Origin of the sequence: Pantoea sp. RG18 (genome assembly GCF_025910075.1) — a bacterium.
GTDB lineage: Bacteria > Pseudomonadota > Gammaproteobacteria > Enterobacterales > Enterobacteriaceae > Pantoea > Pantoea agglomerans.
The window spans coordinates 1-57,671 of the sequence record NZ_JAPCIL010000001.1 but is presented as its reverse complement, the minus strand read 5'-3'; the positions used below and the strand labels follow the sequence as shown (position 1 = coordinate 57,671).

The following is a 57,671-nucleotide window of genomic DNA, read 5'->3' as shown; positions in this document are numbered from 1 at the left end:
TCGCGCACGAAAGATACGTGATCGAACAGTGCCTACCGGGCAATTCATAATGACGGCGATCTCTTCATAACTCAGACCGTCCAGTTCCCTGAGGGTGATTGCCATACGCAAGTCCTCGGGTAGCGCCTCGATGGTACGAAAGACAATTTGTTTCAATTCTTCTGACAACATTAAGTTCTCAGGGTTCGAAATTTCTTTTAATGCACCCGCACTTTCGAAATTTTCTGCGTCAATAGCATCCACATCGCTGGATGGCGGACGACGCCCCTGAGCAACCAGGTAATTTTTCGCTGTATTTACCGCAATGCGGTACAGCCAGGTATAAAACGCGCTATCGCCCCGGAATGAATCCAGCGCGCGATACGCTTTAATAAACGATTCCTGTACTACATCAGGTACGTCGCCCGAGGGAACATAGCGTGAAACCAGGCTCGCCACTTTATGCTGGTAACGAATCACCAGTAAGTTGAAAGCTTTTTGATCTCCCTTCTGTACGCGCTCGACAAGGACCTGGTCCGTCAACTGCTCGCTCATCCGAGGTAATGTCTCCCCAAATTTTTCATACGCATAAAGTAACTGCCAGCACATCTCATGGTTCTGAGCAAGCATGCGCTTAGAGTTGTGATGTGGTGCGAAGTTCACTTCTCGCCCTGATATTTACCGCTCCGATGGACATTACACAGGTTCTTCGTTTTCGTTCAGTGTAAGGAGCGTAAATCGCAGGCAGAGTAACCTATGACAACAGCTTTTTCATCATTAAATCCTTTAGGTTTAATAAGTTTGCTATAAAAAACCGCGCCAAAAGCAGTCCGGTTTTAACTCACTGATATTAAGTAACTTTGGGAAATCATCAGACAAAAACCTGCGCCAGATGTTTAAAATACTTCACAACAACCCCCATTGCGCTTATGCTCAGCCCTATTCTTGTTTAGTAAATTAAACATTATGATGAATGCGAACCCGGATTATCAGTGTGATGTACTCATTGTGGGCAGCGGTGCTGCTGGCCTGTCGCTGGCATTGCGGCTGGCAAAACAGTATCAGGTGACAGTTCTCAGTAAAGCGCAGGTCAATGAGGGGTCAACCCTTTACGCCCAGGGCGGTATTGCTGCGGTATTTGATGAGACTGACAGTATCGAGTCGCACATCGAAGATACGCTGATTGCCGGTGCCGGATTATGCGACCGTGAAGCCGTCTCGTTTATCGCCAGTAATGCCCGGCATTGCGTGCAGTGGCTGATCGACAACGGTGTCGCCTTTGATCTCGATCCGCAGGCGGCCGGCGACATGCGTTATCACCTGACGCGGGAAGGCGGCCACAGTCATCGCCGTATCCTGCACAGCGCTGACGCTACCGGCCATGCGGTTGAAACGACGCTGGTAAGCCAGGCGTTGAGCCATCCCAACATCCGGATTCTGGAACGCACCAACGCGGTCGATCTGATTCTTTCAGATAAAATCGGCCTGCCAGGCCCACGCCGTGTAGTAGGCGCGTGGATCTGGAACCGTAATCGCGAACAGGTGGAAACCTGTCGGGCACGGGCCGTGGTGGTTGCAACCGGTGGTGCCGCCAAGGTCTATCAATATACGACTAATCCCGACATCGCCTCCGGTGACGGCATCGCGATGGCCTGGCGTGCCGGCTGCCGGGTTGCCAATCTGGAATTTAATCAGTTCCACCCGACCTGCCTGTTTCATCCGCAGGCGCAGAATTTCCTGTTAACCGAAGCGTTACGCGGAGAAGGTGCCTGGCTGTTGCGTCCCGATGGCAGCCGTTTCATGCCTGATTTCGATGAGCGTGCCGAACTCGCCCCGCGCGATATCGTCGCCCGGGCCATCGATCATGAGATGAAGCGGCTGGGCGTTGACTGTATGTATCTGGATATCAGCCACCAGCCTGAGGAGTTTGTTCGCGCGCACTTCCCGATGATCTATGAGAAGTTGCTGACCTTTGGCTTTGACCTCACCAAAGAACCCATCCCGATTGTGCCTGCCGCGCACTATACCTGTGGCGGCGTAGTCGTTGATCAGCATGGCCAGACCGACGTAAGTGGCCTCTATGCCATCGGTGAGGTGAGTTATACCGGCCTGCATGGCGCTAACCGCATGGCATCCAATTCGCTGCTGGAGTGTCTGGTTTATGGCTGGTCCGCCGCAGAGGAGCTGATTCGCACCCTGCCCGCCATCGAAGCCGTTACTGCGCTACCCGCATGGGATGAAAGCCAGGTCGATGACGCCGATGAGCGCGTGGTGATCCAGCATAACTGGCACGAGCTGCGGTTATTCATGTGGGATTACATGGGAATCGTCCGCACGACCCGGCGGCTGGAGCGGGCGCTGCGCCGCATCAACCTCCTTCAGCAGGAGATCGATGAATATTATCGTCATTTCCGCCTCTCCAATAATCTGCTGGAGCTACGGAATCTGGTGCAGGTCGCTGACCTGATGGTGCGCTGTGCGCTGGAGCGAAAAGAGAGTCGCGGCCTGCACTATATCCGCGACTACCCGGATTTACTGCCCGAGGCGCGGCCAACCATCCTGACGCCGCCGGACTACATAAAAAGGTAGAACTCCCGCGTCAGGCTACACCACTCATCAGAATAGCGGGTGTCCGGCGTGCGGATAGCAAGGCGCTCCAGCAGGGTTTCCCCGGCCTGCGGCGACAGCCCCAGCAGGACGCGGTGCGGCGGACGATGGGCATATTCCGCCACGTCCAGCCGGAAACGCAGATGCCAGCCATCCGCCTGCGCCAGGGCGATGAATTCCTGGCCGGTCGCGGTGGGCAGCACCACGCAGAACATCCCCTCTTCTTCAATCAGTAATGCAGCACTGCGCAACAGTGTCTGATGATCGAGCGAGGCAGTCGCACGGGCGCTGTCCCGTGCCGCAGTAGAACAGGCCACGCCAGGTGCAAAATAAGGCGGATTGCTGACGATTAGCGAGTAACGTTTATCGCACTGTTCAGCCCAGTCGGCGATATCACGCTGATGAACCTGAATACGTTCAGGCCACGGCGACTGCTGCACATTCTCCTGCGCCTGAAGCGCGGCTTCCGGTTCCAGCTCAACCGCATCGATGTTGACCAGCGATGGCGTACGCTGCGCCAGCATCAGCGCGATAAGCCCGCTGCCGCTGCCAATATCCAGAATACGTTTTACCCCGGCAACCGGCGCCCAGGCCCCAAGCAGAATGGCATCGGTGCCCACTTTCATCGCACAGCGATCGTGCGCGACAAAAAATTGTTTAAAGGTAAAACCGTTCTTGTTTAACTGTGGCCGTTCACGCGGCTTATCCTGCATCATTCGTCACTACCATCGTTTTTTTCCTGCCGTACGGCAGCGCATGAGTGTAACGTGACAACAGAGGGAATTCACGCGGCAGACAACCCCAGGCGCAGCCGAAACGGATTAACAGATGAAGATTCAGTCTGATCTGTCTATAATCAGCGCCCCAAACTGAGGTAGACCATGACAGTAACCACATTTTCCGAACTCGAACTCGACGAAAGCCTGCTACAAGCGTTGCAGGAAAAAGGCTTTACGCGCCCAACAGTGATCCAGGCTGCTGCAATTCCGCCCGCGCTGGAGGGCCGTGACGTTCTGGGTTCGGCACCTACAGGGACCGGGAAAACTGCCGCGTATCTGTTACCGGCGTTGCAGCACCTCCTTGATTTTCCGCGTAAGAAATCTGGCCCGCCACGCATCCTGATTGTGACCCCGACCCGCGAACTGGCGATGCAGGTCGCCGATCATGCGCGTGAGCTGGCGAAACATACCCATCTGGACATCGCCACCATTACCGGCGGCGTGGCCTATATGAACCATGCCGAAGTGTTCAGCGAAAACCAGGACATCGTGGTCGCCACCACCGGCCGTCTGCTGCAGTACATCAAAGAAGAGAACTTTGACTGCCGTGCAGTAGAAACCCTGGTGCTGGATGAAGCGGACCGCATGCTCGATATGGGCTTTGCCCAGGATATCGAAACCATCGCGGCTGAAACGCGCTGGCGCAAGCAGACCCTGCTGTTCTCTGCCACGCTGGAAGGCGACAATATCCGTGACTTCGCCGAGCGTCTGCTGAACGATCCGGTTGAGCTGGAAGCGGACCCAAGCCGCCGTGAGCGCAAAAAGATCCAGCAGTGGTACTACCGCGCTGACGATCTGCAGCACAAAACCAAATTACTGATCCATCTGCTGAAACAGCCGGATGTGACGCGCAGCATCGTGTTCGTGCGTAAGCGTGAACGTCTGCATGAGCTGGTGAGCTGGCTGCACGAAGCGGGGATTCGTAGCAGCTATCTTGAAGGCGAAATGGTGCAGGCGAAGCGTAACGAAGCGATTAAACGTCTGAGTGAAGGCCGCGTTAACGTGCTGGTTGCGACGGATATCGCCGCGCGCGGCATTGACGTTGAAGATGTCAGTCACGTCTTCAACTATGACATGACGCGCACCGCTGATACCTATCTGCACCGCATCGGGCGTACCGGCCGTGCGGGCCGTAAAGGCATCGCCATCTCACTGGTTGAAGCGCACGATTTTGTGCTGCTGGGCAAAATCACCCGCTATGTGAACGAGCCGATCAAAGCGCGCGTGATTGATGAGCTGCGTCCTGAGACGCGGGCGCCAAGTGCCAAAACGACCGGTAAACCGTCGAAAAAGGTTCTGGCGAAGCGCGCAGAGCAGAAAGCCAGTGAAACAGAAAAACCGCGTGTGAAAAAACGCCATCGTGATGCCAAAAATGTCGGCAAACGCCGCAAGGCAAGCGGCAGTACGCCAGCTAACGAGAATGCGGAATAAATCATCGCAGCTATAAAAAAATCGCCTCACAGGAGGCGATTTTTTTTATCTGATAATCAGTAACAGCCCTTTCACAATCTTTTATCTGCCAGAGCGCTTTCTTCATGACACTGGCATCAGCGTGCCGGGCAGTTAACTGGTTATCTTATTCATAATATTAATAAAAATTGCTGTGTGCGCTTTGCGCTAATTTTCAGCAGCCGATAACTCAGGCTGCTTAAAGACTTTCAGTAAAGGTACGGGTAATGACGTCGCGCTGCTGCTCAGGTGTCAGTGAGTTAAAACGCACGGCATAGCCTGAAACGCGGATGGTCAGCTGCGGATAGTTTTCAGGATGTTTAACTGCATCTTCCAGCGTTTCGCGGCGCAGAACGTTGACGTTCAGATGCTGTCCACCTTCAACACGTACCTGTGGTTTGATTTCAACCGGCACTTCGCGGTAAGCGAATTCGCCCAGTTCGCTGATGGCGACAACCTGATCTTCTTCGTAGCCCGCTTTTGCACACAAGCAACGCGCTTCGGCTTTCTCTTCGTCCAGCAGCCAGAAGGAGTTCAGTAGTTGTGAATTGTTTGATTGAGTGATCTGGATACCAGTGATCATGATTGCGTCTCCCGGGTAATACGTGGATAAATCAAATTTGAGGCCCCGGTATATCACCTTTGATTTCGGACAGCTTTGACCTGTATCAATATTAATCAGGCATTCCGACCGCTTTTAAGCTAACCCGTTGATCTCAATACCCCTGCCACCTAAACTTAATTTGTATTATTCAAATTATTTTTGCCTTCAGGTCAGCGGCAGGAACCGCTAAGCTTATGGCACTAACGTTAAGGGAGTTAAACATGGCTGAAAAGCTGACCTGGCACGACGTGCTGGCTGAAGAGAAAGAGAAACCCTATTTTATCGAGACGCTGAAGCAGGTCGCCGATCAACGCGCCGCAGGTGTCACGGTCTATCCGCCGCAGAAAGATGTCTTCAACGCCTTTCGCCTGACGGAACTGGGCGACGTCAACGTCGTGATACTCGGTCAGGATCCCTATCACGGGCCTCATCAGGCGCACGGCCTGGCCTTCTCGGTACTGCCCGGCGTCCAGGTGCCGCCCTCGCTGCAGAATATCTACAAAGAGCTGATGCAGGATATTCCAGGCTTTCAGAAGCCCAGTCACGGCTTTCTTGAGAGCTGGGCAAAACAGGGCGTGATGTTGCTCAACACCGTGTTGACGGTTGAGGCAGGTAAAGCGCATTCCCATGCGCGATTTGGCTGGGAGACCTTTACGGATAATGTGATTGCGGCGATTAACCAGCACTGTGAAGGGGTGATTTTTCTGCTGTGGGGTTCACATGCGCAGAAGAAAGGCAGCATTATCGATCGCCAGCGCCATCACGTGTTGCAGGCTCCGCATCCCTCGCCGCTCTCCGCGCATCGTGGCTTTTTCGGCTGCAAACACTTTTCAACAACCAATGAGCTGCTGAGCGCTGCCGGTAAAAAGCCGGTGGACTGGACGCCGGTTTTACCGGACTAACGCCAGAAAGCACACGGCCGCGTCAGTGCGCGGCCGTGTAACGGGATTCAGGCGTTGAATCAGCTTTTCGCTTTGGAAACCGCAACCATCGCCGGGCGCAGCAGGCGACCATTCAGCGTATAGCCACGCTGCATCACCAGCATGACATGGTTTGGCTCAAACTCTTCAGACTCCATCATCGACATCGCCTGATGCACTTCCGGGTTAAACGGCACGCCGGTTTCGCCGACCACTTCAACACCGAATTTACGCACGGCGCCCAGCAGGCCTTTCAGGGTCAGTTCAATCCCTTCAATCATCGAAGCCAGCTGTGGGTCCTCTTTGTTCGCCACTTCCAGCGCACGTTCGAGGCTGTCGATTACCGGCAGCAGTTCGTTGGCAAACTTCTCCAGCGCAAATTTGTGCGCCTTCTCAACGTCCATCTCGGCACGACGACGAATGTTCTCAATCTCTGCCTGCGCACGCAGCTGGGCATCGCGCACACCGGTCTGCGACTGCGCTAATTCAGCTTCGAGCTGAGCAATACGCTCATCACGCGGATCCACCTCTGCCGCTGTCTCCGCTTCCTGAGGTTGCTGCTGATCCTGCTGAATTTCGTCTGAGACTTGCTCGTTTGGGGTGTTCTGTTCTTTACTACTCATGAATTTCTCCGCGTTTTGCACATTCATTTCGCTGGTTGGCTTATTATGGGGATTGGTATGACGGATTCAAGGGAACCTATCACATTGCCTTACCGTTTTGGCTTATAAGGAACACCGACCAGATGAACAAACACTTTAACTGCATTGGTATTGTGGGTCATCCGCGCCATCCCACCGCGTTAACCACGCATGAGATGCTCTGGCGCTGGCTGACAGCCAAAGGTTATCAAGTGATCGTTGAGAAGCAAATTGCGCAGGAGCTGTCGCTTCACGACGTGCAGACGGGCACGCTGGCGGAGATTGGTCAGCAAGCCGATTTAGCGGTCGTGGTGGGCGGTGATGGCAATATGCTGGGCGCAGCGCGGGTGCTGGCGCGCTACGACATTAAAGTGATTGGGATTAACCGCGGTAATCTCGGCTTTCTCACCGATCTTGATCCAGACAATGCGCAGCAGCAGCTGGATGAGGTGCTACAGGGCAACTATTTCGTCGAAAGCCGCTTTCTGCTGGAAGCGCAGGTGTGCAAATCTGACTGCTCGCCGCGCATTGGCTCCGCTATCAACGAAGTGGTGCTGCATCCCGGCAAAGTCGCGCACATGATCGAATTTGAAGTCTACATCGATGAAGTGTTCGCCTTCTCCCAGCGATCAGATGGGCTGATTATCTCGACACCCACCGGCTCGACCGCCTATTCACTCTCTGCGGGCGGCCCGATTCTGACGCCGTCACTTGAAGCGATTGTGCTGGTGCCGATGTTCCCGCATACGCTGTCAGCGCGGCCACTGGTCATCAACAGCAGCAGTACCATCCGTTTGCGCTTTTCCTCACGCCGCAGCGACCTGGAAATCAGCTGTGACAGCCAGATTGCGCTGCCGATTCAGGAAGGCGAGGATGTACTGATTCGACGCAGCAGCAACCACCTGAACCTGATTCACCCCAAAAACTACAGCTATTTCAATACGCTGAGTTCAAAACTGGGCTGGTCAAAAAAATTGTTCTGAAATGCAGCCTCCCCTCTTTACTGGATAAAAAACCAGTTTATACTGTATGAAAAACCATATGTGTTTATTCATACAGGTGAACCTATGCTGGCCCAACTGACCATCAGTAATTTCGCTATCGTTCGTGAGCTCGACATTGATTTTCAACGCGGCATGACAGCAATCACTGGTGAGACCGGTGCCGGTAAGTCTATCGCGATTGATGCGCTGGGATTATGCCTGGGCGGTCGTGCTGATGCCGACATGGTCCGTCAGGGTGCCTGCCGGGCCGACCTCTGCGCCCGCTTCCAGCTTAAGTCCTCCCCTTCTGCTCAGCGCTGGCTGATAGATAATCATCTGGATGACGGCAACGAATGTCTGCTGCGCCGGGTTATCAGCGCTGACGGACGTTCCCGCGGCTTTATCAACGGCACGGCAGTGCCGCTCTCTCAGCTGCGCGATCTCGGCCAGTTACTGATTCAGATTCACGGCCAGCATGCCCATCAGCTTCTGCTCAAACCAGACCATCAGAAACATCTGCTGGATGCCTATGCCGGTCACGACGATCTGCTGCAGCAAATGCGCGCCAGCTATCAGACCTGGCATCAGAGCTGCCGCACCCTGGCGCTGCATCAGCAGCAGGCGCAGGAGCGCGAATCCCGCCGCGAGCTGTTGCAGTATCAGCTGAAAGAGCTGAACGACTTCGCTCCGCAGCAGGGTGAATATGAGCAGATCGACGAAGAGTATAAGCGTCTGGCCAACAGCGGACAGTTGCTGTCAACCAGCCAGCAGGCACTGCAACTGTTAGCAGACAGCGATGACAATAATCTCAACAGCCTGCTCTACAGCGCCCGTGAGATGATTTCAGAACTGACCTCGCTGGATGAGAAACTGAACGGCGTTCACAACCTGCTGGAAGAGGCGGCGATTCAGCTGAGCGAAGCCAGCGATGAGCTGCGCCACTACTGCGACAGCCTCGATCTGGATCCTAACCGCCTGTATGAACTGGAACAGCGTATTTCGCGCCAGATCGCCTTAGCCCGTAAGCATCACGTCACCCCTGAAGGGCTGCCTGAACTGCATCAGCAACTGCTGGCGGAAGCGGAATTGCTGTCTCAGCAGGAGAGCGATCAGGAGAGCCTGCAATTACTGGTGGGTGAACACTATCAGGCCGCGCTGCAAAGCGCAGAGCAGCTGCATCAGCAGCGCAGCCACTATGCCGATGAGTTGCAGCTGCTGATTACCCAGAGTATGCACCTGCTCTCGATGCCGCATGGCCAGTTTAAAATCGCGCTGACCTTTAATCCGGATCAGCTGACCGCAGACGGTGCGAGCCGCGTTGATTTCCAGGTGACGACTAACCCAGGTCAGCCACTGCAGCCGCTGGGCAAAGTTGCTTCAGGCGGTGAACTGTCACGTATCGCCCTGGCGATTCAGGTAATCACCGCGAAGAAAATGGAAACGCCGGCGATGATTTTCGATGAAGTGGATGTCGGCATCAGCGGCCCGACCGCCGCCGTGGTAGGTAAGCTGTTGCGTCAGCTGGGCGAATCGACTCAGGTGATGTGTGTAACCCACCTGCCGCAGGTTGCCGGTTGTGGTCATCAGCATTTTTATGTCAGCAAAGAGACCGATGGAGCGATGACCGAGACCCATATGCAGCCACTGGACAAGCGTGCACGTCTGCAGGAACTGGCGCGACTGCTGGGTGGCAGCGAGGTCACACGCAATACCCTGGCCAACGCAAAAGAACTTTTAGCCGCATAGCAGCGCACTTTTTTAACCGGCTGGGGTCATAAGCTTGCTCTGTAGAGGTTTCCAATAGCGAAAAGGTTTATTATCATCGGCACTTATGTCGCCAAAGTAATAAAGCCTGCCGCAGGCAGAGTTCAGATTTTGATGGCAAGAAAACCGCCTGTAAAAGGCGTTTGGCCCCGGAAAAGGAATGTATAGATGCGCTGTAAAACGCTGACTGCCGCGGCAGTAGTAATGTTGATGATGACCGCCGGATGTTCCACCTTAGAGCGCGTGGTCTATCGTCCTGATATCAACCAGGGTAACTATCTGGTAGCTAACGACGTAGCCAAGATCCATACCGGTATGACACAGCAACAGGTGGCTTACACCCTCGGTACGCCGATGATGAAAGACCCGTTTGGCAGCAACGTATGGTATTACGTGTTCCGTCAGGAGCCAGGTCATGAGCGCGTGAAGCAGCAGACGCTGACGCTGAACTTTGATGGCAACGGTGTTCTGACTAACATCGACAATAAGCAGAATCTGGCCAGAAACAGCGACTGATTGAACGGAAGACCGTTTAAACGGCAGACAGCAAAAAGGCGCACTGAGCGCCTTTTTTTATGCCCGCTATCCACTGAGCCTGAAGGGATAGCGACTTATTTTTTGCTTTCTGCCGCTCGCTCTGCGCGCTGACGGCGCAGCTCTTTGGGATCGGCAATCAGCGGACGATAGATCTCAATACGATCGCCCTCATTAACCTCATCACCCAGCTTCACTGGCCGACTGTAGATGCCGACTTTATTACTGGTGAGGTCAATCTCCCGACGCAGTTCCAGTAGCCCTGACTTTTGGATGGCCTGCTCTACCGTACTGCCCTGCTCCACTTTCACGTAAAGCTGATACTGTTTTTCAGGTAAGGCGTAGACCACCTCAACGGAGATCTCAGGCACTGTAGACCTCTTTGGCACGCTGAGTGAAAGCCTGCACCATGCTGTTAGCAAGCTCTTTGAAGATACGTCCAAAGGCCATCTCTACCAGCATGTTGGTGAATTCAAACTCCAGGCTTAATTCAACCTTGCAGGCGTCATCGCCCAGCGAGACGAACTTCCAGCCGCCGGTCAGCTTGCGGAACGGTCCATCAACCAGTTGCATATGGATGCTCTGGTTATCTGTCAGGGTATTGCGGGTGGTAAATGTCTTGCTGATGCCCGCTTTCGACACATCCACGGACGCAGTCATCTGATTATCTGACGCATCCAGCACGCGGCTTCCGGTGCAACCCGGCAGGAATTGCGGATAGGCATCCACATCATTTACAAGTTTGTACATCTGCCCGGCACTAAACGGGACCAGCGCCGAACGACTAATCTGAGCCATAATGGTTCCTGTTCATCACGAAACCGCTGAATAATAGCATTTTCAGCGATTAAACAAAAATGTCCCCGAGTGAGGGTGTGCTAGAATATCCCGTTTCCTGCCGCCCCGCTGGACTGGGGATGCGATAACCGACTAAGTGATGTAAAATACGCCGCACTATGACAAAGAAAAAAGCACACAAACCCGGTTCTGCCACTGTTGCCATGAACAAACGCGCCCGTCACGAGTACTTCATTGAAGAGGAGTATGAAGCGGGATTGTCGTTACAAGGATGGGAAGTTAAGTCACTTCGTGCTGGTAAAGCCAACATCAGCGACAGCTATATTCTGCTGCGCGATGGCGAAGCCTTTCTGTTCGGTTCAACCTTTCAACCCTTAGCCGTTGCCTCCAGTCACGTGGTCTGTGACCCAACGCGCAGCCGTAAGCTGCTGCTGAAGCAACGTGAACTCGACTCCCTGTATGGCCGCGTCAACCGCGAAGGCTACACCATCGTGGCGCTGTCGTTGTACTGGAAGAACGCCTGGTGCAAACTGAAGATTGGTGTTGCACGCGGTAAAAAAGAGCACGACAAGCGCGATGATATCAAAGACCGCGAATGGCAATTAGACAAAGCACGTATCATGAAGAATTCAAAGCGTTAAGCACTGGATTTTTAGTTTTTTTGTTGTTAGTATTTGAAGTTCTGGGGCTGATTCTGGACTCGACGGGATTGTGAAGCCTTAGGAGCATGCCGAGGGGCGGTTTGCCTCGTAAAAAGCCGCAAAAAAATAGTCGCAAACGACGAAAACTACGCACTAGCAGCTTAATAACCTGCTTAGAGCCTTCTCTCCCTAGCTTCCGCTCTTAAGACGGGGATCAAGAGAAGTCAAACCCAAAAGAGATCGCGTGGATGCCTTGCCTGGGGTTGAAGCGTTAAATCCAATCAGGCTAGTCTGTTAGTGGCGTGTCTGTTCGCAGCTAACCGGCGAATGTAAAAACTGACTAAGCATGTAGTGCCGACGGTGTAGTAATTTCGGACGCGGGTTCAACTCCCGCCAGCTCCACCAAAATTCTTGGTTGATGGTTACCAGAACCATCATCGAAGTCCTGAGAGCCCGCAAGGTGAAAGCCTTGCGGGCTTTTTTGTGTTTGTAATTTGTCCCGTGAAGTCTGAAGACAACTGATTGGATTCCAAACAAGGCCCAACTCGCGAGCATCTTAACGCCAGGAGCTGAACTAGGTGACGTTGAGCAGAATCCTCATCGTCCGCTTTGCACCAAGAGGGGGCATTGCTAACAGCAACTGGCCTCAAACAACGGGGGAACAAATCCCACTATTGCGTAGCTAGTTTATTGAAGATGCTGCTTCAACCAAATACAGGTACCTTCAATGTCATACGCTTTTTCCCCAAATCCCTTCGCAAGAAGGGACTCTGGTAAATACTCGTCATATTTATCCAAGTACTTTTCTGGAACATCTGTAGCAAGATCAAATGCAGATGGTAAGCCTGACAACAGCATTTTTTTAAGCGCCTGTTGAACAGTTGTTACACTGGCATCATCAATCTCGATAACACCTGCGAAAGAATTAGCTTTAAAACCACAACGTATGAGCAAGGCTGTAATCGTATTCACAACTTTATCCCCCATCCAGGGAATTACGTAACAGTGTTGCCCACTCGTAATAAAATACTCATTTTGCAGGTTATAACGCTGAAAGTTACTACTGCCTTCCGCAAATAGGTTTCTGGCGGCAGCATCGGCATAATCTACTCTCTTACAACCTATCGCTATGCGGTAATCACTTTCCCTATAGATAGCGAGCATTTCCTGACGAACGGCATCATGAATAGACATTCCTCCCCCACTAAATTGTGGTGGCTGACCGCCTTTGGTCGCCTCTACATAGATAACTTTTCTCTCTGTCTCGATCTCTGTCACTTTCCAGCGCCGCCCACCGAAGATGATGTGTTGGTCTGGTAGCAGTGGGGAGTCCACAGGTATTGTTCCAAGGGTTCTGTTTCCGGTGACAATGCGGAACTCTTCTGGTGTATTGAACACGGCATAAAAAGTGTAATGGTTAGTCAGTTTCTCCCCCTCTGCCCCAACAACCATTTCGCCGCTAGCAAGTTGAGTGAGCAGGCCACAGGTTCCCATATGTCTAAGCAGACTTTTGAAATCGTTTAAATCTACATTTTTAAACGGCCCTGTCTGACATAGTTGTGACCAGAGCTGATCAGCACGAACTCCACCCCATTGTGCCGTAATAGCAAGAACCTGGTGTAGCAGCGTGGAGTAATGCATCTGTCGAGCATCAGCTGGTTCAAACCATTGTTTAGAGATCATCAGTCTGATCATTGCCATCGACTGGACCAACTGCAGCCGTAGGTGGTCAACGATACTGCTAGTCACAGTAAGCTCATTTTCTGTAATTAGCATTCTTAGAACTGATGGGGAGTCGCGTCGCCCAGAACGCCCCATGCGCTGACGCAGACTGGAAACAGAATGCGGAGGCGTAACTTGAACAACCGACTTAACCTTACCGATATCAATTCCCAACTCGAGTGTCATTGTACAAACAGCTGTTGTGGGTAAATTTCCTTTCTGAAGCCGAGCTTCAAGCGCCTCACGTATTTCCCTGGCAAGAGAACCATGGTGGGGAAAAAATTCATTCGGAACAATATGTTCCTCACACATGTCGCTCAACGTTGCCGCAATGCTTTCAGTGCGCTTTCGGCTGTTTGCAAAGACCAAATGAGAATCGCCACGGCAAAGTCTAAAAATGTCAGAGCAAACGTCATGTTCAGCTGAACTCTGAAGTTCTTTCTCTTTTTGGAGTACTCGCTCCAGGTACCCTTTGACCTGTACCTGAAGAGTGGCCGTGCTATTACTATCAGTAACAGTTACGCAGGGGAGTCGTTTGTCCGGGCGCAACAGTTCAGGCACTTTATCCAGTTCCCCCAGCGTGGCACTCAACGCAACGCGGGGAATTGGATTTACCTGGCGTCCTAGCACATGGTCAATTCTATTGAGCAGAGAAAGCAGCTGTACGCCTCGCTCTGAGCCAATAAAAGCGTGAAACTCATCAATAACAATGTATGCGACTGAAGAAAACGCCTGTTTGAGCCAGCCCATTGAGTTTATGAGTAAAGACTCAAGTGACTCAGGTGTAATCAGTAAAATGCCAGCTGGGTTCGTCCGAGCCTTCTTCTTTTTGCTTTGTGGTACATCCCCGTGCCAGGGAGTCACTGGCATGTCCAATGCATCGCCAAGGCTCTCAAGACGACGATGCTGATCGTTAATCAATGCCTTCAACGGACTGATATAGATGATGCCAAATCCATCAGTGAGATCTGCAACTGCCGAACAGGCAGGAAGAAAGAAAGCCTCTGTTTTACCCGCTGCTGTACCTGCACTAATTAGCACATCTCGATCACGGGCTAAAATTTCCGGGATAGAACTCTCCTGCAAGGGCCTTAATGTAGACCACCCCTGCTTGTAAACCCACTTACGGACGCGGGGATCGAGACTATCGTAGGCACTGCTCATAGTTTGAAGTTCGCAAGGCCGTCGTCGTCATCACTTTCCTCCACAATGGCGTCATCCATATCGCTGGGTCTGTCCACTTCAATTGCCACATCCTCGATTAGTGTTTGCCAGTTCATCGTTCTGTTTTGTTCCAGCACGGCCAGCATATCCAGGAAACCTTTTATGGTATTACGGGGGGTACGGAAGTAAGCGTCTCCAATGGTTTTACTACAATGATGCAGAAATCCAGTCAGTGCCTCATCTGGTACCAGATAATTCTCTAACTCTCCGCCTGCAAAAACATGGCGAAGATTTCTCAGTAAAATATAGAGTTCCTCAGGGGTGAGGCTTGCAAGATGCAAAGTGGGAGACGAATAGTCAATCACTCCCGCTTTTTGCGCGAACCGGTTTTCAGCCAGACGTGATTGGAGCGCCTCATAGCTGTAAAGACCTTTGCGCGGATCGAAAAGGAACTCTGGCGTCCCCCCGAGAATAAAACCAATATTCTCGGCTGAGCCTTGCAGGCAGTCATTCAGAATCCGCAGAATCTGTTCGTAGTTCGCTGTTCTTGCTTGCGTATTATTCAGCTTAAAGAGGTTCACCATTTCGTCGAGGCTGACCAAAAGACCGGCATAGCCTGCCTGTCGGACAAAAAGACTCATCAGTTTCAAAGAATCATAGAATGAAGCGTCTGAGATAATAGTCCGAACATCGAGATCGTTTCGAGCATCAGTTTTGGTGGTGTACTCTCCCCGCAACCAGCGAATGGCATTAGATTTTAGCGTTTCGTTATCCTGCTCATGTCCCCGCCAGAATGCATCAATGACCTTCGCAAAGTCATATCCGCCCACCATATCTGACAGAGCTGCCAGGCGTTTATGAATAACTGATGAAACCTCTGAGCCGTCCGTGTCAGCTTCCTTTCTTGCCTCGGTAACGAACCTTTCAACAACGCTAAGTAACGCATTACCATCCGGCTTGTTTCTGGTGGACATGTTTTTCATAAGTTCTGAATAGAGATTACGAGCCTGACCTCCCGATGAGTGAATACGTCTGTCAGGAGAAAGATCTGCACTGACTGACACCAGCTTCTTCTCTAGCGCAATAGAGCGCACAACACTCAGAAAGAACGTTTTACCAGAACCATACTCACCGATGATAAGCCTGAAGCTTGCACCACCGTCAGCAATCCTCTCAATATCCTGATGGAGAGCAGTGATCTCATTCACGCGGCCAACCTGGATATGCTGAATGCCTATCCTTGGCGTTACACCTGACTTAAGTGATTGAATAATAGCATCGCGTTCTTTCACTCTTATACGTGTTACAGACATTCACTATCCCTCTAATTCTTTGGCAATTTCCAGGTCAACCCAGATATCATCATCGGCATCGTCCAGCACCGGAGCATCAACAACCGCATAGGACCAGTCATTGATCACCTCAAGCGCACCGCTGAGCATCAAATTAAAATTTCTGCACAATTCTGTCGCCTCTTTCCGGGACCACTGTTCTTTCTCCAGCAAACTGCGATAAAGCTGGCTATGTGCGAAATCAAGGCCCCCCGCCTCCGTTAATGAGACTGGAGCACTTACTGGTTCTTCCGATTCTTCTTCGGTGAAAATTGTGTTCAGTAATTTACGGACATCATCCGTGGCAGACTCGTGGCGGGCAAGTACATTAGCATCCAGTGTGAACCCTGCCGTTGGCTGAACAGCTGGTACAGACGAGACGAGATCATGTTCAGCTGCGGAATGCTGATGGATATTGCTCGAGACAGATGAGGGATCCAGACCCAAACTTGCATAAATCTTCTCAAGCTGTTTGATTTCGGCAGGCGCTATTGTCCCATCCGAGCAGGCAACACTAACGATAACTTTACCCACAGCAGCTTTTTCCGCAGCCCCCATCAACTCAATCCTGCTTTTCATTCCAGTCATATTGGCTGGGGTATGAAGCTGCCACGTTAAATACGCATGTAGAGAGCGCTTTTCATCATCGGTGAAACCAGTATTATTGTTGATGGCATTCTCAAGCACTTTCTGCTCAGCTTGATCAAGAGAATTGTCAATCAAGGCGACCATCGCCCCTAATCTGAGAGTCATTACAGCTGAAATAAATTCAGCTGAAGGTGAGAAACGTCCACCTTCGGCGGCTGGGAATAGAACAAGTGCACCATCAACATCAGCCTTCACATGGTGATAATATGGGTCAGGTGCCAGACTGTAGCCCATCTTCAGAGCAAAGGCCTGCATCAAATCGACCTCTTTTTTATTGATCTTAGTGGGGCAAGTGGCATTCATATGTGCCCAAAAGTCAGCAACTGAGACTAATCCCTCCTTACCGAGGATCGCCTCATCAGCCCAGAGTTTGAATGAGCTTAATATTTTTTCTGCGCTTTCATTAACGATCTCTGAAGGGAGCAACATAATTGCAGCAGTATCATTGACTGAAGTACCTTTTCTACCAAGGTAACGACTGTAAGCATCAAGTTCATCTGTACATATTTCGGCAAGGGCCATAATTTTCTGGACAGGTCCCTTCAATGCACTTGGATCAGGCAGGTCGGGAACAGGAAGTCGGACGCCTCGTAAACTAGGACTTGCCGGAGTGTAATCTAAACGTAAGCGCGTTTTATTCGCCTTAACGACCATCCCTTCACCATATTTGAGGGTGTAACGCCGTTTGAAAAGTGCAGCAAACTCTTTGGCACAGCGGCGAGCCGGGGTACGCAGCGCATACTCGGTATGGTTTATTACCCATTTCAATGCCAGTTCGGCAGATACAGGAACGCCCTCATGCACAGTTTTTGCCAGAGCCAGCTTAAATTGCATGCCATTGCTGAAACCTGAGTCGCTATCGAGCGCAGTGGCTAAATCCATGTTCGGGCGCAGAATAGACATGGCTTCGAGTAACTGGGTCGAATATCCACGGAAAGAGCGGTTCTCATTGAATACTGATCTTAACCGGGAGATTTCATTGAACAGGTTACGGAACTCAGCATCAGAGACATTTTGGTCAGTAGAATCTACAAGTGCTTTTCTTTCCAGACCGTAGAGATATATAAAAACATAGCCTATGGGACATGAAGGGTCGGACCTATCGCTGGCAAGCCAACTGACATACGCGCCACGTGCTTCTGGTGAAAGAGAGAAAAAACTGGGCCAGTACCCTAATGAACTGTCTTCGTAATAAAAAGAAGTGGGTTGTATCTTACATGTGTCATCAATTAATGATGCCTCACTTCCATCGTCATAATAGCCGCCTGACTCCTGATCTGAGGGCTTCATACGTTGCCCTAAGTAAATGTAGCCACCGCTAATTGCTACACCAGCTACAGTTATCATCTCACCTGGAAGTACCCACCGCGCCAATGCTCCTGCTGATTTTGAAGTTTTCTGATGATGATTGGTTGTTACTCGGAATTCTACGCCCCGGCCACTGCTCAGTGTAAAGGTTGCCAAGTCGTCATCTTTACCATCATCTTTTCGCACAAGGTCCTCTTTTTTCTTGATGTCAGCAACCCATGCTTTGGGTGGAGCTTTGACTGTTCTGGGAACAGAAGGCCCTGCAGACCTATGCTTTTTCTTTTTGAAAAAAAACAAATAAATAACATAAATCGCTGCTAAAAATATCCATAACTCCATGAATATAAACCTTAAAAATGACTTCTCATGCACACCGAAAAGAGGGTGAGGAAAAGCATAGCAAGTGGAATAATCTCAAAATAATACTTCTAATTTGCGAGGGTTAAAAGCAAATCGCCATCAAAATTAACCCAATTATTTAAGCGATAAAATTCATTGAATAACGCACTTAACCAGCATTGATGACCTGCTCCTCTTTGATTAATTCACCGCGATATTAGTAATGTCTTCATAAGTCACATGAAGACATCCCCATGAAGAAGCGATTTTCCGACGAGCAGCTCATCAATGTCCTCCGCGAGACCAAAGGCGGGGTTTCGGCACGGGAACTCTGCGGCAAGCATGCTATTTCAAACGCTACCTTCTACACTTGACGCAAAAAGTTTGGCGGCATGGAGGTACCCGAAGTGAAGCAGCACTGGGCCGATAGCTCTGTTGACAGACCAGATGCGGGATGCCTTGGAAGTCAAATGTTAGGCAATGGGGCTTTCGAAACGTCGTGCCTGCAGGTTGACAGGTTTCCCCTGTCAACCTGTCGTAAGGAAAGCAAAATGCTAATCTCACAGACGAAGAGACTCCTTCTGTAAACTCCCCTTCCCACAAAAAACCTGACATTTTCTTTTAGGACCAACAATGGTTCCAAAATGAAAGTCTAACTGAAGATCACAAGCCACTGAACAACAAGTCATATAACCTATTCAGGCTCAGCCTGCCGACCATTATCGAAGTCCTTAGAGCGCGTAAGATGAAAATTTTACGTGCTTTTTGTATCTGCGATCTTCTTTAAAACATACATCCCAATTGATGCAATTATTGCTTAATCTTATGACTAACTTCATAAACTAACGAAACTAGCTAGCACCCTGCTGTGTGAGTTAATCCCCATAGTTAGTGACCTGAGTATATTATTTTAAAAACAAATAATGAATAATTCAGATAACGAAGATTTAGAGAAACAGTGTTTATTTAAAGTAGATCTAGTCAAGGCACGTACCTGCCTGATTTAAAAAGGATGTCGTTCACACAGATGGAGTTGAATCATGGATGATGGGTTAAAGATAGTATTGTCTCCTGTCCAGCTTGCTGCTGCCCTTTCTGACAAGTCAGTCACAGAATCTGAGACAATGTCTAACCGTCTTATGGGCGGGCTGGGGCTGGTAATGGGAACGCTTGAGCTGGCCGGGGCAACTGCGCTTTGTATGGCACCCGAGCCTACAGGCTTAACAAAGGCGGCCTGCATCGTGGTTGGCTCGCACAGCATGGACAGTATTAATACTGCAGCAAATCAGGTTCTGAGCGGCAAGAATGTTCGTAGTGCAACATATCGGACCGCCATTGAGATGGCAAAACAGTTTGGTGCTGATGAAGATACTGCCTGGAAGGTAGGTTTGACCTTCGATGTTGCTGTACCTGTTGCTCTTTCTCTGGGAGTAGGAGCGGCGAGAATTGCAGCCATTCGCACAGGACGCATCAAACTTATTCATCATGAATCAGTAACTGGTAACACGCCCGGAGGTCATGCAATTTTAAAGCATATTGGTAAAACGCAGCATGAACTAGCAGCCCGGTTAAAAAGCACAGAAAATATGGCTCGCCCGCCAAATGCTATTAGCTCTTTCACCAATATAGATCTGGCCGAAAAATCAATATCCGATGCCATAAAGGTAAATAAAGAGTGGGTAAAGATTTGGGCGGCAAGCAGACCAGGACATAATTTAAATATCAAATATGACACCGGGAAAGCCATTGGTTATTCCCTGTTCAGGGATAGTCAAAAACTGACTCCGGCAACGAAAGTTAAAGTTGTTCTTAAATATGAATTGTACAACGGCAAGCCTTACTATATTCTGACTGCATTCCCGGAGGTTTAAACTATGTTACTCACTACTAATATAGATATTCTGATTGAAGGGACATTAAATCAGGACTTTGACTTTATTACAGGTGCTGACACCATTGATGAAGCTATTGATATTTATACAGCTGAATTAACACTCCAGGATCGTGAAGACCTAAAAAAAGAAGTGATGAACTTTCTGACATATGACGATGAAATGATAAAATCAGAGTTCAGAGACAGGTATATTAACGCCTTTGCACCGGAAGATGGTAAAGGGTTGCTTCTGCGAATACTCGAAAGCATCAACAAGCATAGTGACCATGGCAATCCCTTATAAACGAGCATTGGTGTTCGATGGAGGGTTACCAGAACTTCGTCGAACTCCTCAGAGCCCGCGAGATAAACGTACTGCGGGCTTTTTGTGTCTGTGCAGCCTTGCGGCCTTCCGTACGAATGCGCTTCAGGCATGTATATCAACATTTTCTGCAACGTCATTACTATACTCCCTTCCGCCTCCCCACTCCCCCTTTACAGCCCCAACCCAAACACGAAATAATACCCCTCTACGCCGGGCCACAATGCCCTGCCAACGCTTAAACCCAAACTCAACTCTGCGGACACCCTATGAATAACGAAATCTCTCTCAAATACTATGATGTCGCAGATGAGTATGCGACGGAGTCCGCTAAGCCGGTGAGCGAAGCTGAACGTACCCCACTGGCGCATTACTTCCAGCTGCTGATCACCCGTCTGATGAACAACGAAGAGATCAGTGAAGAGTCGCAGCAAGATATGGCGCGTGAAGCGGGTATCGATGAGCAGCGTATTGATGAAATTGCCGAGTTCCTGAACCGCTGGGGCAACGAGTAACAGACGCTCACCGGCAGACGAGCTTTGCGCAGTTCGCCGGTTAATCTGCCTGACTCAACAACCTGATTCGACACAGCGCCGGTATCCCCGTAACAACGCCCAGTGCTGACAGCCACGTGTATCACGTGGCTGATGTCCGTTCCCGGCTCTACCGACCCATCACTTCGTCTTTATCTGCCGCTACACACACTCCATCACACACGCCTTCATCTGCCACAAAGCCCCCTTCCGCCGCTCACCCTCTGGCGCACCTGAAAATTATCATCCAGACTTATATAGTCTGCGCAGGCATTGTGTTTTACACTGCGCGCTGTAAAAAACTGAGTAGATTAAGCAGGCAAAAATGGCGATGAACGGAACAATCACAACCTGGTTTGAAGATAAAGGTTTTGGCTTTATCAAAGATGAAAACGGTGATAACCGCTATTTTCATGTGATTAAGGTCGCCAATCCTGATCTGATCAAGAAAGATGCGGCGGTGACGTTTGAACCCACCACCAACAACAAGGGCTTATCCGCCTATGCGGTGAAGGTCGCCCCGACCAGCAAATACATCTATATCGCAGGCGAGCGGCTCAAGATCACCTCGATTAAGTCTTATCTGGTCTACAACGAAGAAGTGCCGGTCGATGCCGGTGTCGATAAAGAGAACGCGGTGTTGTCAGTGGGCCTGTTGCTGAATAATATCCGGCCGAAAACTGACCCGAACGCCAATGAGATGCGCTCGCTGAAAAAGCTGGCGGTCACCACCTTCCAGGGTACGACACTGATCTTCTCTGAAGATGAGATCGACATTGAAAGCACGGTTAAAGTGCTTAAAGGTCTGAAGTAATCCCGCAGGCGGGCCGAAATTCTGTTGGCAGAATTCCGGCTTTCAGCCTCCCGCCAGCCTGCTATTCAGGCACATTTCTCTGACACTAAATCCCCGCCCACAGGGCTGTTACAAGACAAAGCGTTGCTCTGGCGGATAAAACCTTCCTGCTCTCCCCTCTAATCCATTGTTTATGATAAAACAAAGGTCAAAAGCGCAGCTCATCAAGGTTCATCCCCACAAAGCGACTTTCCAGGGTAGAATTAGAAACTTTGTTCAGTCATTGCCAATGTTTTCCATCATCGCAAAGTGATACGAAAAGCGGGTGAAATAAGGTATAAAGCCGCATGAAAATCCCAAACAGAATCCAGCCCCTGGTCGATGACGGCCTGATTGACGATGTCCTGCAGCGGCTGAAAAGCGGCAAAGAAGCAGACGTCTATACCGTGCTATGCGGCGGCAAGGTGCAGTGCGCCAAAGTCTATAAAGAAGCGACCCAGCGTAGCTTTAAGCAGGCCGTGCAGTATCAGGAAGGCCGTAAAACCCGTAACAGCCGTAACGCCCGCGCCATGCAGAAAGGCACAAAGTTCGGCCGTAAGCAGCAGGAAGAGTCCTGGCAGACCGCCGAAGTAGATGCCCTGTTCCGCCTGGCGAACGCCGGTGTTCGCGTTCCACAGCCTTATCTCTGCATCGACGGTGTGTTACTGATGGAGCTGGTGACCGATGCCAATGGCTCGGTCGCGCCACGTCTCAGCGATGTCTCTCTGTCTGAAGAGCAGGCGGTGACGGATTTCCACACCATGATCCGCAACATAGTCCGTATGCTCTGTGCCGGTATCGTTCACGGTGACTTATCCGAGTTCAACGTACTGCTGGATGAACAGGGCCCGGTGATTATCGACCTGCCACAGGCAGTTGATGCGGCGGCCAATAACCATGCCGAGTCGATGTTTGAACGTGACGTGGACAATATCACCTCTTACTACGGTCAGTTCGCTCCGCAGCTGCTGAAGACGCGCTACGCCAAAGAGATCTGGCTGCTCTATGAAGATGGCAAGCTCACCCCGGAAACACCGCTTACCGGGAAGTTTGTGGAAGAGGAGCGCGTAGTCGATATGGATTCTCTGATGGATGAGATCATCACGGCAGAAGATGAATATTACGAGCGCCAGCGCGCCAGCCGTGAGCGCGACGAAGAGTAACTGCATCAATAAAAAAAGGCAGCGAGTCGCCTCGCTGCCTCTCACTTACCGCACTATCACAACGCCATCACCGCACGATGACCGTCAGCACAATCAGAGTTAAGCCGATGATCATCACGCCGACAAATACCGTATCGAGCCTGCCTTTTTTCATCTTCTCCTCCCTAGAACCACTGACCAAAGCGACGGATATAGAAACGCTTCATGCCCTGCGCCACCAGGCAGTAGCTGAATAGCGTCAGCACCAGCCACGGGAAATATTGCCATGGCAGTGGCACCAGACCGACCATCGCACCCAGCGGGGAAAACGGGATCAGGATGCCCAGCGCCATCACCGCCAGCGTGGTCAGCATCACCGGTAAGGTGGCGCGGCTCTGGATAAACGGAATCTTCCGGGTACGCAGCATATGCACTACCAGCGTCTGTGACAGCAGCCCCTCAATAAACCAGCCGGACTGGAACAGCGACTGCACGCCTGCATGGTTAGCGCCGAAAACAAACCACATCAGTGCAAAGGTGGTGACGTCAAAAATTGACGAGGTCGGACCCATCCACAGCATGAAACGCTTGATGTTGCCGGCATCCCATTTACGCGGCTTATTCAGAAACTCACGGTCAACCTTGTCCCACGGCAGCGCCAGCTGGGAAACGTCATACATCAGGTTCTGAATCAGCAGATGAATCGACAGCATCGGCAGAAACGGAATAAAGGCACTGGCCACCAGCAGCGAGAAAACGTTGCCGAAGTTGGAGCTGGCGGTCATGTTGAGATACTTGATGATGTTGCCAAAGGTCTCGCGTCCTTTGAGTACACCCTCATTCAGCACCTGTAAATCCTTCTCCAGCAGGATGATGTCCGATGAGGCTTTCGCCACATCCGCCGCGCTGTCCACGGAAATCCCGGTGTCGGCTGCCCGCAGCGCAGGCGCGTCGTTAATGCCATCGCCCAGGAACCCGACGGTGTGACCGTTCTGCTGCATCAGCCGCACCAGACGGGATTTTTGCAGCGGCGTCAGCTGAGCAAACAGGATGCAGCGCTCTGCTTCCTGAGCCAGCTCATCATCGTTCATCGCCTCAATCTGATCGCCGGTCAGCATGGCCGGATCGGTCAGCCCGACATCGGCACAGACCCGCAGCGTCACCAGCGGATTGTCACCGGTCAGCACTTTCACCGTCACACCGCTGTCACGCAGGGCTTTAATCGCCTTACCCGCGCTGGCTTTAGGCGGATCGCGGAAGGTCAGCATTCCCTGGATAATCAGATCGCGCTCATCACTGTCGCTGAGCGGCGCGTGTAGCTCGCCATCACGGGTTGCCACCAGCAGCACGCGATAACCCTGCTGATGATAGTGTTCAGTCTGCGCCAGCAGCGCCGCGCGCTGTGCCGCATCCAGTGCGACCACCGTGTCGCCCTGCCGCACGGCAATGCTGACGGCCAGCATCTCTTCCACTGCGCCTTTGCAGATCAGTTGTGAACGATGCTGAGTCAGATCTTCCACCAGCACCGACACCCGACGGCGGGTAAAATCAAACGGCAGCTCATCGATCAGCTGGAACTGGCTGCGCTGAGACTGTAAAATGACCTTGTCGCCCGCGCAGAGTAAGGCGCGATCCATCAGGTTTTTCGCGCCACTCTGGCTGCCGCTGTTGAGCCATGCCAGCAGCAGCACCTGTGCATCTTCGTTGCCCCGCGCGTCCAGATGATGCGCCAGCAGGATAGTGTCCTGGGTCAGCGTGCCGGTTTTATCAGTGCAGAGCACATCCATCGCGCCGAGGTTCTGAATGGCGTTGAGTTTTTTAACGATCACTTTGCGGCGTGACATCGCAATCGCGCCCTTAGCCAGGTTGGCGCTGACAATCATCGGCAGCATTTCCGGGGTCAGTCCGACCGCGACCGCCAGTGCAAACAGTGTGGCATCCATCCAGTCGCCTTTGGTAAAGCCGTTAATCAGCAGCACCACCGGAACCATCACCAGCATAAAGCGGATCAGCAGCTTGCTGACGCTGTTCACCCCGCGATCAAAGGCGGTCTGCGGACGGCTTCCGGTCAGCGATGAGGCCAGTGAACCGAACCAGGTTTCGCCGCCCGTCGCTACCACGACTGCGCTGGCTGTGCCGCTGGCCACGCTGGTGCCCATCAGGCAGATATTCGGTGATGCCAGCCGCTCCTGGGCGGTCTGACCTCCGGCATCGATACCCGCATCGCTGCTCTGTTTCTCAACCGGCAGCGACTCACCGGTCAGTACTGCTTCACTGATAAACAGATTACGTGAACTCAGCAGACGGACATCGGCAGGCACCTGATCGCCGGTGCTGAGCAGAATGATATCGCCCGGCACCAGTTCACTCATATCCACATCCTGACGCTGCGCGGTTTCGCTGCCCGGCTCACGGCGCAACACGGTGACCTGGCTGCGCACCAGTGACTTCAGTGCCTGCGCCGCACGGTTGGTGCGAAACTCCTGCCAGAAGCGCAGCAGCCCGCTCAGCATCACCATGGTGAAGATGATGATGACGCCGGAGAGATCGGTCTCCTGACCGGCGCGCAGCGGCAGAATATAGTCGGTAAACAGGCTCACCAGCGCCAGGACCAGTAATACGTAGATAAACGGGTTATTAAACGCCATCAGCAGCTGAATCAGCGCGGGTGGCGCTTTCTCATGCGCCACTTCATTACGGCCATACAAAGCCAGTCGTTTCGCCGCCTCAGCCTGGGTCAGACCCTGACGCTGGCTGCGCAGGTTCGCCAGCGTCATATCAATGTGCTGGTCTGCCTGCTGCGCCACAGCAAACATTTTTTTACTTTTTTTATCATTACGGTTGCCGGATGAAGTGATCGCAACCTGTTCCAGTTTCATGTCGCTCATTTCGACATCTCCCTGATTTAAAGCAATAGTTGTCCTGCACGGGAAATATCGTGCATGGATAAAACCTGGCGTGGCCGGGTTATTTAATGGGGTGACTTTCAGAAACAGTCAGGTTATTCCGCCGGCGCGCTAAATAATGACGCGCGCAGGGTTACCTGACGCCGGTTATACGCGGCGTTTTAAAAGTCTGATATCAGCGATTGGGCGCAGCCTGGGCTACGCCAGACGGGGCGGAGGAAAAAGAGCGAATATAAACAGCAGCATAACGCGCACTCCTGGTGATGACAGGATTAAAATTAAGGAGCGCGATCGTTAATTAAAGCGGGGATCGCTGCTCGCCGGTTGGCAAGCAGCAGAGGAAACTCAGCTTGCCAGAATAAAGGTTAATCTCGGGTGACTGTCCAACTGAATTCTCCTGAAGTTATCTGCCGCCATTATAAAGAGAGGCCGGCGTCGGTAAAGCAATAACGTATTGAATAACGGTTTCGTTGAGGATTTGTTTCTGCTCAGGTTGCCGCTTCGGTAACAGCGTGGCGATCTTCTTATAACCGCCAGGTAATGCTTATAACCTTTTGGCATATGATTAGCCCATATTCGACTATTCTTCGCATCGGCCCTTTCGTAAACTCGCGTAACTTTTTAGAGGCAAGGAAATTTCATGAAAACTATAATTCCATCATTGCTGGCGCTGACGCTGGCTGCCGCCTTCACAGCCCAGGCCGCAACACCCAAAGATACGCTGGTGATTGCACAATCAACTGACGACGCAGACAGCTTCGACCCGGCTAAAGGGTTTGAACTGACCAGCGTTCAGGCTTTTACGAACATCTATCAGCGCCTGGTGCAGTCTGACCCGCAGAATCCGGTGGATCTGAAACCTACGCTGGCCACCTCGTGGCAGCCCGGCAGCGACAACCGCAGCCTGACCTTTGAACTGCGTAAAGATGCGAAATTCTCTACCGGCAACCCGCTGCGTCCGGAAGATGTGATCTTCTCGCTGGGCCGCGTGGTGAAACTGAACCTCGATCCCTCTTTCATCCTGACGCAGCTCGGCTGGAACAAAGATAACGTCGATGGCTTCCTGAAGAAAGTCGACGATAATCATGTGCAGATCAGCTGGACCGCCAACGTCAGCCCGACCTACGTCCTGAGCCTGCTCTCTGCCCCGGTTTCATCGATCATTGATGAAAAAACCGCGATGGCGAACCAGAAGAACGGCGATTTCGGTAACGCCTGGCTGGCCACCCACTCAGCGGGCAGCGGCCCGTATCAGATCCGCAAAGTGGTGATGCATCAGGTGGTACTGCTCAGCGCTAACCCGACCTCACCAGCGGGCGCGCCAAAAATGAAGAACATCCTGATCAAGAACGTGCCTGAACCGGCTGCGCGTCGTCTGCTGCTGGAACAGGGTGATGCCGATATCGCCCGTAACCTGGGTGCCGATCAGATTGCTGCGCTGAACGGCAAACCGGGCGTGAAGACGGAAGCGATTCCAATGGCGTCGCTCTACTATATCCAGTTCAACATCGGCGCGAACGAGACGATGAAGAACCCGGCCTTCTGGGAAGCAGCACGCTACCTGTGGGATTACAAAGGCATCGCCAGTGAGCTGCTGAAAGGCCAGTTCGATGTGCATCAGAGCTTCCTGCCTAAGGGCTTCCTGGGCGCGATCAACGACACGCCATACAGCTACGATCCGGAAAAAGCCAAAGCGATTCTGAAGAAAGCGGGCCTGAACAACGTCACCTTCAAGCTCTCCACCAGCAACCAGCCGCCTTATCTGGATATCGCACAGGCGCTGCAGGGCAGCTTCGCCAAAGCGGGCGTGAAAGTGGAAGTGGTGCCGGGTCTGAGCTCCGAAGTGTCGACCAACGTGAAAGCGCACAAATATGAAGCGACGCTGAATGCCTGGGGCTCCGACTATTTCGATCCCAACACCAATGCCGCCTCGTTTGCTTACAATCCGGAAGATGGCAGCAAAACCATCGCCTTCCGTTCAGACTGGCACATTCCTGAGCTGAACAAGCAGGTGATTGCGGCGACGGCCGAGAGCGATCCGAAGAAACGCGTGGCGCTGTATGAAGCGATGCAGCGTGAAGTGATGAAGAACTCACCGTATGTGATTGGGATGCAGGCGAAGAACCTGATCGCCCTGCGCGACAACCTGAAAGGCTATGTGCAGGGCATTAACCCTGACATGGTGTATTACTCGCAGGTCACTAAGTAATGGCACAGTCTGTTCCTTCAGCCGGGTTCGCCCGGCTTTTTTGGCAGCGTGGTGGGCGCCTGATCGGTAGCGTACTGTCGCTGCTGGTCACGCTGCTTGGCCTGCTCGCCTTCACCTTTATGCTGTCGCATCTCTCGCCGATCGATCCGGTGCAGCAGATCGCCGGCGATCACGCCAGTGAAGCTACCTATGAGCAGGTGCGTCATGACCTGGGTCTCGACCAGCCGGTGCTGATGCAGTTCTGGCGCTACGTCGAACATCTGGCGCAGGGCGATCTGGGTGTCTCCCGCCTCACCAATCAGTCGGTGAGCGGCGACCTGATGACCACCTTCCCCGCCACCATCGAGCTGGCGACCTGTGCGATGATCTTCGCGGTGGTGTTCGGCGTGACGCTGGCGCTGCTGGCCGCCTGGAAACCGGGGAGCTGGATCGATAATCTCGCCCGCTTTGTCTCGCTGCTGGGCTACTCGGTGCCGGTGTTCTGGCTCGGCCTGCTGGGCCTGCTGCTCTTTTATGCGGTGCTGCACTGGTCCGCCGGACCGGGACGGCTGGATGATATCTGGGTCTACACCCTGGAGCCGAAAACCGGCTTTGTGCTGATCGACAGCTGGCTGTCGGGTGAACCGGAGATGTTCCGCAATGCGATTGCGCACCTCTGGCTGCCGGTGGTGATCCTCGGCCTGCTGGCGATGGCGGGCATTACCCGCCTGCTGCGTGCTGCGCTGCTGGAAGAGAGCAGCAAAGAGTATGTGGTGCTGGCGCGTGCTAAAGGCGCGGGTCGGGTGCGCATCCTGCTGCGCCATATCTTCCCCAACGTGCTGGGCACGCTGGTCACGGTGATCGCCCTCTCCTACGCTACGCTGCTGGAAGGCTCGGTGCTGACTGAAACCGTCTTCGCCTGGCCAGGTGTGGGTCGCTATATGACCAATGCGCTGTTCTCCGGCGATGTGCCGGCGATTCTGGGCTCAACCCTGTTAATCGGCAGCTGCTTTATCCTGATTAACACCCTGGCGGATGTTTTAACCTGGTTAACCGATCCGAGAACCCGATGACGCAACAACTCTCTGAACTCGAAACGCTGCGACCACGCCGTCGCCGTCAACGCGTTACCTCGTTAACCGTTGGGCTGACGCTGGTGGCGATTCTTATCCTGATGGCACTGCTGGCGCCGCTGATTGCACCGTTCGATCCGAACGTGCAGACCATGTCGAGCCGTCTGCTGGCGCCGTCGGCACAGCACTGGTTCGGCACCGACGGCTTTGGCCGCGATCTGCTGTCGCGCGTGATTTACGGCGCGCGTCCGACCCTGCTGCTGGTGTCGCTGATTCTGGTGCTGACCATTCCGGCCGGGCTGTTGATCGGCATCACTGCCGGTTACGTGGGCGGCTGGACCGAACGCCTGCTGATGCGTATTACCGATATCTTCCTGTCGCTGCCCAACCTGGTGATCGCGCTGGCGCTGGTGGCGATTCTCGGCCCTGGCCTGATGAACGGCGCGCTGGCGCTGGCGCTGACCAGCTGGCCGCCGTTTGCCCGTCAGGCACGCGCTGAAACCCTGGCACTGCGCCGCAGCGACTACCTTGCCGCCGCGCGGATGCAGGGGATTACGGGTTTTCGCCTGATGTTCGGTCATATCCTGCCGCTCTGCATGCCGACGGCGGTAGTCCGCGCCGCACTGAGCCTGGGCGGGATTATCCTGGCCGCGGCCGGACTCGGTTTCCTCGGTATGGGCGTTCAGCCGCCGACGGCGGAATGGGGTTCGATGGTGGCCGAAGGCAGTAAAGTCATTTTTGATCAGTGGTGGGTTGCTGCTGCACCGGGCGCGGCGATTCTGTTTGCCAGCCTGGCCTTTAACCTGACAGGCGATGGCCTGCGCGACCGACTGGATACCCGTCATGCAAAATAATCTGCTCCATGCCGAGGGGCTGACCATCCGCAGCGACGATGCGCTGCTGGTCGATAACATCAGTTTTTCCGTAGGCCGCGAGCGCGTGGCGCTGGTCGGTGAGTCCGGTTCCGGCAAGTCACTGACCGCCCGCAGCCTGATGGGCTTACTCTCGCCCGCGCTGCATCTGCAGGCCAGCCAGCTCCAGGTGGCCGGTGAAAATGCGCTGACGCTAAGCGAGCGTCACTGGAACCAGCTGCGCGGTAACCGCGTGGCGATGGTGATGCAGGACCCGAAGTATGCCCTTAACCCGACGCGCACCATTGGCTGGCAGGTGGAAGAGCCGCTGATCCTGCATCGCCGCCTGAGCCGTGCCGAGCGCAAAGAGAAAGTGTGTGAAATGCTGGATGCGGTCGGCCTGCCCGATCCGCGTCGTCTGATGCAGCAGTATCCGCATCAGCTCTCTGGCGGCATGGGCCAGCGCGTGATGCTGGCGATCGCCCTGATTACCGATCCGGACTTCCTGATCGCCGATGAACCGACCTCCGCGCTGGATCATGCCATGCGCGATCAGGTGCTGGCGCTGATCCGCGGTCTGGTGGAGGCGCGCAACATGGGTCTGCTGCTAATCAGCCATGATTTGCAGCAGGTTTCAGAACATTGCGAGCGGGTGATGGTGATGTATAAAGGCCGGTTGCTGGATACGCTGCCCGCCGCCGATCTGCCGCACGCTACCCATCCCTACACCCGCACGCTGTGGGCCTGCCGTCCGGGCAAAGCGACCCACGGACAGACTTTACCGGTGCTGGACCGCGCTGCGCTGGAGGCGAATGATGATTAAGCTGCAGAATCTAAGCGTCGCCCACAAACAGGGTTACGAGCTGCGCACCGTGGTGCATGAGGTTAACCTGGAGGTTAACGCTGGCGAGTGTTTTGGTCTGGTGGGTCCGTCAGGCTGCGGCAAGTCGTCGCTGCTGTGGGTGCTGGCAGGTCTGAACCCACACTGGCAGGGTCAGATGCAGCTTGCCGGTCACGAGGTTCAGCCGGGTAAAGCCTTCACCGGCGCGCTGCGTCAGGAAGTGCAGATGGTGTTTCAGGATCCCTATGCCTCGCTGCATCCGCGTCACCGGCTGCGTCGCACGCTGGCCGAGCCGCTGAAGCTGCTGAAACGCGACAGTATCAACGATCGTATCGATCAGGGCTTCCGTCACGTCGGGCTCGATCCCGCCCTGGCGGATCGCTATCCGCATCAACTCTCCGGCGGCCAGCGTCAGCGCGTCGCCATCGTGCGCGCCCTGCTGCTGCAGCCGAAGATCCTGCTGCTGGATGAGCCGACGTCGGCGCTGGATATGTCAGTGCAGGCGGAGATCCTCAATCTGCTCAACGATCTGAAACAGCAGGATGGCCTGACCATGGTGCTGGTGAGCCACGATCCCGACGTGATCGATCACATGTGCGATCGCGCCGTGCACATGTCGCAGGGTCGTATCATCGAACAGATCTCTGCCTGAAATCAGGCCGGACGGCGTTGACCTGCCGTCCGGCGCTGCTGCATCCGCCACGCCTTTCTGTAACATCCCCTTCTTTCGCCATTAGCGTCATCCTCTCTATTGCCAGAACGGCGCGCTGTTCTCTTCCTCTGAGTCATTAGATTGCCACGCGACGCTGTAAACGTTTACAGACTGAAGCAGACACGCGAATGCAACAGCGCAAAACGCAGCGGCTGGCTGATGCGGTATACTCGCGACCATTATTTCATGAGAGGAAAAGGCAATGACGGTAAAACTGCGTCCGCTGGAGCGGGAAGATCTGCACTTTGTCCATCAGCTGGATAACAACGCCAGCGTGATGCGTTACTGGTTTGAGGAGCCGTATGAGGCGTTTGTGGAGCTGTCCGATCTCTACAACAAGCACATTCACGATCAGACCGAACGTCGCTTTGTGGTCGAGCACAACGGGCAGAAAGCGGGATTAGTGGAACTGGTGGAAATCAACCATGTGCACCGCCGCGCCGAGTTTCAGATCATTATCGACCCGGCCCATCAGGGCAAAGGACTGGCAACCCAGGCGGCGAAGCTGGCGATGGATTACGGCTTTTCGGTGTTGAATCTCTACAAGCTCTACCTGATTGTCGATCAGGAGAACGAAAAAGCGATCCACATCTACACCAAGCTCGGCTTTGAGATCGAAGGCGTGCTTAAACATGAGTTTTTCATCAACGGGGAGTACCGCAACACCATCCGCATGTGCATTTTCCAGCATCAGTATCTGGAACGCCATAAAACGCCAGGCGGAATGGTGAAGCCGACCGCGCAGTAATCAGCCGCGCGCGCCAACCGGGTTCATAAAGGGACGCGGGTGTTCAGGCTTAAGGTCGTACATGCCCCCATAGAAGGGATCGACCAGCAGCCAGCCGGGGAAGCCACCCAGCGGGATATTGCCCAGCAGATACCACAGGTTAGCGCGTGCCTCGATAGGCACCGTGACCGGCACGTAGCCCGGGCTTTCCAGCATCAGCAGGTAGTGCTTTTTGCCGAAGTAGCGGCCGGTAGATTTTTCCAGTTCAACGGTCTGCGGCGTGAAACCCTGCGCAACCGCATAGCCACGCTCATCCTGCACAGTGAAGCGCGCGCCCTGCGGCAAGGAGTCGATGCGCACCAGTTGGGTTTCATTGCCGACAATGGTGGCACAGCCGCTAAGCAGCAGCGCGGCGGCCAGGGCCAGAATTCGCTGTTTCATGAAGGGGTCCACAGAGTGATCAGTGATCAGAGTGTAGACCGCCCTCTCCGCCTCAATCGGGCTATCATCGCCCGATTCAGCCAGCTTATTGCGGTTGACAAGCGCGGGCGATAGCCGCGATGTCGTTGGGTGAGGTGCGACAGCAGCCGCCAATCAGCTTCGCGCCCGCCTGCTGCCACTCTGCCAGTTTGTCATGCAGCGTGCAGCCTGATGGCGCTGAGTGCCAGGTTTTGCTGCCAGCATCATACTGCTCGCCGGAGTTGGGATAGACCACCAGCGGCTTGTCGGTCAGCTTTTGCAACTGCTGCAGCGCAGGCGTCACGCTCTCAAGTGCCACACAGTTGATCCCCACCGCTACCACCTGCGGCTGCTGATTCAGCCAGCTCACGACGTCTGACAGCGGCGTGCCGTCGCTGATGTGTCCGGCGTCACGCAGGGTAAACGAGAACCAGGCGCGGCCTTCAGGAAATTCAGCCAGCAGCTTCACCAGCGCCTGCGCTTCGGCAAACGAAGGCAGGGTTTCGCAGGCCAGCAGATCGGCACCCGCCGCAAGCAGCGCCTGCACGCGTGGGCGGTGAAACGCCATCATCTCCGCTTCCGGCAGCGCATAGTCGCCGCGATATTCCGAACCATCCGCCAGGAAGGCGCCATAGGGACCAACCGATCCCGCTACCAGCAGCGTTTTTGCGTCGGGCCGGACCGCCAGATAATCGTGACGGGCGCGCCGCGCCAGCTCGACGCTCTGCGCGATCAACGCCAGTGACTCCGCCTCATCAAGGCCACGAGTGGCAAAGCCCTGCGGCGTCGCCTGGTAGCTGGCGGTAATGGCACAGCGCGCGCCAGCGACAAAATAGTCGTAGTGCACCTGATAGATCAGCTCAGGATTTTCCATCAGCACCTTAGCTGACCATAACGCATCGGCCAGATGACAGCCGCGGGCTTCCAGCTCGGTGGCCAGGGCACCATCCAGAATCAGCAGTGGCGACTCCGCTAAAGCCTGCGCGACAGGGTTATACGACATCATTGGCCTCCTCAGGCTTCGGGGATGATTTGTGAGTCAGATGGTAAGCGGCATAGCAGAACAGCACAAACGGGATGCCACACCACAGCGCGATACGCTGAGTCGGATCGAATGCCAGACCGACACAGGCCAGCAGGCAGAGCAGGAAACCCAGCACCGGCGTCAGCGGATAGAGCGGCGCACGGTAGGCCAGATCGGCCAGCGATTTGCCCTGCTGAAGATGGCGGCGACGGAAAACAAAATGCGAAGCGCAGATGCTGAGCCAGACGGCTACTACCGCAAAGCCGGAGATGGCCGACAGCGCCACAAACACCGTGTCGGGTGCGACCACGCTGGAGACCAGCGCCAGCAAACCACCCACCATGCTGACGGTGATCGCCAGCATCGGCACGCCGCGCTTGTTCACCCGGGCAAAGGCGCGCGGCAGCGTATTTTCATTGGCCAGCGACCAGAGCATCCGCCCGGAGGCATAGAGTCCGGAGTTGGCCGCAGACAGGATAGCGGTCAGAATCACAAAGTTAATAATGTCAGCCGCCCACGGGATGCCGATCTTTTCGAAGACCAGCACGAACGGGCTTTTCACGATACCCGCCTGATCCATAGGAATCAGCGCCGCCAGCACAAATACCGTGCCGATGAAGAAGATAATCAGCCGGGCCACGGTAGTACGGATCGCCAGCGGCAGCACTTTCTCCGGCTGCTGGGTTTCACCGGCCGCAATACCGATCAGCTCGGTGCCGGAAAAAGCGAAGTTGACTGCCACCATAGTCATCAGAATCGGCAGTACGCCGTTAGGCAGCCAGCCGTGCGCCGTCAGATTGCTCAGGCCCGGTGCGGGCGTGCCATCCTTCATCGGGATAAACCCAAACATCGCCGCACCCCCGAGCACGATAAAGGCGACAATCGTCACCACCTTAATCAGCGAGAACCAGAACTCCCCTTCGGCGAAGAAGCGGGTTGAGATAACGTTCAGCAGATAGATGGCGCAGCAGAAGACCAGACACCAGATCCATACCGGGATCTGCGGGAACCAGTACTGCATACAGAAGCCCGCCGCCGTCAGGCTGGAGCCGAGGGCGACGGTCCAGGTGAGCCAGTAGAGCCAGGCCACGGTGTAGCCGGTTGCCGGGCTGAGATAGCGTGCGGCATAGACGTGGAACGCGCCGGTTTCCGGCATCGCCACCGAGAGCTCGCCCAGACAGACCATCACCAGCCAGACCACCAGCGCGCCAATCAGATAGGCGAGCAGCGTCCCCGCCGCCCCGGTGGTGGAAATGATGTAGCCGGTGTTAAAAAACAGGCCGGTGCCGATTACGCCGCCCAGCGATAACATCACCAGATGGCGCACTTTCATGGTGCGTTTAAATTGTTCCTGCGAGGGAGTTGGCTGTTCGCTCATCACTTTTATCCGTATGGACGTCTAAACATCTATAAGGGACAGTTTTATACGCGTCACAGCCGGTAATTGCAACGGCAGGGAAACAGGGAGGAGGTAAAGGCGGTTCAGTGCCCCGTCGCGGCGGGGCCTGATGCGTTAGCCGAAAACGCTTTGAATATAACGTTCCAGCGCCATGCGGGAACTAAATCCGTGCGGGATGCCGTAGTGTTCCTGTGAATCACCCGCCAGGTAGAGAGGGAATTGGGTGTAGTGATCGCAGGTCTTCATTTCTGAAGCAGGTTCAGCGAACGGCTGGCTCTTCTCTTTCAGTGTCGGGTGAATGACGAGTGCCATGCGCCCCATGCGCGCTTCGCGATTCACATAAACATAGTTCTCTCCACGGCGATAACCATAGGCCCGTGGGGTAATTTCATCGACTTCGAAACCCGCTTTTTCCAGTACGCGCGCTACCTCATCTGGTCGTAAATACATGCTCGATCCTCTCCTCTTTCAAAAGCTTCGCAACCTTACAACAGCATGACAGAGTGGGCATTCGGAATTTTCCCTAAAGAACACTCCCGCGTCTCGTTTATCTCAAGGTCGTCTACACTAGTATTACGTTTTTAAATCAAAGGGAGCTAAAAAATGTTTAATCGCACTGTAAAAAACGATGACATTGATATTAATCAGGATGTTAACGAACTGGCCGATTCACTGGAAGCGCTGCTGAAATCTTACGGCAGTGACGCCAAAGACGAAGTGGATTCTGCACGCAGTCAGGCAGAAAAGCTGCTGAAACAGACCCGCTCCAGACTGAACGGCGGCAGCAACCGTGTTTCACAGGTTGCGCGTGATGCCAGTGCGCAGGTTGACACTTATGTCCATGACAAGCCATGGCACGGTGTTGGTATCGGTGCCGCTTTCGGTATCGTAGTGGGTGTGCTGCTGGCTTCACGCCGCTAAGCTCAACTCCAGAAAATCTCCTGAGCCCTGCCCTGTGCGGGGCTTTTTTATGCCCTTTTTCTGGCCGATGACATTTACAAAAGATTTTTCCAGGCTGCAGGGCGCATCCCTGCTGGCTTTGCCGCTGTTGCGCAAATGCAAATCATAAAACCCTATATCTGGTGGGCTTGACCCACAAAACCACTACATCTAGTATTTATCTCATCAGCACGACACCAGATGTCCGGCAGAATGAGGCCCGCAACCTGCTCCTCCAGCTCTGTTTCCTGACATCAGAACCGCATATAGAGGGAAATACGAATCATGCGCATTATTATTTACACTAAAGATAACTGTGTCCAGTGCACGGCAACCAAAAATGCGATGGACCGTCAGGGTCTCGCCTATCAGCTTATCAATCTCGACAGCCAGCCCGAGGCGATCGACAACCTGAAATCACTGGGTTACCGCCAGGTACCGGTCGTGATGGCAGATAACGATCACTGGAGCGGTTTCCGCCCGGACAAAATCGCCACGCTGCGCACGCTTTCTGCTGTCGGAGGATAAACACATGTTCCCGCTGGTCTATTTTTCCAGCCAGTCGGAAAACACCCACCGGTTTGTGACGCGCCTCGGCCTGCCCGCCCGGCGCATCCCGCTTGATGCCCGGCAACAACTGCATATCGACCAGCCCTATATTCTGGTGGTGCCCAGCTATGGCGGTGGCAGCAGTCGTGGTGCGGTGCCCGGTCAGGTGATTCAGTTTCTTAATGATGAGGCGAACCGACGCGGTATTCGTGGCGTGATCGCAGCGGGCAACCGTAACTTCGGTGCCGGTTACTGCCTGGCGGGCAGCATCATTGCAAATAAATGTCAGGTTCCCTGCCTCTACCGCTTCGAGCTGATGGGAACGCCTGACGATATCGCGAAAGTTAAAGCGGGAGTAACCCAATTTTGGCAACAACAGACACCCTCAACGGCGTGACGCTCGATTATCACGCCCTTAATGCCATGCTCAATCTCTACGACGCCGAGGGCCGCATCCAGTTCGACAAGGATCGCGAAGCGACACGTCAGTTTTATCTGCAGCATGTGCAACCCAATACCGTCCCCTTCAATAGCTGCGCTGAGCGTTTACGCTATCTGGTGGCAGAGAGCTATTACGAAGCGGAAGTGCTGAACCAGTACGATTTTTCGTTCCTGCTTGCGCTGCATGAGGTGGCGGAGAACTGGGGATTTGAGTTCAAAACCTTTCTCGGTGCCTGGAAGTACTACACCAGCTACACCCTGAAGACCTTCGACGGCAAACGCTATCTGGAAACCTTCGAACAGCGCGCCTGCATGGTGGCGCTGACGCTGGCTCAGGGCGATGAAAAGCTTGCGCGGGCCCTGCTGGAGGAGATCCTCAGCGGCCGTTTTCAGCCCGCTACGCCAACCTTCCTGAACTGCGGCAAACAGCAACGCGGTGAGCTGGTCTCCTGCTTCCTGCTGCGCATCGAAGACAATATGGAGTCGATTGGTCGCGCCGTGAATTCGGCACTGCAGCTCTCAAAGCGCGGCGGCGGCGTCGCCTTTTTGCTGTCAAACCTGCGTGAGTCCGGTGCGCCAATCAAACGTATTGAAAATCAGTCGTCGGGCGTTATCCCGGTGATGAAAATGCTGGAGGATGCCTTCTCTTATGCGAATCAGCTCGGCGCGCGTCAGGGCGCTGGCGCGGTGTGGCTCAATGCGCACCATCCCGATATTTTCCGCTTCCTTGATACCAAGCGCGAAAACGCCGATGAGAAGATCCGCATCAAAACCCTGTCGCTGGGCGTGGTGATCCCCGATATCACCTTCCAGCTGGCAAAAGAGAACAAACCGATGGCGCTGTTCTCGCCCTACGACGTTGAACGGATCTATGGCCAGGCGTTTGGCGATATCAGCATCAGCGAGAAATATGAAGAGATGCTGGCCGACGACCGCATCCGTAAAACCTATATTCAGCCACGAGACTTCTTCCAGACGCTGGCCGAGATTCAGTTTGAGTCGGGCTATCCCTACATCATGTATGAGGACAGCGTGAACCGCAGTAACCCGATTGCCGGTCGCATCAATATGAGCAACCTCTGCTCTGAGATCCTGCAGGTGAACAGCGCCAGCGAGTACAATGACGATCTCAGCTATCGCCGGATCGGCAAAGATATCTCCTGTAATCTCGGCTCACTGAACATTGCGCACGCCATGGATTCACGCGATCTGGCGCGTACCGTGGATGTGGCGATCCGCGCCCTGACCTCGGTGTCGATGATGAGCGAAATTGGCTCGGTGCCCTCGGTCGCCGAAGGCAATCGCCGTTCGCACGCCATTGGCCTGGGTCAGATGAACCTGCACGGCTATCTGGCGCGGGAAGGCATCGCCTATGGTTCACCGGAAGCGCTGGATTTCACTAATCTCTACTTCTACTGCATCACCTATTATGCGCTGCGCACCTCTAATCAGCTGGCACAGGAGCGTCAGCAGACCTTCGATGGCTTTGCGGAATCGCAGTACGCCAGCGGCGTCTACTTCGATAAGTATCTGCAGCGCGAATGGCTGCCGCGCACGGAACGGGTAGCGACGCTGTTTGCCGACGCCGGACTGACGCTGCCGACACAGGCGGACTGGCAGGCACTGCGCGACGCGGTGATGCAGCACGGGCTGTTTAATCAGAACCTGCAGGCGATCCCGCCAACCGGTTCAATCTCCTACATCAACCATGCCACCTCCAGCATCCATCCGATTGTTTCCCCCATCGAGATCCGCAAAGAGGGCAAAACCGGCCGCGTCTACTATCCCGCGCCGTTTATGACCAATGAGAATCTCCATCTCTATCAGGATGCGTATCAGATTGGGCCGGAAGCGATTATTGATACCTACGCAGAAGCGACTCAGCATGTCGATCAGGGCCTGTCGCTGACGCTGTTCTTCCGCGATGACGTCTCGACCCGTGACATCAACAAAGCGCAGATTTACGCGTGGAAAAAAGGCATCAAAACGCTCTATTACATTCGACTGCGCCAGATGGCGCTTCAGGGCACGGAGGTTCAGGGCTGCGTCTCATGCTCCCTGTGATGAAAACGATGAAACTAAAACAGATTCAGGCAATTAACTGGAACCGCATTCAGGATGACAAAGATCTTGAGGTGTGGAATCGTCTCACCAGCAACTTCTGGTTGCCGGAGAAAGTGCCGCTCTCCAACGATCTGCCCGGCTGGCAGACGCTGGATAAACAACAGCAGCAGCTGACCATCCGGGTATTCACCGGCCTGACGCTGCTCGACACTATCCAGAACGTGATCGGCGCGCCGGGGCTGATGGAAGATGCCATTACCCCGCACGAAGAGGCGGTGCTGTCGAATATCAGCTTTATGGAAGCGGTGCATGCCCGCTCCTACAGTTCGATCTTCTCAACCCTGTGTAACACCCAGGATGTGGATGCCGCTTATCAGTGGAGTGAAGAGAATGCGCCGCTGCAGAACAAGGCGCGCATCATTCTGGAACACTACCAGGCCGATGATCCGCTGAAGAAGAAGATCGCCAGCGTTTTCCTGGAGTCGTTTTTGTTCTATTCCGGCTTCTGGCTGCCGATGTACTGGTCGAGCCGTGGCAAGCTGACCAACACCGCTGACCTGATTCGCCTGATTATTCGCGATGAGGCGGTGCACGGTTACTACATCGGTTACAAATATCAGCAGGCGCTGGCTGCCGCTGACGATCTACGCCGCGAAGAGCTGCAGCAGTTCGCCTATGATCTGCTGCTGGCGCTGTATGAGAACGAAGTGGCTTATACCGAGGCGCTCTATGCCGATGTCGGCTGGGTAGAGGAGGTGAAAACCTTCCTGCACTACAACGCCAACAAAGCGTTGATGAATCTGGGCTATGAGGCGCTGTTCCCGGCGGAGCTGACAGCGGTGAATCCGGCCATTCTGTCGGCTCTGTCGCCCAACGCCGACGAAAACCACGACTTCTTCTCCGGTTCAGGCTCCTCCTATGTGATGGGAAAAGCGGTCGAAACCGAAGACGAAGACTGGAATTTCTGAGGGTTACCGGGTGCTGTTTTGTCAGCATCCGGTTTTCTCTGGCAGTGCCGTATCAGCCGCGCCATTCCGTCTAATCATAAGAAAAAAATATTACTGCAACACAGCCTGACTATTTTACCGTTTGTTGATTCTGCCCCTCCCCGCATTTCCTTTTTTTTCGACCAATTATTCCACTGAACCCGATCGTTTCAGGCGTGATTATTTCCCTGCATCGGAATCCATTATTTCTGTAATATTTCACCCTGGTGACGCTTGTTTTTCTCCCTTTCACGCGGCAAATAGGCTGAAATGCCAAAAACCCGCCAATGATTTCACAAAAAATTAATCCACGCTTATCCCTTGTGAGCACTGAAGATAATCGGCATCTGAATGTCCCGCGGCCGGCCAATATCCCACTTCAGGGTTGTCAGATAACGTCAGTGTGCTACGGTATGGCCTGCTTAAATTTCAGCGGGAACGACAGGATAATATTAGATATTTCAACCAGGATTTAATGACTGCATGGCTATTAAGCTCGAAGTAAAAAATCTCTATAAAATATTTGGCGACAATCCGGATCGCGCGTTTAAATATATTGAAAAGGGTGCGACCAAAGATGTCATTCTTGAGAAGACCGGGCTCTCTCTTGGTGTAAAGAACGCCAGTCTGGCCATTGAAGAAGGCGAGATATTCGTCATCATGGGGTTATCCGGTTCAGGAAAATCGACCATGGTTCGCCTTCTCAATCGTCTGATAGAGCCGACGCGCGGCCAGGTGATTATTGACGGTGTCGATATTGCCAAAATATCAGCCAGCGAACTGCGCGACGTGCGCAGAAATAAAATCAGTATGGTATTCCAGTCATTTGCTTTGATGCCGCACATGAATGTATTAAATAATACGGCATTTGGTATGGAATTAGCGGGCGTCGCACTGGCTGAACGCCAGGAAAAAGCACTGGAAGCGTTACGTCAGGTCGGGCTGGAGAATTATGCGCACGCTTACCCGGATGAACTTTCCGGAGGGATGCGGCAGCGCGTCGGATTAGCCCGCGCACTGGCCATCAATCCCGACATCTTATTAATGGATGAGGCCTTCTCCGCTCTGGATCCGTTGATTCGTACTGAAATGCAGGATGAACTGGTTAATTTACAAGCCAGGCATCAGCGCACCATCGTCTTTATTTCCCACGATCTTGATGAAGCGATGCGTATTGGCGACCGTATTGCCATTATGCAGGGCGGCGAAGTGATACAGGTTGGTACGCCGGATGAGATCCTGAATAACCCAGCCAATGACTATGTCCGCACCTTCTTCCGTGGCGTCGATATCAGTCACGTATTCAGCGCCAAAGATATCGCCCGTCGTAGCGCGGGAGCGTTGATCCGCAAAGCGCCAGGTTTCGGCCCGCGCTCCGCCATTAAGCTGCTGCAGGATGAAGACCGCGACTACGGTTACGTGCTGGAAAAACAGAAGTTTCTTGGCGTGGTCTCCACCGACTCGCTGAAAGCCGCGCTGGCAGCAGGTCTGGGACTCGATAGCGCCCTCCTCGACTCGCCAGCCGCGGTGCCCGCCGATACCTCACTGAGCGATCTGCTCTCGCACGTCGCTCAGGCGCCCTGTGCGGTGCCAGTGGTCGGCGAGGAGAATCAGTATGTCGGTATCATTTCCAAAAGCACGCTATTGCGCGCGTTAGATCGTGAAGGAGCCCAGCCATGAGTCAGGAAACCACCAATCCGTGGGATAGCGGCACCGCCGCCAGCAGTCAGGCTGCGCCCACCAGCAGCGGCGGTGCCGATGCCTGGGGCACGCCCGATGGCAGCGCGACACCCGATGCAGCCAGCAGCAGTGACTGGCTCAACAGCGCCCCTGCGCCCGCGCCGGAACATTTCAATATCATGGATCCGTTCCACAAAACCTGGATCCCGCTTGATCACTGGGTGACTACCGGCATCGACTGGGTGGTCAACCATTTCCGCCCGCTGTTTCAGGGTATCCGGGTACCGGTTGACTATATTCTCAGCGCCTTTCAGCAGCTGTTGCTGGGAATGCCCGCGCCGGTAGCGATTCTGGTGTTTGCGCTGATCGCCTGGCAGATCGCGACGCCCGCCATGGGCATCGCCACGCTGGTATCGCTGATCGTGATTGGCGCAATTGGCGCCTGGTCGCAGGCGATGGTCACGCTGGCGCTGGTGCTTACCGCGCTGATGTTCTGCATTCTCATCGGCCTGCCGCTGGGGATCTGGCTGGCCCGCAGTGAACGGGCAGCGCGTATCGTACGCCCCTTGCTGGATGCGATGCAGACAACACCCGCCTTTGTCTATCTGGTGCCGATTGTGATGCTGTTTGGTATCGGCAACGTGCCAGGCGTGGTGGTCACGATTATCTTCGCCCTGCCACCGATTGTACGTCTGACTATTCTCGGCATTAAGCAGGTGCCCGCCGATCTGATCGAAGCGAGCGAATCCTTTGGTGCCAGTCCGCGTCAGCTGCTATTCAAAGTGCAGTTGCCGCTGGCGATGCCCACCATTATGGCGGGCGTTAATCAGACCCTGATGCTGGCGCTGTCGATGGTGGTGATCGCCTCGATGATCGCCGTGGGCGGACTCGGTCAGATGGTCCTGCGCGGTATTGGCCGTCTCGACATGGGGCTGGCTACGGTGGGTGGTGTGGGGATTGTGATCCTTGCCATTATCCTTGACCGCCTGACCCAATCGTTTGGTCGCGATAGCCGCAGCCGCGGTAATCGTCACTGGTATCACACCGGCCCGCTGGGCCTGATCTTCTCTCCTTCGCGTAAAAAATAATCTGTCGGGCGGTGCCTGCGCGCCGCCCATCCTGACGCGACATCTGAAATAAGGAATGACTATGCGCAACAGAGCCTCTCTGCTCGCCGCCGTGGTAACCACGCTGGCCGTTTCACACGTCTCCGCTGCCGATCTGCCGGGCAAAGGTATTACGGTACAACCCATACAGAGCACTATCGCTGAAGAGACTTTTCAGACCCTGATTGTCAGCCGCGCGCTGGAAAAACTCGGCTATCAGGTCAGCAAGCCGAGTGAAGTGGATTACAACGTTGGCTACACCTCTATCGCCGCTGGCGACGCCACCTTTACCGCGGTGAACTGGCAGCCGCTGCATGACGACATGTACAAAGCCGCCGGTGGCGATCAGAAGCTCTATCGTCAGGGAACCTACGTTACCGGTGCCGCCCAGGGTTATCTGATTGATAAGAAGACCGCCGAGAAATATCACATCACCAATATCGAACAGCTGAAAGATCCTAAGATCGCCAGCCTGTTTGACGCCAACGGCGATGGCAAAGCGGATATGACCGGCTGTACGCCAGGCTGGGGCTGTGAAGCGGTGATTAATCATCAGAACAGCGCCTTCGGTCTCAGTGATACCGTAACCGCCAATATGGGTAACTATTCGGCGATGGTGGCGGATACGCTGGCACGCTACAAACAGGGTAAACCGATCCTTTATTACACCTGGACGCCCTACTGGCTGAGCGATGTGCTGAAGCCGGGCCGCGATGTGGTCTGGCTGCAGGTGCCGTTCTCTTCGCTGCCTGGCGAACAGAAGGATGTGGATACTAAGCTGCCAAACGGCGCGAACTACGGTTTCCCGGTTAACACCATGCACATCGTCGCCAACAAAGCCTGGGCGGCGAAAAACCCGGCGGCTGCCCGTCTGTTTGCGGTCATGAAGCTGCCCATTACCGATATCAATGCTGAAAACTCAGCAATGCATGCCGGACAAAACTCAGAAGAGGCGATTAACCGTCATGTGGATGGCTGGATTAAGGCGCATCAGGCTGAGTTCGATAAATGGATCAGCGAGGCGCAGGCCGCCGCGCAATAACATGAAAACATTTCCGCCCCAGGGCGGTTGATAAAAGTGCTGGCTCAGTGAGCATACGCTTTTAGTCGGGCAGTTATCTGAGGGCAGAAATTTTTCTGCCCTTTTTTTTATGGCTGCTTTCCCGACTGGTATGGCCTGTTAATAAACATGCGTGTGAAATAGTTTTTTGAGTTACTATTAACCTCAAATGATTATTAGCGACCGATGCTGTTTATGAATGCGACTCGCCAGGGTCTGACGCCTGCTTTAGTAATACTGATGTCAGTAGCAACCGGCCTCTGCGTAGCCAGTAATTACTACGTTCAGCCACTACTGAATACCATCGCCCAACAGTTTGATCTCTCTGTCAGCCTCGCCGGATTTATTGTCACCACGGCGCAGCTGGGCTACGCCTGCGGTCTGCTGCTGCTGGTGCCGCTTGGCGATCGGTTTGAACGACGCAGCCTGATTGTCACGATGATCCTGCTGGCTGCTGCGGGCATGGTGATTATCGCCCTTTCGCACTCCTTTCTCTTTTTACTGCTGGGCACGGTGATGACCGGCCTGTTCTCGGTCGCCGCACAAATCCTGGTGCCGCTGGCCGCCACGCTGGCAGAGCCGGAGCGGCGCGGCAAAATAGTGGGGACGGTAATGAGCGGTTTGCTGCTGGGGATTCTGCTGGCGCGCACCGTGGCAGGCGGCCTGGCGCAGCTTGGCGGCTGGCGTACCGTTTACTGGACTGCCAGCCTGCTGATGGTGGTGATGGCCCTGGCGCTGTGGCGATCGCTGCCGCGCGTGAAACAGTCTGTGCCCATGAGCTATCCGCAACTGCTGGCCTCCATCTTTCGCCTGTATGCCGGTAATCGGGTGCTCCGCACCCGCGCCTGGACCGGCTGCCTCTCCTTTGCCAATTTCAGCCTGCTGTGGACCTCAATGGCCTTTCTGCTCGCCGGGGCGCCCTATCACTTCTCAGAGGGCGAGATTGGCTTGCTGGGGCTGGTCGGTGCCGCGGGTGCGCTGGCCGCACGTCAGGCGGGCGCGCTGGCTGACAAGGGTAAAGCGAAGCTGACCACCCGACTGGGCCTGCTGCTTATGCTGCTGTCGTGGGCCGCCATTGCGTGGGGCGCGGAGCAGCTTGCGCCGCTGATCGTCGGCATCCTGCTGCTGGATCTGGCGGTACAGGCCGTCCATATCACCAATCAAAGCGTGATCTACACGCAGATGCCGGAGGCGCGGAACCGTCTTAATGCCGGTTACATGACCAGCTACTTTATGGGTGGCGCGGCCGGCTCACTGCTCTCCGCGACCGCTTACCATCTTTGGGGCTGGTATGGCGTCTGTGGCGCTGGCGCGCTGCTGACTGTGGTTAATCTGCTGATTTGGGCAGCCGGATCGCGCTTTGAGCCGGAAAAAATCAACTGAAGCCTGGCCGGACAGCGCATTGCGTCTGGTCACAAATGGTTAGGTTTGTTATGGTTAGTAGCAAACCTATTCACTTCAGTTATTTTTCCCCGCGATATTATTAAATTTGCCCCCTTTTTGATCACGTTCCGGCACAGCGGCTGCCGCCGGACGTACGGGTTTTTGACCCAGGGCCAGGGAATGGCCTGGAATACCTTTGATGGTGAATAGTGATTCTGTCAGCGATCACCTGCCAAAAAGTGACTACGCTTATCCTGTCACCATAGTTATTATACAAGTTGCAATTAGTGAGGTTTTTTTTAATGGAAAGTTCGTTTACTCCCATTGAGCAGATGCTAAACATCCGTGCCAATCGCCATAAGGATTTTCCGTTACAGGAAATTATTCTGACGCGTCTCTGTATGCATATGCAGGGTAAACTGCTGGACAACCGCAATAAGATGCTGAAAGCACAGGGTATTAATGAAACTCTGTTCATGGCGTTGATTACGCTGGATGCACAGGAAAACCATAGTATTCAGCCCTCTGAGCTCAGCTCTGCCCTTGGCTCTTCACGCACCAATGCCACGCGCATTGCTGATGAGCTGGAAAAGCGCGGCTGGATTGAGCGTCGTGAAAGCGATCACGACCGTCGCTGCCTGCACCTGCATCTGACCGATAAAGGGATGGAGTTCCTGCGTCAGCTGCTGCCACCTCAGCATCAGAGCCTGCAGTACCTCTGGTCATCGCTCTCCGTCGATGAGAAGTCGCAGCTGGAAGGCATCACCCGTAAGCTACTTAATCGTCTTGATAAAATGGATGAAGATCAGCTGATCGCCTCGCTTTCCCGCTAATAGCAATAAGTGCGACACAATCACCTGTCGGAATCGTTATTTTAATTTCCTTTTTTATCTGGCCAGCGCTCAGTCGCTGGCTTTTTCGACTCGGGCGCTGGCGAAAAGGGATTTCTGCCGCCCGACTAAATGGAAAACGTGGAGAAAGACATGAGTGCAACGGCAGAAGCACAAAGCCCGCAACCGTCAGCCAACAAAAAGAAGAAGCGCAAAAGTGTGCTCATTGTGCTGGCGTTGATCTTTGTGCTGATTGGTATTGCCTGGGGAGTTTACTGGTTCCTGGTCCTGCGCCATTTTCAGGAAACGGATGACGCCTACGTTGCGGGTAACCAGGTGCAGGTGATGGCACAGGTCTCCGGTAGCGTGAATAAAGTCTGGTTTGAAGATACCGATTTCGTCAAAAAAGGCGATGTGCTGGTTTCACTGGATAAGACGGATGCGGAGCAGGCGTTTGAAAAAGCGCAGACGGCACTCGCCACCAGCGTGCGTCAGACGCATCAGCTGATGATTAATGGCAAACAGTATCAGGCCAGCATTACCTTGCAACAGACCGCTCTGGCGCAGGCACAGGCCGACCTGAAACGCCGTGAGCCGTTAGGCGCGGCTAATCTGATTGGCCGTGAAGAGTTGCAGCACGCCCGCGATGCCGTCGCGACGGCCAAAGCACAACTGGACGTGGCGATTCAGCAATACAATGCGAATCAGGCGATGATCCTCAACACCTCACTGGAAAATCAGCCTGCCGTGCAACAGAGCGCGGCTGAGCTGCGTGACGCCTGGCTGGCGCTGCAGCGCACCGAAATCCGTAGCCCGATGGATGGTTTTGTCTCCCGTCGCAGCGTGCAGGTCGGTTCGCAAATCTCCACCAGCACCCCGCTGCTCGCCGTCGTGCCTGCAACGAATCTGTGGGTCGATGCCAACTTTAAAGAGACCCAGCTGGCTGGCGTTCGTATTGGTCAGCCTGTCACCGTGGTTGCCGACATCTACGGTGACGAAGTGGTTTATCAGGGCAAAGTTGCAGGACTGGATATGGGCACCGGCAGCGCCTTCTCACTATTGCCGGCACAGAATGCCACCGGTAACTGGATCAAAGTGGTTCAGCGCCTGCCGGTTCGTATCGAACTGAATCAGGAAGATATCGCCAGACATCCGCTGCGTATTGGCCTCTCAACGCTAGTTAAAATCGATACCACCAGCAAAGAGGGCAGCGCGCTGGCCACCAGCGCCCGTCAGCAAGCCGCTTACAGCAGCAACGCACTGGCGATTGACCTTGCGCCGGTCAATCAGCTGATCACCGATATCGTCCGCGCCAACGCCGGATGATGACGCGGAGGCTGTAATGGCACAAAAACCGCTTGAAGGAATGCCGCTGGTCCTGATGACCATTGCGCTATCGCTGGCGACGTTCATGCAGGTTCTGGACTCGACCATCGCCAACGTGGCTATCCCCACGATTGCCGGTAATCTGGGGGCGTCGAACTCCCAGGGAACCTGGGTGATCACCTCGTTTGGTGTGGCCAATGCGATCTCGATCCCGCTGACCGGCTGGCTGGCAAAACGCATCGGTGAAGTGAAGCTCTTTACCTGGTCGACCATTCTGTTTGCTATCGCCTCCTGGGCGTGCGGCATGTCAGACAGCCTGGAGATGCTGATCTTCTTCCGCGTCATTCAGGGGATCGTCGCGGGTCCCTTGATCCCGCTGTCGCAAAGTCTGCTGCTCAACAACTATCCGCCCGCCAAGCGCAGTGTTGCGCTGTCGCTGTGGGCGATGACGGTGATCGTCGCCCCAATCTGTGGCCCGATACTGGGCGGCTGGATCAGCGATAACTATCACTGGGGCTGGATCTTCTTTATCAACGTGCCCATTGGTGTGGCGGTGGTAATACTGACGCTGCAAACCCTGCGCGGCCGGGAAACCAAAACCGAAATCCGGCGGATCGATATGGTCGGGCTGGTGCTGCTGGTGGTGGGGATCGGCTGTTTGCAGGTGATGCTGGATCGCGGAAAGGAGCTCGACTGGTTTAACTCGTCCGAGATCATCGTGCTCGGGGTAGTGGCCGTGATTGCGCTGTCAGTCCTGCTGGTGTGGGAGCTGACTGACGATCACCCGATCATAGATCTGTCGCTGTTTAAGTCGCGCAACTTCACCATTGGCTGCCTGTCGATCAGTCTGGCTTATATGCTCTACTTCGGCTCGATTGTTCTGTTGCCGCAGCTGCTGCAGGAGGTCTACGGCTACACCGCAACCTGGGCCGGTCTGGCGTCTGCGCCAGTGGGCATTTTGCCGGTGATCCTGTCGCCGATCATCGGACGCTTTGCCCATAAGCTCGACATGCGACGGCTGGTCACGTTCAGCTTCATTATGTATGCCGTCTGCTTCTACTGGCGCGCGTATACGTTTGAACCGGGAATGGACTTTGGTGCCTCAGCCTGGCCGCAGTTTATTCAGGGCTTTGCCGTGGCCTGCTTCTTTATGCCGCTGACCACCATTACGCTGTCGGGACTGCCGCCGGAGCGCATGGCCGCTGCCTCCAGCCTGTCGAACTTTATGCGTACCTTTGCAGGCTCGGTGGGAACGTCGATTACCACCACCATGTGGAGTAACCGCGAGTCGATGCATCATAGCTACCTGACGGAGTCGATTACCCCTTACAACGTCAATTCGCAGCAGATGTATAGCCAGCTGGAGAGCATGGGGATGACGCAGCAGCAGGCGTCGGCCTGGATCGCGCAGCAGATTACCAATCAGGGACTGATTATTTCAGCGAATGAAATTTTCTGGGCGTCGGCGGGGGTCTTTTTGATTCTGCTGGTGCTGATCTGGTTTGCCCGCCCGCCGTTTAGCGCAGGCGGCGGTGGCGGCGGCGCGCACTAACGTTACACAGCAAAACGGGCCTTTCGGCCCGTTTTTTTATGCGTTCTGACGCCACCATTCGGCGAGCAGTACGCCGGTTGCGACCGAGACGTTAAGGCTTTCTACGTTGCCGGTGCCGCCAATCGACAGGCTCATGTCACCCTGTTTGAACGCGGTATCAGAAAGACCTTCACGCTCCTGCCCTAACACCAGCACCATTTTCTCCGGCAGCTGAGCCTGCGCCAGCGGCGTGCCCTGATGGCTGGAGGTGGTGACGATGGTGTAACCCGCTTTACGGAACGCTTCCAGACCTTCACTGAAAGTTGCGCCGCTGATGGCCTGCACATGCTCAGCACCGCCTTCTGCGGTACGTACCGCTGCGCCGGACTCCAGCAGTGAGGCGTCGTTCACCAGCAAACCTTTTACGCCAAAGTGCGCGCAGCTGCGCATAATCGCGCCGAGGTTATGCGGGTTGCTGACATCTTCCAGTGCCAGCACGCAATCTTTGGTATTCGCCTGGCTCAGCCATTCAGAAACCGCCATACCCATGCGCTTTTTGATCAGGAAGCAGACGCCACCATGATGCTCAGTGCCTGACGCTTTGGTAATCTCTGCATCTTCCACGACGTGATAGGCTTTGCGGTTAGCCGCCAGCCAGCGCAGCGCTTCGCGGAAACGCGGTGTCACTTCCTGCACGAACCAGGCGCGAACAATCGCTTCAGGACGGCTCTGGAACAGCGCCTGACAGGCGTTCTCACCATAGACGCGCGTCTCTTCGTTACGCTGACGACGGATCTGTTCGGGATCGACGAAGCTCTTGCCGCTGATGCCGCCATGATCCGGCTTATCGCTTTCGGTTGCCGGACGATCTGCTGATGGCGCGCGTGACACGGTGCGCCATGGGGAATCGCTGCTGCCATAGGCGCCGCGATTATCATCGCCACGATCGTTGCGGCGGCCTGCGCCATCGTCTGAACGGCGTGGAGCGCCACGTCCGCCTTCATCACGACGCGGTGAACTGCTGCGACCGGTGTCGTCGCTGCGACGGCCAGCGGAGCGACCACCTTCCTGACTGCGTTCAGTACGGGGGCCAGACGAACGACGATTATCATCCGAACGGGCAGCAGCGTGACCACCTTTGCCTGTACGAGGATTAGGCGCGCGCGCGCTTTTATCGTCCTCGCCACGCACGTACATCACCTTAACCTTACCGCTCTTGCCTTTAAATTCGTCGTTCATGTCTTCCTCCTGCATTGAGAGCGCGCAGATTACCTGATGTGCTGGCGCTTAGCTATCAACTATTGAACCTATAGAGCAATCCAGATTGAGAGGGAATCCGTCCCCTTTCATAATGAACAATATTTATCAGACTGACACTTTTCAACATCAGAGGTTCCTATGAATACGGTATGCGCTTCCTGTCAGGCAACCAATCGCGTTCCTGAAGAACGCCTTGCCGACGTGGCGAAATGTGGTCGCTGTGGAAATGCGTTATTTGATGGCGAAGTGGTGAATGCCACCAGCGCTAACTTTGACAAATATCTGCAGGACGATCTGCCGGTGGTGATCGATTTCTGGGCGCCCTGGTGTGGTCCCTGTGTCAATTTTGCGCCGGTGTTTAAAGATGTCGCCAGTGAACGCAGCGGTAAAGTCCGCTTTATTAAAGTGAACACCGAAGCGGAGCCAGCCCTGAGCGCCCGTTTCAACATTCGCAGCATCCCGACCATCATGCTGTTTAAGAACGGCGAGCGGGTCGACATGCTGAATGGCGCGATGCCCAAAGCGCCTTTCAATGAATGGCTGGATGAGTCACTTTAATCTTCAGAGGCCAGCCTGGCTGGCCTTTTCCTTTTCGCGTGTGCTTCGATTACACTGACGTTTTTCCTGCCCTGAATACTCATGTCTGATAATGCTGTTTTGCGCTTGCGCACCCAACGTCTGGCCCGATCCACCCGTCCTTTCCTCGCGCGCGGGAATCGGGTCATCCGCTGTCAGGGCTGCCTGTTGCCAGAGGTCAACTGTCTCTGCAGTCAGATCGTGCCGCAGTCCGCCCGTAGCCGCTTCTGCCTGGTGATGTTCGATACCGAGCCGATGAAGCCGAGCAACACCGGCCGGCTGATTGCCGATATTCTGCCGGAAACTCAGGCTTTTGGCTGGTCACGCACCGAGCCGGATCCGCTGCTGCTGGCGGCGGTGCGCAATCCCGATTATCAGCCGCTGGTGGTTTTCCCGGCCGCCTATGCCGACCCCGGTCGTGAAGTGCTGACAATGCCGCCCGTCAGTGGCAAGCCGCCGCTGTTTATTATGCTGGACGGCACCTGGACCGAAGCCCGCAAAATGTTCCGTAAAAGCCCCTGGCTCGACGCCCTGCCGGTGATGTCGCTGGATGTCAGCACCCCGTCGCGCTATACGCTGCGTGAAGCCCACGGCGCAGGTCAGCACTGTACTGCTGAAGTGGCCGCGGCGCTGCTGGCGCAGGCGGGCGATGGGCTGGCGGCTGAGGCATTATCTCACCATTTTGATCAGTTCCGCGCGGCCTACCTGGCAGGGAAACCGCACCACGCCGGACAGGATTAAGCGCCCTGTCACCTACTGGCGGGAGAGACCCTGCGGTGACAGAGATTAAAATCGGGATGCGCAGCCTGCGATCTGCCCGGAAGCACTGCCAGCAAAAAGCGTTTACAATCACGCAAATCCCGAACTCTGGAGAGCGAGATGAGCCAACGCGGACTGGAAGCGCTGTTACGACCTAAATCAATTGCGGTGATTGGTGCCTCGGTCACGCCAGGGCGCGCCGGATATTTTATGATGCGTAACCTGCTGGCGGGTGGTTTTAGCGGCCCGGTGTTGCCGGTGACGCCGAAATATAAAGCGGTCAGCGGCGTACTGGCCTGGCCCACCATCGACAGCTTACCTTTCGCGCCAGACCTGGCAGTAATCTGCACCCACTCAAAACGTAACCTCGAACTGCTACAACAGCTCGGGGAGAAAGGCTGCAAAGCCTGCATTATTCTCTCTGCGCCCGCCAGCCAGTCTGCCGAACTCAAAGCCTGCGCCAGCCAGTGGCAGATACGTCTGCTGGGACCGAACAGTCTTGGCCTGCTGGCCCCCTGGCAGGGATTGAATGCCAGCTTCTCGCCAGTGCCGATAGAGAAAGGCCGTATTGCATTTATCTCTCAGTCCGCCGCCGTATCCAATACCATTCTCGACTGGGCGCAGCAGCGTAATCTCGGATTCTCCTGGTTTATCGCGCTGGGTGACAGTCTGGATACCGATGTCGATGATCTGCTCGACTTCCTGGCTCGCGACGGTAAAACCAGCGCTATCCTGCTCTATCTTGAGCACCTCAGCGATGCGCGTCGTTTTGTTTCTGCCTCACGCAGCGCCTCCCGTAATAAACCGATTCTGGTGATCAAGAGTGGCCGCAGCCGTGAAGCACAGGCGCTGCTGGGCACCCATAGCGGTCTGGACGCCGCCTGGGATGCAGCCATTCAGCGTGCCGGGTTACTGCGGGTGCAGGATACCCATGAGCTCTTCTCCGCCGTTGAGTCGCTGAGTCATATGCGGCCGCTGCGTGGCGACAGGCTGATGATCATCAGTAATGGTGCTGCCCCCGCCGCGCTGGCGCTGGATGAGCTCTATGCCCGCAACGGGAAACTGGCGCAGCTCAGCGAGCAGACGATTCAGCAGCTCGAGGCGCTGTTGCCCGCTGGCGCAGGCCGCGGCAACCCGCTGGATTTAAAAGATGACGCCACAGCAGAACGTTATGCCGCCTGCACAGAGATCCTGCTCGACAGCCATGAACTTGATGCATTGATGATTATTCATGCGCCAAGCGCGGTCGCGCCCGCGACTGAAACGGCCGGACATCTGATCGACACCATCGCCCGTCACCCGCGCGGTAAGCTGGTGACGCTGCTGACCAACTGGAGCGGCGAGTTCTCTTCACAAGCCGCGCGCCGAGCCTTTACGCAGGCGGGGATACCGACCTGGCGCACGCCAGAGGGAACGGTGACCGCTTTTATGCATCAGGTTGAGTACCGCCGTAACCAGAAGCAGCTGCGCGAAACCCCTGCCCTGCCCGCCACCCTGAACCTGGACAGCGCTCATGCACACCAGCTGCTGTCACAGGCGCTGGAGCGCGGTGTTACTGCGCTGGATACCCATGAAGTGCAGCCGGTACTGCAGGCTTACGGCCTGGCCACGCTGCCGACCTGGATCGCCAGCGACAGTAAGGCGGCAGTGGCCATTGCCGATCAGATTGGCTATCCGGTGGCGCTAAAATTGCGTTCACCCGATATCGCGCATAAATCGGAGGTGCAGGGCGTGATGCTCTACCTGCGTAATGCCAGCGAAGTGGAGCATGCCGCTGAGGCTATTTTTGATCGGGTAAAACAGACGTTGCCGCAGGCACGTATCGAAGGGCTGCTGGTTCAGAGCATGGCGAGTCGTGCAGGCGCACAGGAGCTGCGGGTCGTGGTCGAACAGGATGCCCTGTTTGGCCCGATCATTATGCTGGGGGAAGGCGGCGTTGAATGGCAGGCCGATAAACAGGCTGCCGTTGCCCTTCCCCCGCTGAATATGACGCTGGCACGCTATCTGGTGATTCAGGCGATCAAGAGCGGAAAAATCCGCAGCCGCAGCGCGCTGAATCCGCTGGATATCCCCGGTTTAAGCCAGCTGCTGGTGCAGGTCTCTAACCTGGTGGTGGATTGCCCGGAGATCCAGCGATTGGATATTCATCCGCTGCTGGCTGCGGGCAATGATTTTACCCTACTGGATGTCACCCTGACGCTGGCTCCGTTCCACGGCGATAACGAAGCACGGCTGGCAATACGTCCTTATCCTCAGCATCTGGAAGAGCAGGTAGAGTTAAAGGATGGGCAATTCTGCCTGTTCCGGCCCATTCTGCCAGAGGATGAGCCCCTGCTGCGCGATTTCATCAGTCAGGTCACCAAAGAAGATCTCTACTACCGCTACTTCAGTGAAATCAGTGAGTTTACTCATGATGATCTCGCCAACATGACCCAGATCGATTATGACCGCGAGATGGCGATTGTGGCGGTACGTCAGCATTATGGACGATCCGAGATCATCGGCGTCACCCGCGCTATCTCTGATGCAGATAACATTGATGCAGAGTTTTCGGTGCTGGTCCGTTCCGACCTGAAAGGCTTAGGCATGGGCCGTCGTCTGCTGGAAAAAATGATCCGCTATACCCGGCATCACGGCTTGCAACAATTGAACGGTATCACCATGCCCCATAACCGCGGCATGATTACGCTGGCACGAAAGCTCAACTTTCATGTTGATATTCAACTGGATGACGGTATTGTCAGCCTGAAATTGTCTTTACAGAATGAGATCAACTAACCTTGTAGAGAAAGGTAAAAAACGTTCGAATCGGCGAAGTTGATGTTATTATTTGTGGTTATAACCCTGATTTGATGGCAAAAGGCCATGCAATGAACAGAGAAGAAGTGCACTGTGATGTTGTCTAAATTTAAACGTAACAAACACCAACAACACCTCGCACAGCTGCCGAAACTGTCACAATCCGTTGCGGATGTGTCGACACTTTACTCGCCTGCCGAATTTCGCCAGACGTTGCTGGAGAAGATTGCGGCAGCGCAGACTCGCATCTGTATTGTTGCGCTCTATCTGGAAAATGATGACGCCGGACGTGCCGTCATGGATGCGCTTTATAGTGCGAAGCAGGCGCGGCCGGAGCTGGATATTTCGATTCTGGTTGACTGGCACCGTGCGCAGCGTGGGCGAATTGGCGCAGCGCGAGGCGTAACCAATGCCGACTGGTATTGCGAAATGGCGACACGTTATCCGGATATCGCCATCCCGGTTTATGGTATCCCGGTCAATACCCGTGAAGCGCTGGGCGTGCTCCACCTTAAAGGGTTCATTATTGATGATATGCTGCTCTACAGCGGCGCCAGCATCAATGATGTCTACCTGCATCAGCATGATAAGTATCGCTATGACCGTTATCAGGTTATCCGTAATTCCCAGCTGACCGATACGATGTATGACTGGATCACGCTCAATCTGAAGTCAGCAGAGGCGGTAAACCGACTCGATTTTGCTGAGCGCCCCTCAAGTCCTGAAATTAAAAATGAGACACGCCAGTTCCGTCAGGACCTGCGCGGCTTCAATTATCAGTTTGAAGGGAATGCCGGCAACGATGAACTGACGGTCACGCCGCTGGTCGGTCTGGGTAAGCATAGCCTGCTCAATAAAACCATTTTCCACCTGATGCCCTGTGCGGAACAGAAGCTGATCATCTGTACCCCCTACTTCAACATGCCCGCCTTGCTGGTACGTAATATCATTCATCTTCTGCGTCAGGGAAAACAGGTTGAGATCATCGTCGGCGATAAAACAGCCAATGACTTCTATATTGCGCCCGATCAGCCGTTCAAAATCATAGGCGCGCTGCCTTACCTGTATGAAATCAATCTGCGTCGCTTTATGAGCCGTTTGCACTACTACGTTACGACCGATCAGCTGGTCGTGAGACTGTGGAAGGATGGCGAGAACAGTTATCACCTTAAAGGAATGTGGGTTGATGACGAATGGCAGCTGATTACCGGTAATAACCTCAATCCACGTGCCTGGCGGCTCGATCTGGAAAATGCGGTGCTGATCCACGATCCTCATCAGGAGTTAGCGGCTCAGCGTGAGAAGGAACTGACGTTAATCCGGCAGAACACGACGGTAGTGACGCATTTCCGTGAGCTTGAGAGTATTGCTGATTACCCGGCCAAGGTGCGCAAGCTGATTCGTCGTCTGCGTCGGATACGTATCGATCGCCTGATCAGCCGGATTCTTTAATCGCTGCGGCCAATAAGGCATCTGTTATGCAAAGTGTGCTGCTTGCTGGGCTGTTGCGTAGTGGATGCGCCCATATGGCAAAAGATCAGTAGAGCGGACGGGATAAAGCGGAGCATTTTGTCGCCTCTGCAGTTCTGGCCGCTGCCGGTAGTGAATATGGGAAGGCAGCGTCAGCACCATTCTGACCGGCAAAGTCAGACTGTTTCATTACCCCTGGGGCAGGAAAAGAGTGATATGACAGCCGCCCAAATGGCAGCAGCTGGAGCGGGAAGGATTGCGCATGGGATGCCGCCGGTGCTGCCAGCGGCATTGCCCTGTGGAATCTGAGTCAGTAGCTTTCTCTGTTAAAGCTTAATCCCCTTACCGCGCTTGTGCAGCAACAGCGACACCAGAAATGCCACCGCGCCCATCGCTGAAACATACCAGAAGAAAGTCGTCTCAATCCCCTGCTGCTTCATCAGCAACGCAACATACTCTGCCGACCCACCAAAGATCGCATTCGCTACTGCGTAAGATAGTCCTACACCCAGTGCGCGCACCTGTGGCGGAAACATTTCTGCTTTAAGAATGCCGCTGATGGCGGTGTAGAAGCTGGTAATCAGCAGCGCCAGCATGATTAACAGGAAAGCCACACCGGGACTTTGCACGTTTTGCAGCAGGGTCAGAATGGGGACCGTACAGATGGCCGCGCCCGCGCCAAAAATCATCATCGAGGTGCGACGACCGATTTTATCTGACAGAGCACCGATAATCGGCTGAATCAGCATAAAGACCAGCAGCGCACCGGTCATCAGGCCGCTGGCGGTTTTAGGATCCATACCTGACGTATTAACCAGATACTTCTGCATGTAGGTAGTGAAGGTGTAAAAACTCAGGGAGCCGCCTGCGGTGAAACCCAGCACCATCAGGAAGGGGCGGGTATGATTGCGCAGTAACCCGATTACGCTACCCGCATCGCGATGTTCGCGGCTCGTCTTATCTGAGGTCTCTTCCAGTGAGCGTCGTAACCATAATGCGACAACGGCGAGCAGTGCGCCGAGGAAGAACGGAATACGCCAGCCCCAGCTTCGCAGTTCTGCATCCGTCAGCAGAAATTGCAGGACCACGACGGTGAGTACCGCCGCTAACTGACCACCTATCAGCGTGACATACTGGAATGAGGCGTAGAATCCTTTGCGTCCTTCCAGAGCCACTTCGCTCATGTAGGTTGCACTGGTCCCATATTCTCCGCCCACCGATAATCCCTGAAACATACGCGCCAGCAGCAGAATGACGGGCGCAGCCACGCCGATCGTTTCATAACCGGGTAAGCAGGCGATCACCAGCGAACCAAAACACATCATGCAGACCGAAACCAGCATCGAATTTTTTCGGCCATGTTTGTCGCCGATATAGCCGAACAGCCAGCCGCCAATCGGACGCATTAAAAATCCTGCCGCAAAAACGCCCGCTGTCTGTAACAACTGAGTGGTGGTATCGCCCTGCGGAAAGAAAATGTGGGCAAAATAGAGTGAGAAGAAGGAGTAAACGTAGAAGTCGAACCACTCAACCAGGTTACCTGATGACGCGCCGACGATAGCCCAGATACGTTTCTTTGTATCATCCGTCTGAGTTTTATTATTTGTGGGTGCCATGCCTTACCTCTGTTCCTTGCTGATCAACAGCGTTTAAAGGAGTGAGTAAAGCATTTAAGTCTACTGAAGGTAAAGGCGGCGTAATCCGAGATTATTATTGTGAGCCATGTCGCTAATTATCGAAAAATCAGCGGGTTGCTGGTCATTCAGAGGTGGAGAATGGGGAGTTAAGGGTGACATACCGCGTGCCTGCAGGTCATGTA

Annotated in this window: 51 protein-coding genes, 1 other RNA gene and 2 pseudogenes (1 of these 54 running past the window's edge); 37 read left to right on the top strand and 17 right to left on the bottom strand. The window is 54.4% G+C overall.

Annotated features, from left to right (window positions below):
* Window positions 1–534 carry the 5' portion of an RNA polymerase sigma factor RpoE gene (gene rpoE / locus OK409_RS00270; RefSeq protein ID WP_264366640.1) on the bottom strand. The gene continues 45 nt to the left of window position 1, outside the view, so only the first 534 of its 579 coding nucleotides appear in the window; it begins with the start codon at window positions 532–534; the stop codon falls past the left edge of the window.
* Window positions 535–948: 414 nt separating this feature from the next.
* Here rpoE and nadB point away from each other — a divergent pair, with 414 nt between their 5' ends.
* Entirely contained in the window at window positions 949–2,568 is a 1,620-nt protein-coding gene (nadB, locus tag OK409_RS00265) for an L-aspartate oxidase (protein WP_010671303.1), read from the top strand.
* Here the strand turns inward: nadB and trmN are convergent.
* Window positions 2,553–3,302 carry a tRNA(1)(Val) (adenine(37)-N(6))-methyltransferase TrmN gene (gene trmN / locus OK409_RS00260; protein ID WP_264366627.1) on the bottom strand — a complete coding sequence of 250 codons (750 nt, stop codon included), beginning with the start codon at window positions 3,300–3,302 and terminating at the stop codon, window positions 2,553–2,555. The two genes, nadB and trmN, sit on opposite strands and share 16 nt — an antisense overlap.
* A 165-nt stretch (window positions 3,303–3,467) precedes the next feature.
* On the opposite strand from trmN, the gene srmB reads away from it, so the two are divergent.
* Complete coding sequence (gene srmB / locus OK409_RS00255) at window positions 3,468–4,796, top strand: ATP-dependent RNA helicase SrmB (protein WP_010257676.1); 1,329 nt, start codon at window positions 3,468–3,470, stop codon at window positions 4,794–4,796.
* 217 nt (window positions 4,797–5,013) lie between these two features.
* Here srmB and grcA read toward each other — a convergent pair whose 3' ends face one another.
* Window positions 5,014–5,397 (bottom strand): autonomous glycyl radical cofactor GrcA, encoded by a 384-nt coding sequence (grcA, locus tag OK409_RS00250; protein ID WP_010672180.1) that lies wholly within the window; start codon window positions 5,395–5,397, stop codon window positions 5,014–5,016.
* 242 nt (window positions 5,398–5,639) lie between these two features.
* Here grcA and ung point away from each other — a divergent pair, with 242 nt between their 5' ends.
* The gene (gene ung / locus OK409_RS00245) at window positions 5,640–6,320 is read left to right on the top strand and encodes a uracil-DNA glycosylase (protein WP_022624103.1); all 681 of its coding nucleotides are present in this window, start codon (window positions 5,640–5,642) and stop codon (window positions 6,318–6,320) included.
* A gap of 59 nt (window positions 6,321–6,379) precedes the next feature.
* Here the strand turns inward: ung and grpE are convergent, their stop codons facing one another.
* Window positions 6,380–6,961, bottom strand: coding sequence for a nucleotide exchange factor GrpE (grpE, locus tag OK409_RS00240; protein ID WP_010257683.1), 582 nt, complete (start codon window positions 6,959–6,961; stop codon window positions 6,380–6,382).
* A 122-nt stretch (window positions 6,962–7,083) separates the two neighbouring features.
* Between grpE and nadK the strand changes: the two genes are divergently transcribed.
* The 3 genes from nadK to bamE all read left to right on the top strand — a co-directional run bounded on the left by nadK (window position 7,084) and on the right by bamE (window position 10,242).
* The gene (gene nadK / locus OK409_RS00235; protein WP_010672178.1) at window positions 7,084–7,962 is read left to right on the top strand and encodes an NAD(+) kinase; all 879 of its coding nucleotides are present in this window, start codon (window positions 7,084–7,086) and stop codon (window positions 7,960–7,962) included.
* Window positions 7,963–8,046: 84 nt separating this feature from the next.
* On the top strand, window positions 8,047–9,708 hold the full coding sequence (gene recN / locus OK409_RS00230; protein WP_264366626.1) for a DNA repair protein RecN: 1,662 nt from the start codon (window positions 8,047–8,049) through the stop codon (window positions 9,706–9,708).
* Between the two features lie 186 nt (window positions 9,709–9,894).
* A complete protein-coding gene (gene bamE / locus OK409_RS00225; RefSeq protein WP_010672176.1) occupies window positions 9,895–10,242 on the top strand; it encodes an outer membrane protein assembly factor BamE in 348 nt (115 codons plus the stop codon).
* Window positions 10,243–10,337: 95 nt separating this feature from the next.
* On the opposite strand, the gene OK409_RS00220 is transcribed toward bamE, so the two are convergent.
* A complete protein-coding gene (locus tag OK409_RS00220) occupies window positions 10,338–10,631 on the bottom strand; it encodes an RnfH family protein (protein WP_010257690.1) in 294 nt (97 codons plus the stop codon).
* Window positions 10,624–11,058 carry a type II toxin-antitoxin system RatA family toxin gene (locus tag OK409_RS00215; RefSeq protein WP_010257692.1) on the bottom strand — a complete coding sequence of 145 codons (435 nt, stop codon included), beginning with the start codon at window positions 11,056–11,058 and terminating at the stop codon, window positions 10,624–10,626. The genes OK409_RS00220 and OK409_RS00215 overlap by 8 nt, the downstream gene beginning before the upstream one ends.
* Window positions 11,059–11,216: 158 nt before the next feature.
* Here OK409_RS00215 and smpB point away from each other — a divergent pair, with 158 nt between their 5' ends.
* Both smpB and ssrA read left to right on the top strand, forming a co-directional pair.
* A complete protein-coding gene (smpB, locus tag OK409_RS00210) occupies window positions 11,217–11,699 on the top strand; it encodes an SsrA-binding protein SmpB (RefSeq protein ID WP_010257694.1) in 483 nt (160 codons plus the stop codon).
* A gap of 43 nt (window positions 11,700–11,742) precedes the next feature.
* Window positions 11,743–12,104: a transfer-messenger RNA gene (gene ssrA / locus OK409_RS00205) on the top strand.
* 282 nt (window positions 12,105–12,386) lie between these two features.
* On the opposite strand, the gene OK409_RS00200 is transcribed toward ssrA, so the two are convergent.
* Genes OK409_RS00200 through OK409_RS00190 form a run of 3 tightly spaced genes read right to left on the bottom strand, consistent with a single transcriptional unit; the run spans window position 12,387 to window position 18,211 of the window.
* Window positions 12,387–14,585, bottom strand: a complete 2,199-nt coding sequence (locus tag OK409_RS00200; RefSeq protein ID WP_264366625.1) for a DEAD/DEAH box helicase — start codon at window positions 14,583–14,585, stop codon at window positions 12,387–12,389.
* Window positions 14,582–15,898 (bottom strand): ATP-binding protein, encoded by a 1,317-nt coding sequence (locus OK409_RS00195; RefSeq protein WP_264366624.1) that lies wholly within the window; start codon window positions 15,896–15,898, stop codon window positions 14,582–14,584. Before OK409_RS00195 ends, OK409_RS00200 begins: the two co-directional genes overlap by 4 nt.
* A 3-nt stretch (window positions 15,899–15,901) precedes the next feature.
* A complete protein-coding gene (locus tag OK409_RS00190; protein WP_264366623.1) occupies window positions 15,902–18,211 on the bottom strand; it encodes a TerB N-terminal domain-containing protein in 2,310 nt (769 codons plus the stop codon).
* 254 nt (window positions 18,212–18,465) lie between these two features.
* Between OK409_RS00190 and OK409_RS00185 the strand changes: the two are divergent.
* The 6 genes and pseudogenes from OK409_RS00185 to OK409_RS00160 form a co-directional block, all read left to right on the top strand.
* Window positions 18,466–18,762: pseudogene (locus OK409_RS00185) on the top strand (transposase); the annotation flags it as partial.
* Between the two features lie 489 nt (window positions 18,763–19,251).
* Window positions 19,252–20,082: an RNase A-like domain-containing protein gene (locus OK409_RS00180; RefSeq protein ID WP_264352559.1), complete on the top strand. Its 831-nt coding sequence runs from the start codon at window positions 19,252–19,254 to the stop codon at window positions 20,080–20,082.
* A gap of 3 nt (window positions 20,083–20,085) precedes the next feature.
* Window positions 20,086–20,388, top strand: coding sequence for a contact-dependent growth inhibition system immunity protein (locus tag OK409_RS00175; protein ID WP_010672164.1), 303 nt, complete (start codon window positions 20,086–20,088; stop codon window positions 20,386–20,388).
* A 287-nt stretch (window positions 20,389–20,675) separates the two neighbouring features.
* Window positions 20,676–20,921 (top strand): YmjA family protein, encoded by a 246-nt coding sequence (locus tag OK409_RS00170; RefSeq protein ID WP_010672163.1) that lies wholly within the window; start codon window positions 20,676–20,678, stop codon window positions 20,919–20,921.
* 343 nt (window positions 20,922–21,264) lie between these two features.
* The gene (locus tag OK409_RS00165) at window positions 21,265–21,753 is read left to right on the top strand and encodes a cold-shock protein (RefSeq protein WP_010257735.1); all 489 of its coding nucleotides are present in this window, start codon (window positions 21,265–21,267) and stop codon (window positions 21,751–21,753) included.
* 326 nt (window positions 21,754–22,079) lie between these two features.
* On the top strand, window positions 22,080–22,934 hold the full coding sequence (locus tag OK409_RS00160; RefSeq protein ID WP_033786757.1) for a PA4780 family RIO1-like protein kinase: 855 nt from the start codon (window positions 22,080–22,082) through the stop codon (window positions 22,932–22,934).
* Between the two features lie 67 nt (window positions 22,935–23,001).
* Here the strand turns inward: OK409_RS00160 and mgtU are convergent, their stop codons facing one another.
* Window positions 23,002–23,088 (bottom strand): magnesium transporter protection protein MgtU, encoded by an 87-nt coding sequence (gene mgtU / locus OK409_RS22510; protein ID WP_413231031.1) that lies wholly within the window; start codon window positions 23,086–23,088, stop codon window positions 23,002–23,004.
* Between the two features lie 10 nt (window positions 23,089–23,098).
* Window positions 23,099–25,801, bottom strand: a complete 2,703-nt coding sequence (mgtA, locus tag OK409_RS00155) for a magnesium-translocating P-type ATPase (protein ID WP_264366622.1) — start codon at window positions 25,799–25,801, stop codon at window positions 23,099–23,101.
* 658 nt (window positions 25,802–26,459) lie between these two features.
* Here mgtA and OK409_RS00150 point away from each other — a divergent pair.
* The 6 genes from OK409_RS00150 (at window position 26,460) to speG (ending at window position 32,232) form a co-directional block, all read left to right on the top strand.
* Entirely contained in the window at window positions 26,460–28,028 is a 1,569-nt protein-coding gene (locus OK409_RS00150) for an ABC transporter substrate-binding protein (protein WP_010257743.1), read from the top strand.
* Window positions 28,028–29,080: an ABC transporter permease gene (locus OK409_RS00145; protein ID WP_010257745.1), complete on the top strand. Its 1,053-nt coding sequence runs from the start codon at window positions 28,028–28,030 to the stop codon at window positions 29,078–29,080. The genes OK409_RS00150 and OK409_RS00145 overlap by 1 nt, the downstream gene beginning before the upstream one ends.
* A complete protein-coding gene (locus tag OK409_RS00140; protein WP_010257750.1) occupies window positions 29,077–29,934 on the top strand; it encodes an ABC transporter permease in 858 nt (285 codons plus the stop codon). Before OK409_RS00145 ends, OK409_RS00140 begins: the two co-directional genes overlap by 4 nt.
* Window positions 29,924–30,754 (top strand): ABC transporter ATP-binding protein, encoded by an 831-nt coding sequence (locus tag OK409_RS00135; RefSeq protein WP_031594057.1) that lies wholly within the window; start codon window positions 29,924–29,926, stop codon window positions 30,752–30,754. Before OK409_RS00140 ends, OK409_RS00135 begins: the two co-directional genes overlap by 11 nt.
* Window positions 30,747–31,424 (top strand): ABC transporter ATP-binding protein, encoded by a 678-nt coding sequence (locus OK409_RS00130; RefSeq protein ID WP_158131426.1) that lies wholly within the window; start codon window positions 30,747–30,749, stop codon window positions 31,422–31,424. The genes OK409_RS00135 and OK409_RS00130 overlap by 8 nt, the downstream gene beginning before the upstream one ends.
* A 262-nt stretch (window positions 31,425–31,686) precedes the next feature.
* Window positions 31,687–32,232: a spermidine N1-acetyltransferase gene (speG, locus tag OK409_RS00125; RefSeq protein ID WP_060680779.1), complete on the top strand. Its 546-nt coding sequence runs from the start codon at window positions 31,687–31,689 to the stop codon at window positions 32,230–32,232.
* Here speG and OK409_RS00120 read toward each other — a convergent pair whose 3' ends face one another.
* From OK409_RS00120 to OK409_RS00105, 4 genes are all read right to left on the bottom strand, one after another.
* Complete coding sequence (locus OK409_RS00120) at window positions 32,233–32,652, bottom strand: hypothetical protein (RefSeq protein ID WP_010257757.1); 420 nt, start codon at window positions 32,650–32,652, stop codon at window positions 32,233–32,235.
* Window positions 32,653–32,737: 85 nt separating this feature from the next.
* Window positions 32,738–33,673: a homocysteine S-methyltransferase gene (gene mmuM, locus OK409_RS00115; protein ID WP_033778608.1), complete on the bottom strand. Its 936-nt coding sequence runs from the start codon at window positions 33,671–33,673 to the stop codon at window positions 32,738–32,740.
* The gene (gene mmuP / locus OK409_RS00110; protein WP_033758676.1) at window positions 33,663–35,072 is read right to left on the bottom strand and encodes an S-methylmethionine permease; all 1,410 of its coding nucleotides are present in this window, start codon (window positions 35,070–35,072) and stop codon (window positions 33,663–33,665) included. Before mmuP ends, mmuM begins: the two co-directional genes overlap by 11 nt.
* A 135-nt stretch (window positions 35,073–35,207) precedes the next feature.
* Window positions 35,208–35,543 carry a DUF2002 family protein gene (locus OK409_RS00105; protein ID WP_003850360.1) on the bottom strand — a complete coding sequence of 112 codons (336 nt, stop codon included), beginning with the start codon at window positions 35,541–35,543 and terminating at the stop codon, window positions 35,208–35,210.
* Window positions 35,544–35,696: 153 nt separating this feature from the next.
* Here OK409_RS00105 and OK409_RS00100 point away from each other — a divergent pair, with 153 nt between their 5' ends.
* The 12 genes from OK409_RS00100 (at window position 35,697) to emrB (ending at window position 49,009) form a co-directional block, all read left to right on the top strand.
* Entirely contained in the window at window positions 35,697–36,014 is a 318-nt protein-coding gene (locus tag OK409_RS00100; RefSeq protein ID WP_010257764.1) for a DUF883 family protein, read from the top strand.
* 303 nt (window positions 36,015–36,317) lie between these two features.
* Window positions 36,318–36,560, top strand: a complete 243-nt coding sequence (gene nrdH / locus OK409_RS00095) for a glutaredoxin-like protein NrdH (protein WP_010257769.1) — start codon at window positions 36,318–36,320, stop codon at window positions 36,558–36,560.
* Window positions 36,561–36,564: 4 nt separating this feature from the next.
* Entirely contained in the window at window positions 36,565–36,978 is a 414-nt protein-coding gene (gene nrdI / locus OK409_RS00090; protein WP_010257771.1) for a class Ib ribonucleoside-diphosphate reductase assembly flavoprotein NrdI, read from the top strand.
* Window positions 36,948–39,086 carry a class 1b ribonucleoside-diphosphate reductase subunit alpha gene (gene nrdE / locus OK409_RS00085; RefSeq protein WP_163657854.1) on the top strand — a complete coding sequence of 713 codons (2,139 nt, stop codon included), beginning with the start codon at window positions 36,948–36,950 and terminating at the stop codon, window positions 39,084–39,086. Before nrdI ends, nrdE begins: the two co-directional genes overlap by 31 nt.
* An 8-nt stretch (window positions 39,087–39,094) precedes the next feature.
* Window positions 39,095–40,054 (top strand): class 1b ribonucleoside-diphosphate reductase subunit beta, encoded by a 960-nt coding sequence (gene nrdF, locus OK409_RS00080; RefSeq protein WP_010257777.1) that lies wholly within the window; start codon window positions 39,095–39,097, stop codon window positions 40,052–40,054.
* 501 nt (window positions 40,055–40,555) lie between these two features.
* Window positions 40,556–41,752 carry a glycine betaine/L-proline ABC transporter ATP-binding protein ProV gene (gene proV / locus OK409_RS00075; protein WP_010672155.1) on the top strand — a complete coding sequence of 399 codons (1,197 nt, stop codon included), beginning with the start codon at window positions 40,556–40,558 and terminating at the stop codon, window positions 41,750–41,752.
* The gene (gene proW, locus OK409_RS00070; protein WP_022624068.1) at window positions 41,749–42,840 is read left to right on the top strand and encodes a glycine betaine/L-proline ABC transporter permease ProW; all 1,092 of its coding nucleotides are present in this window, start codon (window positions 41,749–41,751) and stop codon (window positions 42,838–42,840) included. The genes proV and proW overlap by 4 nt, the downstream gene beginning before the upstream one ends.
* 61 nt (window positions 42,841–42,901) lie before the next feature.
* Window positions 42,902–43,900 (top strand): glycine betaine/L-proline ABC transporter substrate-binding protein ProX, encoded by a 999-nt coding sequence (gene proX / locus OK409_RS00065; protein ID WP_010257785.1) that lies wholly within the window; start codon window positions 42,902–42,904, stop codon window positions 43,898–43,900.
* A gap of 213 nt (window positions 43,901–44,113) precedes the next feature.
* Entirely contained in the window at window positions 44,114–45,301 is a 1,188-nt protein-coding gene (locus OK409_RS00060; RefSeq protein WP_264366621.1) for an MFS transporter, read from the top strand.
* 302 nt (window positions 45,302–45,603) lie between these two features.
* Window positions 45,604–46,134 (top strand): transcriptional repressor MprA, encoded by a 531-nt coding sequence (mprA, locus tag OK409_RS00055; RefSeq protein ID WP_003850381.1) that lies wholly within the window; start codon window positions 45,604–45,606, stop codon window positions 46,132–46,134.
* Window positions 46,135–46,284: 150 nt separating this feature from the next.
* Window positions 46,285–47,457, top strand: a complete 1,173-nt coding sequence (emrA, locus tag OK409_RS00050; protein ID WP_010257791.1) for a multidrug efflux MFS transporter periplasmic adaptor subunit EmrA — start codon at window positions 46,285–46,287, stop codon at window positions 47,455–47,457.
* A gap of 16 nt (window positions 47,458–47,473) precedes the next feature.
* The gene (gene emrB, locus OK409_RS00045) at window positions 47,474–49,009 is read left to right on the top strand and encodes a multidrug efflux MFS transporter permease subunit EmrB (RefSeq protein WP_010257793.1); all 1,536 of its coding nucleotides are present in this window, start codon (window positions 47,474–47,476) and stop codon (window positions 49,007–49,009) included.
* A gap of 36 nt (window positions 49,010–49,045) precedes the next feature.
* Here the strand turns inward: emrB and OK409_RS00040 are convergent, their stop codons facing one another.
* Window positions 49,046–50,227: a tRNA/rRNA methyltransferase gene (locus OK409_RS00040; RefSeq protein ID WP_010672152.1), complete on the bottom strand. Its 1,182-nt coding sequence runs from the start codon at window positions 50,225–50,227 to the stop codon at window positions 49,046–49,048.
* 159 nt (window positions 50,228–50,386) lie between these two features.
* Between OK409_RS00040 and trxC the strand changes: the two genes are divergently transcribed.
* The 5 genes and pseudogenes from trxC (at window position 50,387) to OK409_RS00010 (ending at window position 56,169) form a co-directional block, all read left to right on the top strand.
* On the top strand, window positions 50,387–50,806 hold the full coding sequence (gene trxC, locus OK409_RS00035; RefSeq protein ID WP_010257800.1) for a thioredoxin TrxC: 420 nt from the start codon (window positions 50,387–50,389) through the stop codon (window positions 50,804–50,806).
* An 81-nt stretch (window positions 50,807–50,887) separates the two neighbouring features.
* Window positions 50,888–51,565: a tRNA-uridine aminocarboxypropyltransferase gene (locus OK409_RS00030; protein WP_064690334.1), complete on the top strand. Its 678-nt coding sequence runs from the start codon at window positions 50,888–50,890 to the stop codon at window positions 51,563–51,565.
* A gap of 138 nt (window positions 51,566–51,703) precedes the next feature.
* Window positions 51,704–54,361 carry a bifunctional acetate--CoA ligase family protein/GNAT family N-acetyltransferase gene (locus OK409_RS00025; protein ID WP_264366620.1) on the top strand — a complete coding sequence of 886 codons (2,658 nt, stop codon included), beginning with the start codon at window positions 51,704–51,706 and terminating at the stop codon, window positions 54,359–54,361.
* A gap of 117 nt (window positions 54,362–54,478) precedes the next feature.
* Window positions 54,479–55,834 carry a CDP-diacylglycerol--serine O-phosphatidyltransferase gene (pssA, locus tag OK409_RS00015; protein WP_029519515.1) on the top strand — a complete coding sequence of 452 codons (1,356 nt, stop codon included), beginning with the start codon at window positions 54,479–54,481 and terminating at the stop codon, window positions 55,832–55,834.
* A 26-nt stretch (window positions 55,835–55,860) separates the two neighbouring features.
* Window positions 55,861–56,169 (top strand): annotated as a pseudogene (locus OK409_RS00010) (YfiM family protein).
* Window positions 56,170–56,178: 9 nt separating this feature from the next.
* Here the strand turns inward: OK409_RS00010 and OK409_RS00005 are convergent.
* A complete protein-coding gene (locus tag OK409_RS00005) occupies window positions 56,179–57,468 on the bottom strand; it encodes an MFS family transporter (protein WP_031594658.1) in 1,290 nt (429 codons plus the stop codon).
* Window positions 57,469–57,671 lie beyond the last annotated feature (203 nt).

Bases quoted from the DNA above. Each gene is read 5' to 3' on its own strand.
- nrdH (WP_010257769.1), top strand. From the start codon at position 36,318: ATGCGCATTATTATTTACACTAAAGATAACTGTGTCCAGTGCACGGCA.
- OK409_RS00150 (WP_010257743.1), top strand. From the start codon at position 26,460: ATGAAAACTATAATTCCATCATTGCTGGCGCTGACGCTGGCTGCCGCC.
- OK409_RS00060 (WP_264366621.1), top strand. From the start codon at position 44,114: ATGAATGCGACTCGCCAGGGTCTGACGCCTGCTTTAGTAATACTGATG.
- OK409_RS00025 (WP_264366620.1), top strand. From the start codon at position 51,704: ATGAGCCAACGCGGACTGGAAGCGCTGTTACGACCTAAATCAATTGCG.
- bamE (WP_010672176.1), top strand. From the start codon at position 9,895: ATGCGCTGTAAAACGCTGACTGCCGCGGCAGTAGTAATGTTGATGATG.
- recN (WP_264366626.1), top strand. From the start codon at position 8,047: ATGCTGGCCCAACTGACCATCAGTAATTTCGCTATCGTTCGTGAGCTC.
- proV (WP_010672155.1), top strand. From the start codon at position 40,556: ATGGCTATTAAGCTCGAAGTAAAAAATCTCTATAAAATATTTGGCGAC.
- OK409_RS00120 (WP_010257757.1), bottom strand. From the start codon at position 32,652: ATGAAACAGCGAATTCTGGCCCTGGCCGCCGCGCTGCTGCTTAGCGGC.
- OK409_RS00165 (WP_010257735.1), top strand. From the start codon at position 21,265: ATGGCGATGAACGGAACAATCACAACCTGGTTTGAAGATAAAGGTTTT.
- OK409_RS00180 (WP_264352559.1), top strand. From the start codon at position 19,252: ATGGATGATGGGTTAAAGATAGTATTGTCTCCTGTCCAGCTTGCTGCT.
- srmB (WP_010257676.1), top strand. From the start codon at position 3,468: ATGACAGTAACCACATTTTCCGAACTCGAACTCGACGAAAGCCTGCTA.
- OK409_RS00175 (WP_010672164.1), top strand. From the start codon at position 20,086: ATGTTACTCACTACTAATATAGATATTCTGATTGAAGGGACATTAAAT.
- OK409_RS00040 (WP_010672152.1), bottom strand. From the start codon at position 50,227: ATGAACGACGAATTTAAAGGCAAGAGCGGTAAGGTTAAGGTGATGTAC.
- speG (WP_060680779.1), top strand. From the start codon at position 31,687: ATGACGGTAAAACTGCGTCCGCTGGAGCGGGAAGATCTGCACTTTGTC.
- emrB (WP_010257793.1), top strand. From the start codon at position 47,474: ATGGCACAAAAACCGCTTGAAGGAATGCCGCTGGTCCTGATGACCATT.
- trmN (WP_264366627.1), bottom strand. From the start codon at position 3,302: ATGATGCAGGATAAGCCGCGTGAACGGCCACAGTTAAACAAGAACGGT.
- mmuP (WP_033758676.1), bottom strand. From the start codon at position 35,072: ATGAGCGAACAGCCAACTCCCTCGCAGGAACAATTTAAACGCACCATG.
- proW (WP_022624068.1), top strand. From the start codon at position 41,749: ATGAGTCAGGAAACCACCAATCCGTGGGATAGCGGCACCGCCGCCAGC.
- OK409_RS00200 (WP_264366625.1), bottom strand. From the start codon at position 14,585: ATGAGCAGTGCCTACGATAGTCTCGATCCCCGCGTCCGTAAGTGGGTT.
- grpE (WP_010257683.1), bottom strand. From the start codon at position 6,961: ATGAGTAGTAAAGAACAGAACACCCCAAACGAGCAAGTCTCAGACGAA.
- OK409_RS00030 (WP_064690334.1), top strand. From the start codon at position 50,888: ATGTCTGATAATGCTGTTTTGCGCTTGCGCACCCAACGTCTGGCCCGA.
- nrdI (WP_010257771.1), top strand. From the start codon at position 36,565: ATGTTCCCGCTGGTCTATTTTTCCAGCCAGTCGGAAAACACCCACCGG.
- OK409_RS00170 (WP_010672163.1), top strand. From the start codon at position 20,676: ATGAATAACGAAATCTCTCTCAAATACTATGATGTCGCAGATGAGTAT.
- mmuM (WP_033778608.1), bottom strand. From the start codon at position 33,673: ATGTCGTATAACCCTGTCGCGCAGGCTTTAGCGGAGTCGCCACTGCTG.
- OK409_RS00130 (WP_158131426.1), top strand. From the start codon at position 30,747: ATGATTAAGCTGCAGAATCTAAGCGTCGCCCACAAACAGGGTTACGAG.
- OK409_RS00195 (WP_264366624.1), bottom strand. From the start codon at position 15,898: ATGTCTGTAACACGTATAAGAGTGAAAGAACGCGATGCTATTATTCAA.
- ung (WP_022624103.1), top strand. From the start codon at position 5,640: ATGGCTGAAAAGCTGACCTGGCACGACGTGCTGGCTGAAGAGAAAGAG.
- grcA (WP_010672180.1), bottom strand. From the start codon at position 5,397: ATGATCACTGGTATCCAGATCACTCAATCAAACAATTCACAACTACTG.
- proX (WP_010257785.1), top strand. From the start codon at position 42,902: ATGCGCAACAGAGCCTCTCTGCTCGCCGCCGTGGTAACCACGCTGGCC.
- trxC (WP_010257800.1), top strand. From the start codon at position 50,387: ATGAATACGGTATGCGCTTCCTGTCAGGCAACCAATCGCGTTCCTGAA.
- pssA (WP_029519515.1), top strand. From the start codon at position 54,479: ATGTTGTCTAAATTTAAACGTAACAAACACCAACAACACCTCGCACAG.
- mprA (WP_003850381.1), top strand. From the start codon at position 45,604: ATGGAAAGTTCGTTTACTCCCATTGAGCAGATGCTAAACATCCGTGCC.
- nadK (WP_010672178.1), top strand. From the start codon at position 7,084: ATGAACAAACACTTTAACTGCATTGGTATTGTGGGTCATCCGCGCCAT.
- OK409_RS00190 (WP_264366623.1), bottom strand. From the start codon at position 18,211: ATGGAGTTATGGATATTTTTAGCAGCGATTTATGTTATTTATTTGTTT.
- emrA (WP_010257791.1), top strand. From the start codon at position 46,285: ATGAGTGCAACGGCAGAAGCACAAAGCCCGCAACCGTCAGCCAACAAA.
- smpB (WP_010257694.1), top strand. From the start codon at position 11,217: ATGACAAAGAAAAAAGCACACAAACCCGGTTCTGCCACTGTTGCCATG.
- OK409_RS00105 (WP_003850360.1), bottom strand. From the start codon at position 35,543: ATGTATTTACGACCAGATGAGGTAGCGCGCGTACTGGAAAAAGCGGGT.
- OK409_RS00215 (WP_010257692.1), bottom strand. From the start codon at position 11,058: ATGGCTCAGATTAGTCGTTCGGCGCTGGTCCCGTTTAGTGCCGGGCAG.
- OK409_RS00160 (WP_033786757.1), top strand. From the start codon at position 22,080: ATGAAAATCCCAAACAGAATCCAGCCCCTGGTCGATGACGGCCTGATT.
- mgtA (WP_264366622.1), bottom strand. From the start codon at position 25,801: ATGAGCGACATGAAACTGGAACAGGTTGCGATCACTTCATCCGGCAAC.
- OK409_RS00005 (WP_031594658.1), bottom strand. From the start codon at position 57,468: ATGGCACCCACAAATAATAAAACTCAGACGGATGATACAAAGAAACGT.
- OK409_RS00135 (WP_031594057.1), top strand. From the start codon at position 29,924: ATGCAAAATAATCTGCTCCATGCCGAGGGGCTGACCATCCGCAGCGAC.
- mgtU (WP_413231031.1), bottom strand. From the start codon at position 23,088: ATGAAAAAAGGCAGGCTCGATACGGTATTTGTCGGCGTGATGATCATC.
- nadB (WP_010671303.1), top strand. From the start codon at position 949: ATGAATGCGAACCCGGATTATCAGTGTGATGTACTCATTGTGGGCAGC.
- OK409_RS00140 (WP_010257750.1), top strand. From the start codon at position 29,077: ATGACGCAACAACTCTCTGAACTCGAAACGCTGCGACCACGCCGTCGC.
- OK409_RS00145 (WP_010257745.1), top strand. From the start codon at position 28,028: ATGGCACAGTCTGTTCCTTCAGCCGGGTTCGCCCGGCTTTTTTGGCAG.
- OK409_RS00100 (WP_010257764.1), top strand. From the start codon at position 35,697: ATGTTTAATCGCACTGTAAAAAACGATGACATTGATATTAATCAGGAT.
- nrdF (WP_010257777.1), top strand. From the start codon at position 39,095: ATGAAACTAAAACAGATTCAGGCAATTAACTGGAACCGCATTCAGGAT.